This window comes from Streptomyces sp. NPDC029159 (assembly GCF_055564055.1).
In genome coordinates this window covers 7,830-57,414 of the sequence record NZ_JBVHWT010000023.1, presented here as the reverse complement: position 1 = coordinate 57,414, position 49,585 = coordinate 7,830, and the positions used below count along the sequence as shown (strand labels likewise).

The following is a 49,585-nucleotide window of genomic DNA, read 5'->3' as shown; positions in this document are numbered from 1 at the left end:
CCCCCCCCCCCCCCCCCCCCCCCCCCCCCCCCCCCCCCCCCCCCCCCCCCCCCCCCCCCCCCCCCCCCCCCCCCCCCCCCCCCCCCCGCCCCACCGTCCCCTCCGTGACCCGGTACCCGACCCCGAAGGACAGGACATGTTCGACTCCGTACGCGACGACCTGCGCGCCGACCTCGACGAGATCCGCAGCGCCGGACTGCACAAGCCCGAGCGCGTCATCTCCACCCCGCAGTCCGCGAGCGTGCAGGTCACCGCAGGAGGCCGCCCCGGCGAGGTGCTCAACTTCTGCGCCAACAACTACCTCGGCCTCGCCGACCACCCCGAGGTGATCGCCGCCGGTCACGCCGCCCTCGACCGCTGGGGCTACGGCATGGCCTCCGTCCGCTTCATCTGCGGCACGCAGGAGGTCCACAAGGAGCTGGAGGCGCGCCTTTCGGCCTTCCTCGGCCAGGAGGACACGATCCTCTACTCGTCCTGCTTCGACGCCAACGGCGGTGTCTTCGAGACCCTCCTCGGCCCGGAGGACGCGGTCATCTCCGACGCCCTCAACCACGCCTCCATCATCGACGGCATCCGCCTGTCGAAGGCCCGCCGCTTCCGCTACGCCAACCGCGACCTCGCCGACCTGGAGACGCAGCTCAAGGACGCCGCGGGCGCCCGCCGCCGGCTCGTCGTCACCGACGGCGTCTTCTCCATGGACGGCCATGTCGCCCCGCTGCGGGAGATCTGTGACCTCGCCGAGCGCTACGACGCGATGGTGATGGTCGACGACTCGCACGCCGTCGGCTTCGTCGGCGCGGGCGGCCGCGGCACCCCGGAGCTGCACGGCGTGCTGGACCGCGTCGACATCCTCACCGGCACCCTCGGCAAGGCCCTCGGCGGCGCCTCCGGTGGCTATGTCGCCGCCCGCGCCGAGATCGTCGCCCTGCTGCGCCAGCGCTCCCGGCCCTACCTCTTCTCCAACAGCCTGGCGCCGGTCATCGCCGCCGCCTCCCTGAAGGTCCTCGACCTGCTGGAGTCCGCCGGTGACCTGCGCGAGAAGCTCGCCGCGAACACCGCGCTGTTCCGCTCGCGGATGATCGAGGAGGGCTTCGACCTGCTGCCGGGCGACCACCCGATCGCCCCGGTCATGATCGGCGACGCGGGCGAGGCGGCGCGGATGGCCGAACTCCTCCTGGAGCGCGGCGTCTACGTCATCGGCTTCTCGTACCCGGTGGTGCCGCACGGCGCCGCCCGGATCCGGGTCCAGCTCTCCGCCGCGCACTCGACCGAGGACGTGCATCGCGCCGTGGACGCGTTCGTCGAGGCCCGCGAGGCCCTGGGGGGCGCCTCGGAGGGGTGAACCGCCTGGCAGAATCGATGGCGTGATCGATGCACGACGGCTGCGCACCCTCCAGGCGGTGGCCGACCACCGCACGGTGACCGCGGCAGCCGCGGCGCTGCACCTGACGCCCTCCGCCGTCTCCCAGCAGATCGCGGCGCTGGAGCAGGAGACCGGCCACAAGGTCCTCGCCCGCGACCACCGCGGGGCGCGCCTCACCCCGGTCGGCGCGATTCTGCTGCGGCACGCCGGGGCGGTCCTCGCGGAGCTGGAGCGCGCCGAGGCGGAGGTCGCGGCGTACACCAGCGGTGCGGCGGGCGAGGTCACCGTCGCGGCGTTCGCCACCGGCATCGGTGTGGTGGTGGCCCCGGCCATCACCACACTGCGCGCCGCCGCACCCGGCATCGTCGTCCGGGTGCGGGACGCGGAGGGCGACGAGAGTCTGCCGATGGTGCTCGACGGGCGCGCCGATGTCGCCGTGGCCGTCGAGTACCGCGGCGCACCGAGCGCGGCGGACCGGCGGCTGGTGCGCATCCCGCTGTACGCCGAGCCGTTCGACGCGGTGCTGCCGCGCGACCACCGCCTCGCGCACGCCCCGGCGGTGCCGGTGGCGGCGCTCGCCGAAGACCCCTGGATCGGGCCGTACCCGGGCAACCCCTGCCATGACGTGATGGTCCTGGCCTGCGAATACGCCGGGTTCCGGCCCGAGTTGGCGCACTCGTCCGACGACTTCCGGGCCGTCGTCACGCTCGCCGGTGCGGGAGCCGGGGTGGCGCTGGTGCCGCGGTCGGCGCTGCGCGACACCGATCTCACCCAGGTCGCGGTGCGGCCCGTCGACGGGGTCGCGGCGACCCGCCGGGTCTTCGCCGCCGTCCGCCGCGGCGCCGAGGACCACCCGCTGTTCCGGCCGGTCCTCGACGCACTGAGCGCGGCGGCCACGGCGATTCCGCCGGGCGACCCGGTGGCCGCCTGACGGTCCCGGCGCCCGCGTCCGTCAGCCCTGCGTGGGCACCGGATTCAGCAGCTCCGCGCCCGCCGCCCACCGGCGGACCTGCTCCACGATCAGCCGTTCGGCGCGCGGCCGGAACGATGCAGCGCCGCCCCCGATGTGCGGGGTCAGCAGGACGCCGGGCGCATGGCGCAGCGGGTGGTCGCCGGGCAGCGGTTCGGGATCGGTGACGTCGAGGGCGGCGCGCAGCCGTCCGGCGGTGGTCTCCGCGAGCAGCGCCGCGGTGTCCAGGGTGCGGCCGCGCCCGACGTTGACGACGAGCGCGCCGTCGGGCAGCGCGGCCAGCTCCCGGGCGCCGAACAGCCCGGTGGTGGCGGGGGTTTCGGGCAGCGTGAGCACCGCGATGTCGATCTCCGGCAGCAGCTGCGGCAGCTCCTCGACGGCGTGCACCCCGTGCTCGGGTCGGGCCCGCCGGGCGACCCGGACGACCTCCGCCTCGCAGGCGAGCAGCCGCCGCTCCAGCGCCTCGCCGATCGACCCGTACCCGACGATCGCGACCCGGCTGTCCGCCAGCGAGCGGGTGAAGTGCGGCGCCCAGCGGCCCGCTCCCTGGTCGGCGACCCAGCGGGGGAGTTCGCGCTGCGCGGCGAGGATCAGCCCGAGGGCGTGCTCGGCGGTGGAGGCGTCGTGCAGCCCGCGGCCGTTGTGCAGCGCCACCCCCGCCGGCAGCAGCGGCTGGAGCTTCTCGACGCCCGCGCTCAGCGACTGCACGGCGCGCAGCCGCGGCAGCCGCTCCAGCAGCCGGTGCGCGTCGGCGACCGCGTACGGCATGACCCACAGGCCCACCGCGTCCAGCGCCTCGGCCGGCAGCTGCTCGATCGGGGTGTGGCCGTCCCACACATGGACGCGGGTGCCGTCGGGCCAGGGGCCGTGACGTTCGTCGAGCTGCGGCCAGGGGATCAGGACGTCGGTCATCGTGCGTCTCCTCGACGGCGGGAAGCAGGGAAACAGGGAAGCGAGCGAACAGGTTCCGGCCAACCATTGACCGGAACTGCTACCTACTCGTAAGTTCTTCCCGCCTAGTGAAACATTTTCCATCTCACGGAAAACGGGGGGTCAATGATGACAACGCCGTCACCGTCCCTGAAGCCCACGCCCTCGCTGTGGGCCTCCAGCCGCGCCCGGCACCTGATGCCCGTCGCCTTCCTCACGTACTCGCTCGCCTATCTGGACAAGTCGAACTACTCGCTCGCCTCGGCGGGCGGCATGGCCGACGAACTCCACCTCTCGGCGGGCCTCGACTCGCTGATCGCGGCCTCTTTCTTCCTCGGCTACTTCATCTTCCAGATCCCCGGCACCATCTACGCCGAGCAGCGCAGCGCCCGCCGCCTCATCGCCTGGTCGACGGTGCTGTGGGGCCTGCTCGCCGTCGTCCAGGGACTGCTGAGCGACCCGGCGCAGCTGATCGCGGTCCGCTTCGCGCTCGGCGTCGTCGAGGGCGCCGTCCTGCCGTCGATGGTGATGCTGCTGGGCCGCTGGTTCACCCACGCCGAACGCGGCCGCGCCAACACACTGCTGATCCTCGGCAACCCCGTCACCGTGATGTGGCTGTCCGCCCTCTCCGGCTGGCTGATCTCCGTCTCCGACTGGCGCGTGATGTTCATCGTCGAGGGCATCCCCTCGGTGATCTGGGGCCTGCTCTGCCTCCGCCTGATCAAGGACCGCCCCGACGACGCCGGTTGGCTCCCCGCCGCCGAACTCGCCGAACTGCGCGCCGACCCCTCCACCGCACCGGCCGCCACCCGCGACCTGGCCCGCTCCTACCGCGCGGTGCTGCGCTCGCGCCCCGTGCTGCTCATGTCCGCGCAGTACTTCTGCTGGTCGTTCGGCATGTACGGGTTCGTCTTCTGGCTGCCCTCGATCGTCAAGAGCGGCACCGGTGAGGGCATCGGCGCCACCGGACTGCTCACCGCCGTCCCGTACGCCTTCGCCGTCGTCGCGATGCTTGTCAACTCCCGCCTCTCGGACCGCAGCGGCCGCCGCCGCGCCGCCGTCTGGCCCTGGCTCGCCGCGGGCGGCGTCGCCCTCTTCGGCTCCTACCTGGCGGGCGACCGCTTCGTCCTCGCCTTCGCGCTGCTGGTGGTCGCCGGCGCCTGCCTCTACGCGCCCTACGGCCCGTTCTTCGCGCTGATCTCCTCGCTCGCCCCGGCCGGGATCTCCGGCGCGGCCGTCGCGATGGTCAACTCCTTCGGCGCCCTCGGCTCGTTCGCCGGGACCTACCTGGTCGGTTGGGTGCGCGGCACCGCGCTCGGCGACGCGGGCGCCTTCGCCATGATGGCCGCCGGCGCACTGCTCTCCGCCGGACTGACCCTCACGGTGCGCGAGTCCCGGCCCACCGCCGAGCCCTTGGGTACGGTGACCGGGCAGCCGGAGCCCGCCGAGGCCCGCTGAGATCGAGGAAGGGCCGGGCCACCGGCGCGGCACACGGGAGACGCACCATGACCACGACATCCGGCGACGACCAGCTCAGCCGGGGGCTGCGGCTGCTGTCCGTCCTCGCCGACCACCCCGGCGGCCTCGGGGTCAGCGCGGCGGCCCGGCTGGCGGGGCTTCCCGTCAGCAGCGCCCACCGCATCCTGGGCCGCCTGGTGGCCGAGCGGTTCGCCTCCTACGACGAACGCGCCCGCCGCTACGCCCCGGGCGTCCGCGTCCTGGAGCTCTCGCGCGGCTTCCACCGCTCACCGGCGGGCTACTCCGAGGCCGCCGCCCCCATGCGGACCCTCGCCGCCGCCACCGGACTGCCCGCCATCGCCGGCATCCTCCACGACGGCGACGTCCTGCTGGTCCTCGCAGTCCAGGGCACCCAGCACCTCCAGCTCCGCAGCGCCGAGGGCACCCGCAACGCCTGGCACGCCACCTCGCTCGGCAAGGCGCTGGTCTGCGGTCAGCCCGCGGCCACCGTCGACGCCCTCCTGGAGAAGGAGCTGCCCGCGGTGACCGACCGTACGGTGACCGAACCCGGGGCGGTACGCGAGGAGCTGGCGCGGGTGCGGGCCCGGGGCTGGGCGGAGGTCGACGAGGAGGGCGAGGTCGGCGTCCGTTCGATCGCCATGGCGGTCCCGGCCCGGTCGGGCGCACCGCGACTGGCGATCTCGCTGGGCGCGGTCACCGCGCTGACCTCGGCGGACGAGCTCCACAGCCATCTGCCGCGGCTGCGGGAGTGCGTCGAGGAGATCGCCGCGCACATGGGGTGGTGACGGGGCGGGCCGCCCGGTCGGCACCGCGCTCGGACCGGGCGGGTGCCGAACCGGGCGCCCCTTCCGGCCGGAACCCCGCTGCGGTCGGCCGCCCCGGCGAGGCACCATGCTCCTACGGGCACGCCCCGCGCCCCGGACGCGCCGCACCCGACCCGAGGAAACGGAGCCCCATGCGTATCGCCCTCTGCCAGCTGACGTCGACGGACGACCCCCGGCAGAACCTCGCCCTGCTCACCGAGCACGTCCGCCGCGCCGCCGACGACGGCGCCCGGCTGGCCGTCCTGCCCGAGGCGGCCATGTGCCGCTTCGGCGTACCGCTCGGCCCGGTCGCCGAACCGCTCGACGGCCCCTGGGCGGACGGCGTCCGCGCCGCCGCACAGGCCGCCGGAATCACCGTCGTCGCCGGCATGTTCACCCCCGCCCCCGGCGGCCGGGTCGCCAACACCCTGCTGGCCACCGGCCCCGGCATCGACACCTCCTACGACAAGATCCACCTCTACGACGCCTTCGGCTTCCGCGAGTCCGACACCGTCGCCGCCGGGGACCGGGTCGTCACCATCGACGTCGACGACGTCCGCGTCGGCCTCGCCACCTGCTACGACCTGCGGTTCCCCGAACTGTTCCGGGCCCATGCGGACGCCGGGGCCACCGTCAGCGTGCTCCCCGCCTCCTGGGGCGCCGGGCCCGGCAAGCGCGACCAGTGGGAACTCCTCGTCCGCGCCCGGGCGCTGGACGCCACCGTCTGGCTCGCCGCCGTCGGCCAGTCCGCCCCGGACCCGGCGGCCGACCCCGAGCAGCCCACCAAGGCGCCCACCGGCATCGGCCACAGCATGCTCGTCGCCCCCGACGGCACCGTCCGCGCCCGCCTCGGCGCGGCACCGGACACCGTCACCGCCGCCGTCGACGAGGCCGAGACCGCGCGCATCCGCCGCGCCGTCGCGGTCCTCGACAACCGCCGACTGCGCGACGGGGACGTGGGCTGACGGCTGCCGGGGCGGCGGAACGGGCGGTCCGCGCACTGCCCTTCAGGACGGAAACTGTCCTGAAGGGCAGGCACCCTCGACGTGTCCGGGCGCCGGGGACCGCCACCGTGCGGGGCTCCGCGCCACCGTGCCGCTCCGAAGGACCGCGCCATGCCCCAGACGACCTCCGCCACCACCGCCCCGGCGACCCCGACCGGTACCCTGCTGGGCTCCGGCATCTGGGCCCCCGACGGCGCGGCCCTCGCCGACTTCTACGCCGCGGCCCTGGGCTGGGAGAGCCGCCACACCTTCCACGACGAAGACGGCAACCCGGCCGCGCACCTGATCAGCGACGGCGTCCGGACCCTGGTGTTCTGCACCGCCCGCACCTTCCGCGCGCCCCGGTGGCCGCAGGACGAACTCCCCTTCCACCTCGACCTCGCCTTCGAGGACCCCGCCGCGGCCGAGGAACGGCTCCTCGCCCTCGGCGCCACCCGGCCCGGCCACCAGCCCGGCAAGGGCCGTTGGACCGTCCTCCTCGACCCCTCCGGCCAGCCGTTCTGCGTTTGCCGGGCCGCCTGAACGGCCCGGGTGGGCGGGAAGGCTCCGGGCCGTTGTCAGTGGCGGGTGGCATGCTTCCCGGCATGGACGCATCGAAGCCGAAAGCAGACCTCCTGCGCTCTCTGCAGGCCGCCCGCGACGCCCTGCTCTGGAAACTCGACGGGCTCGGCGAGTACGACCTCCGCCGCCCCCTGACGCCCACCGGCACCAATCTGCTGGGCCTGGTCAAACACCTCGCCAGTGTGGAACTGGGCTATTTCGGCGAGACGTTCGGCCGCCCGTCCGGCGAGCCGATGCCCTGGCTCGCGGACGGCGCCGATCCGAACGACGACATGTGGGCCACCGCCGACGAGACGCGCGAGCAGATCGTGGAGCTGTACCGACGGGCGTGGCGCCACTCCGACGCGACCATCGCGGCGCTCCCGCTGGACGCCACCGGCCAGGTGCCGTGGTGGCCGCAGGAGCGCCGCGAGGTGACGCTGCATCAGATATTGATCCATGTGATCGCCGAGGCCCACCGGCACGCCGGCCATGCGGACATCGTCCGCGAACTGATCGACGGCGCCGCCGGGATGCGCGTCGGCAACACCAACCTGCCGTCGGAAGAGGCCGCATGGTGGGAGGAGTACCGCACCCACCTGGAGAGCGTGGCCCGGGAGGCCGCCGGGCGGGAGTGAGCCGGTGCCGGAGCCGGGCACACCGGCCCGGGCACCGCGTCGGGCCCGGGCGTCACCACCCGGACCCGACACCCGGCCCGCCCGGCTCAGGCGCCCGCGGCCTCCGGCCGTTCCACCGACCCCGCCGTCAGCACCCGGTCCGGGCGGATCGGCAGGTCCCGGTGGCGTACGCCCGTGGCGTGCCAGACCGCGTTGGCGACGGCCGCCGCCGCGCCCACGATGCCGATCTCCCCGATGCCCTTGATACCGACCGGGTCGTCCTCGTCCACGTCGTCGACCCAACCGGCGTCCAGCTGCGGGATGTCGGCGTGCGCCGCGATGTGGTAGCCGGCCAGGTCCGCGCCGACGTGCCCGCCGGTCGCCCCGTCCCGTACCGCCTCCTCGTGCAGCGCCATCGACAGGCCCCAGATCATCCCGCCGAGGAACTGACTGCGCGCCGTCAGCGGATTGACGATCTTCCCGGCGGCGAACATCCCCAGCATCCGCCGCACCCGCACCTCGCCGGTGGTGACATCGACCGCCACCTCGGCGAACTGCGCCCCGAAGGAGTGCCGCTCCTTCTGCGACAGCGCGCCGATCGACGCGCCGGTGTCCGCCCGGGCGGTCAGGCCCTGCGGCGGGACGGTGCCGCCCAGCGCCAGCTTCTCGCGCAGCGCCTGCGCCGCCTCGATGACCGCCCACGCCCAGGAACGGGTCCCCATCGAACCGCCGGCCACCATCGCCGGGCCGAAGTCGCTGTCCGCGATCCGGATGTGGATCCGCTCCGGCGCCACCTCCAGCGCGTCCGCCGCGACCAGGGCCAGCGCGGTGCGCGCCCCCGTCCCGACGTCCGCCGCGGTGACCCGGACCGTGAACGTCCCGTCCGCCTCCGCCGTCACCGCCGCGGTCGACGGCGCGACACCCGACGGGAACCGCGCCGCGGCCGTCCCGGTGCCCAGCAGCCACCGCCCCTCGCGGCGCACCCCCGGGCGGGGGTCGCGCTCCGCCCAGCCGAACCGCCGGGCGCCCTCCTCGAAGCAGGCCAGCAGATTCCGGCTGCTGAACGGCAGCCCGGAGACCACCCCCACCGCGGGCTCGTTGCGCGCACGCAAGGCGATCGGGTCGATGCCGCACTTCTCGGCCAGCTCGTCGACCGCGCACTCCAGGGCGAACGACCCCGGTGCCTCGCCCGGCGCCCGCATGAAGCTGGGCGTCGGCACGTCCAGCGGCACCACGTGGTTCTGCGAGCGGTAGGCGTCCGGCCCGTACATCACCCGGCCGAAGTCCGCGCTGCGCTCGATGAACTCCCGGAACGACGAGGTGGTGCAGTACGCCTGGTGGTCCAGGGCCCGCAGCCGCCCGTCGGCGTCCGCGCCCAGCCGGACCCGCTGCACCGTCGGGCTGCGGTACCCCACCAGCGAGAAGAGCTGGCGGCGCGTCAGCACCACCCGTACCGGCCGCTGCAGCACCGTCGCGGCCATCGCGGCGAGCACCACGTGCGGCCGCGTCGCCTTCGCGCCGAACGCGCCGCCGACATGCTCCGACCGCACCCGCACCGACTCCGGATCCAGCGAGAACAGCTTCGCCAGCTCCTCCGCGACGAAGGCGCTGCCCTGGTTGGAGTCGACGACCTCCAGCCGCCCGCCGTCCCAGCGCGCCATCGCCGCATGGGGCTCCATCGGATGGTGGTGCTCCTCCGGCGTGGTGTACCGCGCGTCCACGACGACGTCGGACGCGTCGAGCGCCTTCTCGGTCTCCGCCGTGCCGCCGGTCTCCGCGTCGGTGCCGTACCCGGCCGGATGCGTCTCGGAGAACGCCACGTCGTGCGGCTCGGTCGCATACCGCACCACCAGCGCGTCCGCGGCCTCGCGCGCCTGCTCCGGCGTCTCGGCGAGGACCAGCGCCACCGGCCATCCGACGTGCGGCACCCGATCCTGCTGGAAGACCTGGAGCAGCGGGTCGGCCTTCCCGAGCATGCCGCTGTAATCACCGTTCAACCGCGGCGCGTTGCCGTGGTGCAGCACGTCGAGGACGCCGGGCATCGCCAGCACCGCGTCCGTCTCCACCGCCGTGATCCGCCCGCGCGCGACGGCCGAGACCACCAGCTGTCCGTGGGCCAGTTCGGCGAACGGCACCTCCCCGGCGTACCGCGCCGCGCCGGTGACCTTCGCCCGGCCCTCCAGCCGGGTGTGCGCGGTGCCCACCGCACCGCCTGCCGCGCGGTTGCCCGCCGTGGTGCCCGTCGCGACCGTCATCGGCCCGCCTCCTCGGTCAGCTCGCCGAGGACGGCCACGACGAGGTTGCGCATCAACGTCAGCTTGTATCCGTTGCCGGGCAGCGCCCGCGCCGCGGCCAGTTCCGCGTCCGCCGCGGCGGCGAACGCCTCCGCACCGGCCGCCTCGCCGCGCAGCGCCTCCTCGGCCTGCCGCGCCCGCCACGGCCGGGAGGCGACCGCGCCGAACGCCAGCCGCACGTCGTGCACCACCCCGTCCCGGACGTCGAGCGCCGCCGCCAGCGAACCGATCGCAAAGGCGTACGAGGCGCGTTCGCGCACCTTGCGGTAGCGCGAGTGCGCCGCCACCGGCGCGGCCGGCAGCGTCAGACCGGTGATCAGCGCGCCGTCCGGCAGCGCCGTCTCCCGGTGCGGCGCATCGCCCACCGGCGGGTACAGCGCGTCCAGCGCCAGCGTGCCCGGACCGTCCGCCGTCTCGTACTCCACCACCGCGTCGAAGGCGGCCAGCGCCACGCCCATGTCGGACGGGTGCACCGCCACACAGTGCTCCGAGGCGCCCAGGATCGCACCGTTGCGGTGCTCGCCCGCGACGGCCGGGCAACCGCTGCCGGGGGAGCGGCGGTTGCACGCCTGGGTGGTGTCGGTGAAGTAGCCGCAGCGGGTGCGCTGGAGGAGGTTGCCGCCGACCGTCGCCATGTTGCGCAGCTGCCCGGACGCCCCGGCCAGCACCGCCTGCGCCAGCGCCGGATACCGCCGCCGCACCTCGGGGTGGGCGGCCAGCTCGCTGTTGGTGACGGTCGCGCCGATCCGCAGCCCGCCGTCCCCGTCCTCCTCGATCCGGTCGAGCGGCAACTCCCGTACGTCGACGAGGAGCTGCGGCCGCTCCACCCCGGCCTTCATCAGGTCGACGAGGTTGGTGCCGCCGCCCAGCGCCCGCGCCCGGGGGCCGGAGCCCAGCAGCGCCACCGCGCCGGCCACATCGGCCGCCCGCTCGTAGGTGAACTCCTTCATGCCGTCACCTCCGTACCGTGGACACCCGCGCCCGCGTCGCCCGCGGCCCGCGCCACCGCCTCGACGATCGAGGCGTACGCGCCGCAGCGGCAGAGGTTGCCGCTCATCCGCTCGCGGATCTCGTCCGCGTCCAGCGCCGCCGGGGCGGCCTCCGGGCTGACGTCGGAGGTGACCGCGCTGGGCCAGCCCGCCGCGTGCTCCTCGATCACCCCGAGCGCCGAACAGATCTGTCCCGGTGTGCAGTAGCCGCACTGATAGCCGTCGAGGTCGAGGAACGCCTGCTGGACGGGGTGGAGTTGGTCGCCGTCGGCCACCCCCTCGATGGTGGTGACCTCCCGGCCCTGGGTGGCCACCGCGAACTGCAGACACGCCAGCGACCGCCGCCCGTCCACCAGCACCGTGCAGGCACCGCACTGACCGTGGTCGCAGCCCTTCTTGGTGCCCGTCAGATCGAGCCGCTCGCGCAGCGCGTCGAGCAGCGTGGTGCGGTGGTCGACGGGGAGGGTGTACGTCTCCCCGTTGACGCGCAGGGAGATGTCGCTGGACGTGGGGGACGGCGTCGACGACTCCGAGGGCGTCGATGGGGGCATGAGTCAGCCTTCTTTCACGTGAGGTGAGGCGCGGCCGCGACCGGCCCCGGAGGCCCGGAGCACGGCGTGGTCGACCGGAAGTCAAGCTCTCCCGCCCGCCGCTACGGTGGCCCACGGAGAATGCGCACCGCAGGTACGGGCATCGGCGTGGGCGAAAAGGACGGGTACGGGGCGTCGGGTGGCGTAAAAGCCCTGTGCACCGGCGGATCTGCCCGTCCCCACCGCCCGCGTCAGCCGCTACGGTGGACCGGATCGGACAGTTGTCCACATCGGGGAAACCTAGCGGACGGCTGTGCGCACAGCAAGGGCCTTCCTGGAGGAGGACGGGTGCCCAACGAGCCGGAACCCGCACTGCGTTCGGACGCCCGGCGCAACCGCGCCCGCATCCTCGACGCCGCACTCACCGAACTCACCCGCGACGCCTGCACCCCGCTCAGCGCCATCGCCCGGCGCGCCGGCGTCGGCCAGGCCACCTTCTACCGCAACTTCCCCAGCCGGGAGTGCCTGGTCCTGGAGGTCTACCGCCACGAGGTCGGCCAGGTCGCCGCCCTCGCCGAGCACCTGCTGCGCACCCGCGCCCCCGATGCGGCGCTCCGCGAATGGATGGACCGCCTCGCCCGGCACGCCATGGCGAAGGCGGGGCTGGCCGAGGCGATCCGCAAGGCCAGCGCCCCCGGCAGCCTGGCCGCCGTCGGCCGCGCCCCGGTCACCGCCGCCGTCGCGCTCCTCCTCGACGCCAACACCCGCGCCGGCACCATCCGCCCCGGCATCACCCCCGACGACTTCCTCCTCGCCATCGCCGGACTCTGGCAACTCGACCCGCACGGCGACTGGCAGACCCGCGCGGCCCGGCTGCTCGACCTCGTCATGGACGGCCTGCGGACCGGCGCACCCGGGCCCTGACCCGCATCAGGGCGGGCCGTGGTGGCTGCCCGGGGTGTGGCCGAACGCGCGGCGGAAGACATCGATGAACGCGCTGGCGGAGGACCAGCCGCAGCGGTGCGCCACCGCCGTCACCGCCGCGCCCTCGGCCAGCAGCCGCAGCGCGTGGTAGAGCCGCAGCTGCGTGCGCCACTGCGGGAATGTCATGCCCAGCTCCCGCCGGAAGAGGCGGCTCAGCGTGCGGGCGCCGCTGCCGGTCGCGGCACCCAGCTCCGCCAGCGTCCGGGGATCCGCCGGATCGCGGTGCAGCAGGCCGCAGACCGCGACCAGCCGGGGATCGGTGGGCGTCGGGAGCCGGAACGGCTGCTGCGACGAGGCCCGCAACCGGTCGAGCAGCACGGCGCGCAGCCGCCGCCGCTCGGGACCGTCCGCACCGCTCTCCCGGGTGTACGCGAGGATCAGCTCCCGCAGCAGCGGATCGACCGCGAGGACCGTCGGGGTGTCCAGGCCCAGCGGGTTGACCGCGGCGGGCAGCCCGAGCAGATGCAGGGCGAGACGGCCGTGGGCGCGGTGGGCGTGGACGCAGCCGGCGGGTACCCACAGCGCGCGGTTGCCGGGCGCGAACCACGTCCCGGCGTCGGTGGTGACGGCCACCAGACCGGAGCCGGCGTAGACGATCTGGTGGTCGTCGTGGCGGTGTGCGGCGATCCGCTCACCCGGGGCCAGCGTCCGCGCCCGGGTGGGCGCCTGCGGGGTGTGGCGGATCTGCGGCATACCTTGGCAATTTATCGGAAGCGCGCCGAGGCTGTGCCTGCGGACGATGGCCGGGTGACGACACGACGGACCACCCGGTCACCCCTCGGCCCGCCGGCACCCGCGGGCCCGGCCCGGACCGCGCCCCGCACCCCGCGTGCCCTCGGCCCGCTGCCGCTGCTCTCGCTCGGCCACGCCTGCGTCGACGTGTACCAGGGGGCGGTCGCCGCCCTGGTGCCGTTCTTCGTCGCCGAACGGCACTACACCTACGCCGCCGCCTCCGGGATCGTGCTGGCCGCCTCGCTGCTCTCCTCCGTCGTCCAGCCGCTGTTCGGCGCGGTCACCGACCGGCGGCCGCTGCCCTGGCTGCTGCCGGTCAGCGCCCTGCTGGCGGGCGCCGGGGTGGCCGCCGCCGGGCTCACCGGCGGGTACGCCCTCACCCTCGCCGCCGTCGCGGTCGGCGGCATCGGCGTCGCCGCGTACCATCCCGAGGCCGCCCGCGTGGCGCGTATCGCCAGCCGGGGGAGCCACACCGGCATGGGCTGGTTCTCGCTCGGCGGCAACCTCGGCTTCGCCGCCGCCCCGCTGCTGGTGGCCGCCGTCGTCGCCACCGGCGGACTGCGCGCCTCCCCGCTGCTGGCGGTGCCCGCACTCCTCGGCGCCGTGCTCTGCGCCGCCGCCCTGCGCGCCCTCGCCGCACCGGCACCCGCCTCCGGGCCCGCCCGCGCGGCCCGTCCCGCCGCCCGCGACGACTGGGCCTCCTTCGCCCGGCTGACCGGCGCCGTCGCCTGCCGCTCGATCGTCTTCGTCGGGCTCGGCGCCTTCCTCGCCCTCCACGTCCGCCAGCGCACCGGGGGAGGCCCCGCCGCCGGGGCCGCCGCGCTCTTCGTCCTCTACCTCGGCGGCGCCGTCGGCACCGTCGTGGGTGGCCGCCTCGCCACCCGCTTCGGCCGCCTCCCGGTTGTCCGCTGGTCTTCCGTACTGACCGTCCCGGCCGTCGCCGGCGTCGTCCTCGTCCCGGGACCCGCGCTGTACGTGTGCGTGGCGCTGACCTCGGCCGGGCTGTACGTGCCGTTCTCCCTGCACGTCACGCTCGGCCAGGACTATCTGCCGGGCCGGGTGGGCACCGCGGGCGGCGTGACGCTCGGGCTCGCCGTCAGCGTCGGCGGCCTCGCCACCCCGCTGATCGGCACCCTCGCCGACGCCACCTCCCTGCGGACCGCCCTGCTCCCCCTGATCGCCCTCCCCGCCCTCGGCGCACTCCTCCTGCGCCCCCTGAAGGAGCCCGCGGTACCCGACCCCGCCGCTTGAGCCGACCTCGGTCGTGCCGCCGTCCCCTGGCGATGACGGGTCGTACCGCCGGGTGGTGGCCGCGCTCAGACCGGCTTGCGCCATACGGAGATGTGCTTCGTGGAGTCCTGGGTGAACGGAGTCCCGTCCCAGTCCGCGACGCGGTCCTCCCGTTCGAGCCCGGCGAGCCGTGCCATCAGGTCGAGCTCCGCCGGCCAGACGAACCGGTGCCGGGAACTCCCGCGGCGGTAACGGCCGTCGTCGCCGTCACGGGTGAAATGGTGCGAGACGAGAACCTGCTCGGCCAGGTCGAAGGTGTCGAAGCCGAGATGCCGCTCGGAGACGTCGAACGCCACCGCCACCTGGCCGGGCGGCAGGAACCGCAGCGGCGGCACCTCCAGCTCGATGACGAATCGGCCGCCGGGCGCGAGATGGCGTGCGGCGTTGCGGAAGCACTCGACCTGCTCGTCCTGCGTGAGCAGGTTCGAGATGGTGTTGTAGACGAGATACACCAGCGTGAACGCGCCGGGGACGACGGTGGTGGCCATGTCCCCGATCACCACCGGGAGCGTGGCCTCGTCGGCCTTGCGCCGGAGTACTGCGGCCATGTGCGGGGACAGTTCGATGCCGACGACGGGCACGCCGCGTTCCCGGAGCGGGACGCCCACCCGGCCGGTGCCGATGGCGAACTCCAGCGCCCGGCCGTCCCCGGCGAGTCCGGTGAGGAAGTCGAGGGTCGGGCCGAGCACGGCGGCCGAGGACATCTCGCACTCCTCGGCGTCGTAGCGGTCGGCGGAAGCGCGGGTCCACAGCTCACTGCTCGTCATGGGCGGCCACCCTGCCGGGCACCGAGGGGCACTGTCGACGCATTTATCGCGCACCGGCGTGGCCTGCGCCGTTCCCCGGCCCCGTCAGCCGAGGCCCGGGGACTCGCCGGAGGCGGTCGCCGGGCGGGTGGTGCGCAGGGCCGGTTCGCCCTGCGGCCGGGTGGTGATCACCAAGGTGCCGTCCTCGATCTGGTAGTCGAGCGGCAGGCCCAGGCCCCGCATCGCCGCCACCATCCCGGTGTTGGACGCCCGGGTGATCGCGTAGACGCTCTCGCAGCCCGCCTCGTCGGCCATCGCCACCAGACGCCGCAGCAGGTCGGCGCCGATGCCGCGGCGCTGCCAGGCGTCCTCGACCAGGAGCGCCACCTCGGTCTCGTCGCCGTCCCAGAGCAGATGCCCGAGCGCCACCAGACGGCCGGACGCGGTCTCCACGGCGAGGGTGCGGCCGTGGTGCGGGCCGAGCAGATGCCGCAGATAGGCGTCGGCGTCGCCGACCGGGCCGTGGTAGCGGTGGGCCAGCGTCGCCGCCGAGCAGCGGCCGTGCATCGCCACCGCCGCCGCCAGATCGTCCGGACCGGCGCGGCGGACCGTCAGATCGTTGCCCTCGGGCAGCGTCAGCACCTCACGGCGGTGCGGTACCCGCTGACCCAGCCTGCGGTCCAGCTCGACGAGCGCATGCACCCGCGCGAACTCGGTGGGCGTGAACGGCAACTGCGGCCTCTCGACAATCAGGGAACCCCCGGAGGCGTCCCGGAACTTCATGAGGTGGTCCTCCAGTACGCCCTCGGCGGGCAGCGGTTCGGCGGGCCGTCCGCGCAGCGGACGCGCCGGCACCGAACGGATCGTGCACCGGCCCAGCAACTGCCGCAGTGCCAGCGGCAGTTCCGCGGAGTCCAGTGCCGTACGGGTGGCCAGGCCCAGCATCCGGGCCGGTGCGTCCACCAGATCGTGGGTGTCGGCCCGCTCCAGCCAGGTGCTCCGGCCGCCCGCACCGGCCACCGCACCGGTCAGCTCCTGCGGGGTCAGCGCCCCGGGGGCGCGCAGCAGGAACTCGTCGGCCGTTCCCGCCGACAGCGGATGGGTCTGCAGGCTGAGGATGTCGACACCGTGCGCGGCCAGCGCCGTGCACAGCGCGGCCAGGCTGCCCGGGGCGTCCTGGACGGTGGTGCGCATCCGCCACAGCGCCGGCTGCGCCGCGGGCACCGGGGCACCCGGGGCGCAGGCCGGCAGTGCGGCGCCGGTATCGGACGGCGGTGGCGCGGGATCCTGGCGGCGTGACCACCGGGCGCGCAGCCCGGCCACGGCAGGCCGGGCGGCGAGCCCGGCGGCGCAGAGCAGCGCCGCCGCCGGGCCGTGGGGCAGGGTACCGGCGGCGGTCGCCGTGGCCGCGACGGAGACCGCCGCGGTCAGGGCGACGGCGTCCCGGCGCCGGTGGCCCCGCCGGGTGGAGGTGTCGGAGGTGGTGTCGGTCATGGCGCCAGCCTCGCCGACCGGTGTTGCCTGGCCGCCAACGTCCTGTGTCCGACGGGTAAAAACCGGTAAGAGGCGCAAGAAGGGCAAGGTGGTCAAGGAGAGCATTCGTGACATCGGGCTCTACTGTCCTACCCGTCCCGGCTGCAGCACCTGGCTGAAGAGCACCTCGTCGCCGTTCCGCCCGTCGCCCGGACCGCTGTCCCGCCGCAGCCGGACCGTCAGCTCGCCGCTGCCGCCGTCGATGTCGATCTCACCGAAGTACTGCGGCGACTCCGCGGGGGAGGTGTTGGCGCGGTCCGGTGCCTGGACGAACGCCTGCCGCGGGCCGAACGTGCCGTCCAGCTCCACCGCCGGAAAACCGCCCGCGTGCAGCGGCCCCGACACGAACTCCCAGAACGGCTCGAAGTCCTTGAACGCCGCCCGCTCGGGCGCGTAGTGCTGCGCCGAGGTGTAGTGCACATCCGTCGTCAGCCACACCGTCCCGGTGATCCGCCGGTGCTTGATGTGCCGCAGCAGCTTGGCGATCTGCAGCTCCCGGCCCAGCGGCGCGCCGGGATCGCCCTGCGCCACCGCCTCGAAGTTCTCCTTGCCGTCCGCCACGACCAGCCCCAGCGGCATGTCCGACGCGATCACCTTCCACACCGCGCGCGAGCGCGACAGCTCCCGCTTCAGCCAGCGCAGCTGCTCCGCGCCGAGAATGCCCTGCGGGTCGTCGGTCTGCCGCCCGGGTGAGTTGGCGTTGCGGTAGCGCCGCATGTCCAGCACGAACACGTCCAGCAGCGGACCGTGGTGCACCACGCGGTACACCCGGCCCTCGCGTCCGGGGCGCAGCGTACGGATCGGGAAGTACTCGCTGAACGCCCGCAGCGACCGCGCCGCCAGCACATCGGCGTCCTTGACGGTGTACCGGTCGTCGTCCAGCAGCTGCCCCGGGTACCAGTTGTTGTGCACCTCGTGGTCGTCCCACTGGGTGATCGTGGGGACCTGGGCGTTGAACGCCCGGAGGTTGTGGTCCTGGAGGTTGTAGCGGAACGCACCGCGGAACTCGTCGGTCGTCTCGGCGACCTTCGCCTTCTCCTCGGTCGTCACATTCCGCCAGATCCGGCCGTCGGGCAGGGTGACCTGCGCCTCGATCGGGTTGTCGGCGTAGATGTTGTCGCCGCTGCACAGGAAGAAGTCCGGATCGCGGCGGCGCATGTCCTCGTAGATGCGGTAGCCGCCCCGGTCGGGGTTGATGCCCCAGCCCTGCCCGGCCAGATCGCCCGACCACAGGAACCGCACGCCGTCGCGGCGGTGCGCCGGGGCGGTCCGGAAGGTGCCGGTCAGCGGCTCACCGGAGCGCCGCGGGTCGTCCGGGTCGGCGAGCCGTACCCGGTAGTGGATCTGCCGGCCGGGCGGCAGACCGTGCACCGCGGTGACGCCGGTGAAGTCGGTGCCGGCGCCGATCACCGGGCCGGTCCAGGTCCGGGCGCTCCGGAACGCCTCGGTCGCCGCCGTCTCGACGATCATCCGGGCCGGGCGGTCGGAGCGCACCCACACCAGCCCCGACGTCGCCGTCACATCGCCGACCTGGGTGCCCCAACGGGCCACGGGGCGTCCGCTGCGGGCCTGGGCGGGCGCGGCGCAGGACAGGGTGGGCAGCGTCAGGGCGGCGGAGCCCACCGCGGCGCCGCGCAGCAGTGTCCGCCGTCCGAATCCGCCGCCGGATCCCGGTGCCATCAGATACCTCCGTGAAGTCGTACAAATGAGCTGACGTCCCGTTCGTACAGCGCCACGGTGCCGGGTCGGCCAACTCCCGGTGAACTCCGGCCGACCGCCACACCGCGCACCGGCCCATGGTGGCAAGCCCGCGCAGTCGGGGCCACCCACCGGAGGGGACCTTGACGGCTCCGCTACACGGAACGGGACGACCGGTATCCGGACTCGCGCCGCCTCTCTCGGCCCGGTCCGCCCACCGGAGCGCGCGGCCCCGCCGGTGAACTGCCGAGTCCCGCGCCCCTCCCGGCGATTCCCCCACTCCTGGCCCATTGGTCTTGACCAAGGGTGGGGGCGGGCCTATCGTCGGCGATACTGCAACAACCTTTAATAAAGAAGCGCTCATAACCGGTCCGCCCATGGACAGCGGGAGCGGAGCGCGGCCCTGCGGGGCACGGCCGAGGCGGAGGACAGGGTGGGGACCACGCAGCTAGAAACGGTGCCGGAGCCGAAGTACTGGCACCTCAAGACCGTACTCAGCGAGGCGTTGGACTCGGAGTTCTCCGTCGGCGAGATCCTGCCCAACGAGCGTGATCTGGCGGCCCGGTTCGGCGTCGCCCGGGCCACGCTCCGGCAGGCGCTGGAGCAGCTGGAGCTGGAGGGTCGCCTCCAGCGCCGCCGCGGGGTGGGCACCACCGTCGCGCCGCCGCGCGTCGGCGTCGCCGTCGACCCGGCCCGCCACACCTGGCCGGGCGCCGCCGGGGACCACTGGGAGCCCGTCGACGCCGGCACCACCGACGCCCTCCCGGCGCCCGTCGCCCGCCTGCTGGAGGCCGAGGCGGGCGCGCCCGTGCACGTCGTCCGCCGCAACCGCGTCACCGCCGGCCGCCCGGTCGCCGCCGAGCTGCTGTACATCCCGGCGGCGGTGGTCCCGGGCTGCGCGGAGATCGCCGCGGTCAGCGCCCCGGCCCGGGCCCGTGCGGTGCTGGACGCCCTGGCCGCCCGTGAGCTGGAGGGCCAGGACCGCACCGTCGAACTGGGCTCGGCCAGCGCCGAGGACGCCAAGGCGCTCGACCGGCTGCCCGGCGCACCCGTCCTAGTCGTCACCACCCGCTACGTCTCCGGCGGCCGCCCCGCCGCCGTCGCGGTCTCCACCTACCGCGCCGACACCTGCCGCCTCACCTTCGGCGAGAGCGAATCGGTCTCCCTGCTCGCCGGCTGACCGCCGCCGCAGACCTCGGGCCCGTACCGCCACCCGGCGGTACGGGCCCGAGGCGTTTCCGGGGCCGGGCCCACCGCCACGGGGCCGATGGGCGGCCGCGCTCCCCGCCCCGTAGCAGAGAGAATTCTTTCGGGGGTGCGGAATGGGTAAATCGGAATGTGACTCTCTTGCTATTTCCTTGAAATGGAAATGAGGGTGCCGAGAATATCGTATGCCCGGTCGGGGCTGGAAATGATTGATTCCCTGGTCGGGGTGGATGTGAGGCAAAGGATCACGCCATTTCCCTTGCGGGGGTGTGTGCGGTGAATGGGGAAAGGGGGGTCCGGGTAGCAACTCGACCGAAGGGGAAATTCAAAAAACGGGAGGGAAAGATCATGGCTGGTCCTTACGGCGTCGCCCCGAATGAGGTCAAGGGAAACATCCCCACGTGGGCGGGTGGTCGCGAGACCAAGGTGAGCGTCGAGTGTGAGGCCGACGGCAGGTTCGAGATGACGGCGGGCGGCTCCCCGACCGAGACCAGCGACGTCAAGAAGGGGCACAACGAGTTCAAGCGTGCCTTCGGCGGCGTCGAGCTGGCGGTCAAGAACCTGACCTCCGAGAACATGACGGTGACGACCGAGTAGTCGGTCGCACCTGCCTTGGGTGTTCGATACCGGCCGGGGGGAAGGGGAACGCCGGTCACCGTGGGGAAGGGAGCGGAATTCGCACTCCTCCGCGGTGTGTCCGGGATTTCGACAATCCGCTTGCGCAGGGCGCCGAGCATACCGGAAAGGCGTTCTGCGAGTAATTGCTGAACGGCCGGTGCCGGATTCACCTGGTCCCGTCGTTCGGCGCCATATTCCTGGCGCCGAACGACGGGGAAGGCCGGGTGGTCGAATACGGCGGCCGTGCAGCACAGGTCTGGAGAGCCGAGGCGGAACAGTGCCCCTGCCTGGAGCCGGGCAGGGGCGCATCCGCGCGTACTCGGGGGACGCGTACCACTCCTTGGCGCGGTCCGCATCGGGGAACTCGACGACGACCATGCGGAGGGACGAGGGTCAGGCGCCCTCCAGGGCTTCGGGCACGGCGCCCCGGGCCAGGTAGTGGCCACCGTAGGGGTGGAGGTACGACCCCGCCAACGCCCGGTAGGTGCCGGCGACTTCCTCGTCCACCACGGCGACCTCGGAGATCACATAAGAGGTCGCGCGGATAGGTGCTCCGCGACGACGGACTCCCCGTGCCTGGGGAGTTCTGGCGAACGGTTCTACGCGTCAGTGCATGAGGCATCAGGCGGTGCCTGCCGGCCCGCTCCCTTGGTAGCGTTCAGGGCATGTCTGCTGCTTCGTGCGCGGCCGCTTGCGCCGCGGTGACCAGGACGTCCCGCTAGCGGCGGGGCGTTCGACTCACAGACCTTCTTGGACGTCCAGCCGCTTCGTGATCAGACCGGAGCGGCACGTTCGTGCTGCTCAGAGCTTCCTCTGAGCGACGGAGCACCTGATGCTTCCAGGCATCCTTTCTTCACGCGGGCACGGCCCGTCCCTTGCACGTGCATGGCTGGTGCTGTGCGCGATGTCCATGCTGCAGTTCTTCATCGCGGTCGACGTGACCGTGGTCAACATCGCCCTGCCCTCGATCGGCGCCGACTTCAACGTTGACGGGCACACCCTGACCTGGGTCGTGGTCGGATACACGGTCACCGGTGGCGGGATGCTGATGCTCGGTGGCCGGCTGGGCGATCTGCTCGGGCGGCGGCGCGTGCTGCTGCTCGGTACCGGCCTGTTCGGCTGCGCGTCCCTGCTGGCAGGCATGGCCCCTATGTTCTCCCTGCTGGTGGTCGCGCGCCTGCTGCAGGGCGCCGGTGAGGCCATCGCGCTGCCTGCCGCGATGGCCACCATCGTCCTGATGTTCCCCGAAGGCCCGCGCCGGTCGCGGGCTTTGAGCGTGTGGGCGGCGGTGGCCAGCTGTGGTCTCGTGCTCGGATTCGTCCTGTCCGGGATCATCACCGCTCACCTGGGGTGGCGGTGGATCTTCCTGGTCTCGATTCCGTTCATCCTGGTCGTGCTGCTGGCAGCCGTCCTCCTGGTCGAGGGTGACCGGCCCCTGACCAAGGACGCCCCGCCGCTGGACCTTCCCGGCGCACTGCTGCTGACCGCCTGCCCGCTGTTGCTCATCTTCGGCGTGGTCGAGGCGGGTGAACCCGGAACGCCCGCGTGGGTGGTCCCGGGGGCACTGGCCGGGGCGGTGGCCGCCGGGGCCTGGTTCGCGCGGGTTGAGGCATGCTCGCGCAACCCGCTGCTGCCGCTGCGCTTCTTCGCCAACCGCGCGCGTGTGGCGGCCAACCTGACCACGATGTTGCTGAGCGGGGGGTTGTCGACCTCCTTCCTGCTGTTCACCTTCTACCTGCAGGACCGGTTGGGCGTCGGCCCGCTGGGCGCGGGCCTGACGATGCTGCCTCTGGCCCTCTCGCTGATCATGTTCTCCACGCTCGTGCCTCGTCTGCTGGGCCGCTGGGGAGCACGCGTGTGTGTGCTGGCCGGTATCGGGTTCACCGCTGCCGCGATGGCCGTGATCGCGCTCGTCTCCGCCGTGGGGGCAGGTGGGGCGGCGATGATCCCGGCCATGCTCCTGATCTCGGCCGGTATGGGGTTCGGCATCGTGGGGCTGCAGTACGTCGCGGTCAGCGGCGTCACCGAGGACGACGCCGGGATCGCCGCGGGCGTCCAGCGCGCGGCTGACCAACTGGGCGGTGCGACCGGGTTAGCGGTCTGCGTCGGAATCGGGTTCGCTCCAACCCTCCATTCCCTCGATCCGTTCCTGGTCGCCACAGTGCTGGCCGCAGCAGGGCTCGTGACTGGTGCGGTGGTGGCCTGGCGCATGCCCGCGCCGGCTCCCGCAACCAGCCTGCAGGAACAGGCCGGATAACTCTCGCCCCGCCGGGGTGTGCCGTCCTGACCGGCAACGCGGCACACCCCGGCGGGACTTGCTGGTCAACGCCCGAAACGGCCGAGCGAAGGTCACGTGCCCGTCCTGCCCTCCTCCCTCACCGCCCCTTTGTGGGACCAGTTCCAAGCCCTCCTGCCCAAGCGGGAGGCGGCCGCTCATCCGTTGGGCTGCCACCGCCCCCGCGTCCCCGACCGGGTCGTGTTCGACAAGGCCCTGGCCCGCCTCGTGTTGGGCTGCGCCGGGCGGCGGGAGCGGCGGGAGCGTCACTGGCAGAGGCTGCTGCGACGCGAGAACCATGTCCGGAGCTGTCCCATGGAACATCGTTCGCTCGATGCCCCATCTTCGGCGTCCAAGTCGTTCACTGGAGTCGATGCCTTGCGCGCGATGCGGACGCCGATGCGCTTGCCGTGTAAAAAAGAAGCCGCAGTTGCGGGCGTGGACCACCCGAATCAGCGCGTGCCCACATCCAGCGTCCAGTAGTGCTGGATTTCGGTGCTGCCCGATGGGCGGGCCTGGTGGTAGTAACCCACGCCGGCTTCCATGGCCGTGCAGTTGAGGATGAGGTTGCGGTGCTGCCAGCCCCATGCCGAGTCCCTCTGCATCCAGTACTCCACTGCCTGAGCAGGACTGGGGGCAGGCTCGGGCTGCCCCCACTGGAAGTAGACGTTTTCCCCACGGAAAGTGTGGTAGCCCGCAAGGTCCATGGGTTCGCCGGTTTCCCCTACCAATTTCCCGTCAGGACCTCGATGCATGTTCAAGTCCTGCTGGACCTGGGCGCTGGGAAGGGTGGACAGGTAACTGCTGTGGTCGTACGCGATGTCCCTGAGCTGCTGGGAGAACTGGAAGGGGTTGGGGCAGCCGCTCAACTTCGCTTCTCCCTGCGGATCCGGCTCAAGAAGGGGAAACAACTCCGGGTGCGTCCGTGCGCGGTTGACCAGATCGGAGAGCTCTTGCTCCAAGGGATTCGGCGTGGGGCCGCCGCCCGAGGTGACCTGTCCGATCCTGCCGCTGAAATACTCGGTGAACCACAGATTGCCATCCGGGCCGGACGCCATACCGAACGGGTGACCATTCGCGGTGGGCAGCGGGAATTCGGTGACGGATCCTGTCGGGGTGATCCGCCCGATCCGGTTGCCCGTGGACTCGGTGAACCACATGTTTCCGTCGGCTCCGGACGCGATGGCGTGCGGGGAGCTGTCCGGGTTGGGCAGGGGGTATTCGGTGACGGCTCCCGCCGAAGTGATCCGCCCGACCTGGTTGCCCCTGGACTCGGTGAACCACACATTCCCGTCCGGGGCGGCCACGATGCCGGTCGGTCCGCTGTCGGGGGTCGGCAGGGGGAATTCGGTGACGGATCCCGTGGGAGTGATCTGCCCGATCTTGCCACCCCAGTAATCGGTGAACCACAGGTTTCCGCCCGGTCCCGCCACGATCCCCAGCGGGCGACTGCCTTCGGTGGGCAGGGGGAATTCGGTGATGGTCCCGCCCGGGGTGATCCGCCCGATCTTTCCGTCCCAGTACTCGGTGAACCACACATTGCCGTCGGGCCCGGCCGTGATACCGAACGGGAAGGCGTCCGAATGGGGAACGACGAATTCGGCGATGTCCCCGGCCGGGGTGATCCGCCCGACCGTGCCGCCGAAGTGCTCGGTGAACCACACATTGCCGTCGGGCCCGGCCGCGATGCCGAACGGGAGGCTGACCGGGGTCGGCAGCGGGAATTCGGTGACGGATCCCGTCGACGTGATCCGCCCGATCCGGCTGCCGGTGGACTCGGTGAACCACACATTGCCGTCCGGCCCGGCAGCGATCCCGAGCGGATGGCTGTTCAGCACGGGCAAGGGGTATTCGGCGAGGGACCCGTCGGGCGTGAGTCGCCCGACCAACCCCCTGTCGTATTCGGTGAACCACAGGTTCCCGTCCGGTCCTACGACGATCCCGGTCGGCCCGCTGTCCCCGGGCGGCAGGGGGAATTCGGTGACGGACCCGTCCGGAGTGATCCGCCCGACCTTGCCGCCGAGGTACTCGGTGAACCACAGGTTCCCGTCCGGCCCCGCCACGATCCCGGAGGGCTGGCTGCCCGCGGTGAGCACGGGGTGCTCGGTGATCTCCCCGCCCAGGGTGATCCGCCCGACCTGGTTACCGGCGCCCTCCACGAACCACAGGTTGCCGTCCGGCCCGGCCGCGATGTCCCACGGGGAGCTGTTCGGGGTGGGGGTGGGGCTTTCCGTGATGTCACCGCTCGGGGTGATCCGTCCGATCTGGTTACCGGTGGACTCGACGAACCACAGGTTGCCGTCCGGCCCGGCCGTGATCCCCGTCGGTCCGCTGCCCGCGCCGGTCAGCGGGTGTTCGGTGATGGACCCGTCCGGGGTGATCCGCCCGATCATCCCGCCGCCGTACTCGGTGAACCACAGATTGCCGTCCGGTCCGGCGGTGATGCCCCACGGGAAGCTGTTCGGGCTGGGGATGCGGTATTCGGTGATGGATCCGGCTGGAGTGATCCGCCCCAGCATGCCGCTGTCGTATTCGGTGAACCACAGGTTCCCGTCCGGGCCTGCTGTGATCCCCGTCGGCCCGCCGTCCGGGGTGGGCAGGGGATATTCGGTGATGGCCCCGCCCCGGGTGATCTGTCCGACCAGCCCCCTGTCGTACTCGGTGAACCACAGAGTGCCGTCGGGCCCGGCCGCCACGTCCCAGGGGTAGGGGGCGCTACCTGGGGTGGACAGGGGGTATTCGGTGACGATCCCGGGGAGGGCTGCGGCCGACGCGCCTGCCTGGAGGGAATGCGGCAGACGGCCTGGACGATGGCCGTGCGGGGTGAACGGTGTGGGCATGGGAAAACCTCATCCGCGTTCCACGCGGCACCAGCCCCAGTACCGGGGCGCCGCCGCGGCATGGTGGCCGAGCCGGGCCCGGTGCTGAACGGCGACGCCGGCGTGAGATGTTCGCGATCGCATCCCATGCACGCACCGTGTGCGACGAGCACGACTGGGGCTCAACACCCGTACTGCTTCCGCTTTCAGGCTGTTGCCCCGCGTGGGTGATCGCAACTTGCGCGTCCCGCCCTTCAGGCGCCGAGTTCAGACCTGGCCGCAGGGTGAGAAGAGGACGGCCTTCGTGGAGACGGCGCCCGACCGCTTCGGCGGCCGTGCGATCCCTCAGGTGGTTGCGGCCCCAGCGACGACGGACGCCTCCGTCGAAAAGAGCCTCCGGGACGGCATGGAGCGGCTTCTCCTGATGGTCGACGCCTGCGCCGTCCGCCCCCCCCGTACGCGTCGATGACAACGTCCGGACCGAGCCGGTCGGGAGCCTGATGGCATGAGCAACCCGACGACAGACCCAGCTTTCCTGCACGACCCCTACCCGGCCTACGTGGTGCAGGACGCGTGGGTGGCGTTGGCCGGCGCGGTCATCGTGATCCGCAGACTCCTACGCCGGGGCTGGACGACTTACCGGTGGGATGCCCGCCTGGGCCGACGGCCCTGACCTACCCGCGCGACCTCTCAGCAGGCATCCGAGCATGCTGCCGGACAGGCCGAGCGGTGGGCCGGGGGAGTGCCCACCTACCGGCGCCCCGTCACCGTCCCCTCCACCGCGAAGAGTTCGCCCTCGACATGGTCGAGCGCGAGGCGCAGTGCGCCGGTGGCGACCGCTGTGTCGCCCAGTTCGGACAGGGCCACCTGCGGCGGGCGCAGGCAGTAGCGCGCCAACTCGTCGCGGAGCGGGCCGAGGACGCCCGCGAGGCCCGTCGCCCAGCCGCCGATCACCACCAGCTCCGGATCGAGCGCCAGCACCAGCGCCGCCACATGGTGCACCAGGCGCTGGAGGAAGCGGTCCATCGCCTCCTGGGCGAGGGCGTCGCCCTCGTGGGCCAGCGCGAACACCTCGGCGACCTGCGCCTCGTCGAGCGGATGCAGCGGCTTCCCGGTCGTCGACAGCAACTTCTCCGGCGTCGCCTCCCGGCCCAGCAGATGGAGCGCACCGATCTCCCCGGCCGCGCCGCCGAAACCGCGGTGCAGCCGCCCGCCGATCAGCGCACCGGCGCCCGGGCTCAGCCCCGCGAGGACGAAGACGACGTCGTCGCTGCCGGTCGCCGCGCCGGTCCAGTGCTCGGCCACCGCCGCCGCGTTGGCGTCGTTCTCCACCAGCACCGGGCACCGGAACGAGCGGCGCAGCCGTTCACCGAGCGGCAGCCCCGTCCAGCCGGGCAGCGCGGTGCCCAGCCGGACCGTGCCGTCGGCCTCGACGATCCCCGGGCTGCCCACCCCGACGGCCCGCAGGGAGCGGCGCGGCACCCCGGCGCGGCGCAGCAGTTCGGCGACGGCGGTGCGCACCCGCTCCAACCGCTCGTCCGCACCGGCCCGTGCGTCGACGGTGCGCCGGTTGGAGTCCACGACGTTGCCGCCGAGGTCGGACAGGAGGACGGAGACGCGGTGCGGGCCGATCTCGATGCCCAGCAGATGCCCCGCCTCGGCCCGGAACCGGAAGCGGCGCGCGGGCCGCCCCTGCCGGCGCGCCTCGCCCTCCTCAGCGGCCGCCTCGGCCACCAGCCCGGTCTCGATGAGCCCTTCGACCACGCCCTCGACCGTCGGCCGGGACAACCCCGTCACCTGGACGAGATCGGTGAGCGTGGGGGAGTCGGCGGCGCGCAGCGCATGCAGCACCACCGCCGAGTTGATCCGTCGCAACAGGGAGGGGTCCCCGCCGGTGAGCCGCCCCAACGTCCGTCTCCTCACCTCGGTGTGTGGCGGATCGTAGCCGGTCAGCGCGGTCCCGGCGAGCCCCGGACACCCGCCGCGGGGGGCTGATTCAGCCCCTGGGCGCGGCCTCCTCGTCGAACGCCGCCGCGCGCAGCCGCCCGTACTCCTCGGCCATCGCCGCCACCGTCCACCGGGCGTTGAGACCACTCGGGTTGGGCAGCGCCCAGATGCGGGTGGCGCCCAGGGTGCGCTCCTGCGGGCCGATGGCCGCGTGCCGGTCGCCGAAGGCGGTGCGGTACGCGGTGACGCCCGCGACGGCCAGCCAGCGCGGACGCAGCCGCGCCACCTTCTCCGCCAGCAGCCGGCCGCCCTCGCGGAACTCCTCCGCGGTCAGCTCGTCGGCCCGGGCGGTCGCCCGCGCCACGACATTGGTGATGCCCAGCCCGAACGAGGGCAGCTCACCCTGCTCGGCCGGGGCCAGCAGCCGCGGGGTGAAACCCGCGGCGTGCAGCACCGGCCAGAAGCGGTTGCCGGGCCGGGCGAAGTGGTGCCCGGTCACCGCCGTCATCAGGGACGGGTTGATCCCGCAGAACAGGACCCGCAGGCCGGGCGCCGTCACATCGGGGACGTGACGGCCGCGCCCGGCCTCCAGCTCCTCAGGGGTGAAACCCACGGTCAGAGGATGGCGCCGGGCGTGTACGCCGCGGCTTCCGGGTGCTCCCCGGCGATCTTCCCGATCCGCTCCACCACGGACGCGACCTGGTCGGCGGCGGCACCGGTGAACGACAGCTTGTCGGCCATCAGCGCATCGAGCTGCGCCCGGTCCAGCGGGATACGGGAGTCGGCGGCCAGCTTGTCGAGGAGTTCGTTGCGCTCCACGCCCTGCTCGCGCATGGCCAGCGCCGACGCCACCGCGTTCTCCTTGATCGCCTCGTGCGCCTCCTCGCGGCCCACCCCGGCCCGCACCGCGCCCATCAGCACCTTGGTGGTGGCGAGGAACGGCAGGTACCGGTCGAGCTCACGGGCGACGACGGCGGGGAAGGCGCCGAACTCGTCGAGCACCGTCAAGAACGTCTCCAGCAGACCGTCCAGCGCGAAGAACGCGTCGGGCAGCGCCACCCGGCGGACCACGGAGCAGGACACGTCGCCCTCGTTCCACTGGTCGCCCGAGAGCTCACCGGTCATCGAGGCGTAGCCGCGCAGGATCACCATCAGGCCGTTGACGCGCTCGCAGGAGCGGGTGTTCATCTTGTGCGGCATCGCCGACGAGCCGACCTGACCGGGCTTGAAGCCCTCGGTCACCAGCTCGTGGCCGGCCATCAGCCGGATCGTCTTGGCGAGCGAGGACGGCGCGGCCGCCAGCTGCACCAGCGAGGTGACGACGTCGTAGTCGAGGGAGCGGGGGTAGACCTGGCCGACGGAGGTGAAGGCGCGGCCGAAGCCCAGGTGGGCGGCGATCCGCTGCTCCAGCTCGGCGAGCTTGGCGCCGTCCCCGCCCAGCAGGTCGAGCATGTCCTGCGCGGTGCCGACCGGGCCCTTGATACCGCGCAGCGGGTAGCGCGACAGCAGCTCCTCCAGCCGCCCGTACGCCACCAGCAGCTCGTCCGCCGCGGTCGCGAAGCGCTTGCCGAGGGTGGTGGCCTGCGCCGCGACGTTGTGCGAACGCCCGGCCATGACCAGCTCGGCGTGCTGGGAGGCGAGCGAGCCGAGGCGGGCCAGCACGGCCACCGTGCGGTCGCGCATCAGCTCCAGCGACAGCCGCACCTGCAGCTGCTCGACGTTCTCGGTCAGGTCGCGGGAGGTCATCCCCTTGTGGACCTGCTCATGGCCGGCGAGGGCGTTGAACTCCTCGATCCGGGCCTTGACGTCGTGCCGTGTGACCTTCTCGCGCTCCGCGATGGAGGCGAGGTCGACGGTGTCGAGGACCCGCTCGTAGTCCGCGAGGGCCGACTCGGGCACCTCCACACCCAGATCCTGCTGCGCACGCAGGACGGCGAGCCACAGCTTCCGCTCCAGCTTGACCTTGTACTCGGGGGACCACAGCACGGCCAGCTCGGTGGAGGCGTAGCGGCCGGCCAGGACATTGGGGATGCGGGGCTTCGCAGTCACAGCAGTCACATGGCCAGAGTTTACCTTTCGTCTTCAGCGGTTCGTTACCGTCCACCACGTCCATAAAGTCCAGGTCAGAGGCGACTGGAGCACCGTCTCGCACCCAGAGTGTGAGACACGCGTGAGGCGAAACGGCCCCGGGCCGGTGATTCCAGCACCGCCGGGGCCTTACGAAAAAACCCTTCCGGCCAAGGGAGCCGAACCCGCGCAAGACCGTAGCTTGACCGCCGAGCCGGGCGGCTCCGAGCGGCTGTCGTCGAAGCACACGCCGGCCGTAAGGAGGGCGTCGCTCTGCATCCCGGCCGACCGTGCCGGCCCCCTGTGCCCGCCCGCCTCGGCGGGTGGGCACAGGGCCTCGGGCAAGGGCTCCGACAAGGGCACCAAGGGCGATACCTCCGCCGACGGTGGGTGCCGGAACGACGAGGGGGCGTCGTTCGGGTCCGATCCCGGAGGGGGCGTGCCAGAGGGCTACGAGGTTCCGTCCTCGGCGCCGAAGTCGGTGCGTCGGGCGAGACGTGGGAAGCGCGCCCCGGACCTCCTGGAATCCCAGAGCGACCGGTACCGCGTCTACGACCGGCTTGCCGCCGGGCCGCCGGATGGAGCGGCACGGTGCCGCCGGCAGCTGCTGGAGCTGTCCCGGGGCATCGCCGTCCACCCGTACCGGCGGACGGTGGCGGCGACGCCCGCGGGCCGGGTGGCGCTCAAGGAGCGGGCGCGTGCGGCGGCCGTGGAGGGGCGGCGGTGACGCTGACCGAGCGGCAGCGCCGCGTCGCCCGGGCCCTGCGCGAGTGGACCGTCGAGCACGGCGAGGAGCCCTCCATACGGGGGCTCGCGGATGCTGTCGGTCTGAGTGTCTCCACCCTCAGCTACCACCACCGCACGCCCGACCACCACAATCCCCCGCTCCGAACCGGACACGGCCACGCTGCCCACGTTCACCGGGTGCCGCGACCTGCTCGGCCTGGTGCGGCAGCTGTCCTCCCGGGGTGGCTGCGCCCAGCTGATCCGGCTCGAAGGCCAGCGCACCGAGATCGACGCCTTCACTGGCGAGATCCTGCGCAAACTGACGTCCAAGAAGCTGCCGCCGGGCACCTGTTGGCCCGCTGCGGCAACCGCCGCTCCACCCGCTGCCACTGCGGACACACCCACACCAAGGACGCCCACTTCTCGGCAGCCCGCTCTCCCCCGAGCCGTACGACTACACGGGCGCCGTACTGTGGAACGCCTACGCCCACGCCTACGCCCACGCCCTGTGGGCCCGCTTCATGCTCCACCTGCGCCGCACCATCGCTGGTGCCGTCGGTGTCCCACAACGGCTGCTCCCCAAGTTCGCCCGCGTCTCGTACGCCAAGGTCGCCGAGTGCCAGCAGCGCGGACTGATCCACTTCCACGCCGTGATCCGACGCGACGGCCCCGCAAGCTCCTACGGCCCGCCACCCGCATGGGCAACCCCCGAACTTTTGGCCGCCGCTATCCGGCTCGCGGCCACGCGCGCCCGCATCGACGGCCCAGGGGTCACTGGCCGCGCCCGCTCCTTCGCCTTCGGCAAGCAGACCGACGCCAGGATCATTACGATCCTCCGCCTTCCAGGGCGGGGCCACGATCACCGAGGGGAAGGTTGCCGGATACGTCGCCAAGTACGCCACCAAGGGCACCGAAGCAGCCACCGGCACCCTCGACCACCGGCTGAAGAGGATCACCGACCTCTGGATCGAGTCCGTGCGCGAGCACGCCGCCCGGATGATCCGCACTGCCTGGGCCCTCGGCGCACGCGACGACCTCAAGCACTTGAACCTGCGCAAGTGGGCACCTGCTCCTGGTGCGGGGAGTCGAACTCGTCGTCATCAAGGAACTCCTCGGCCACTCACACATCGGTGTCACCGCCACCGTCTGCGCCCACGTCCGACTCCGCCTCCAGCGCGACGCCATCGACACCCTCAGCACTGCACTCGGCTCCCTGGAGGCCATCGATGATGGCGACGAACCGTCTCGCTCCGCCCTCGTCCGCTGACGTTGCCGTCAGCTACTGCCGTCAAACACCACGAGGTCCTCCCGAAAGCTCGGGAGAGCCTCGTGGTAATGGTTACGAGAATTCCGCCAACCATTCCCAGTCGCCGGGCAGGGACCTGTTCCCGTTGGGGTTGCGCAATTCGATGCCGGGGTGGATCCCTCCGGCGCTTACCCACCTCTTCTTGTCGGCCGACAAGAAGAGGTGGGTGTCGGTGGCGATGATGCTCGCTGGGCCCGTTGGGGTCTTGGCTGACTGTGAGGTCCGTGAAGTTTTTGTCGTCTTCAGTGGTGATGGTGGTGACGGCATCACGTGTGGTGGTTTTGCCGGTTTTGGGGTCGGTGGCTGTTACCTTGTCGCCAGTCTTGACGTCCTCGATGTCTTTCTCTTTGCCCTCTGCAAGGGCAACCCGGGTTCCGGGGACGAAGCTATGGCAGGGTTCGCCTTCCTTGTCAGGGAACCTTCCGCGCTGCCGCTGGGGAGGCTGCCGCCGTCCGCTTCGCCCATGATGAGACCGGCTCCAATCTCTGCACACACCGGCAGGGCGGCCAGACAACTCGGTGCTGCCAGGGCAGCGACCGGTGCCAGGATCACCACGCCGGAGAGAAAGGCCGGAGTGGTCACCTCTACGATCTGCCAGGTGCCGAGCGGCCGCGGTCCACGCGCATGTTCCGCGGGCAGCTCCCGGCAAGGAGGACGGGAGCGGAGCGTCCCATGTGGCCCGGCCGAGAAGGTGCTGTAGCCCGTCCCGCTCGTGTCCCCGGTGTCCTCGGCGATCATCCAGCAGTTCTTGCGCGGCAGATCCGCGAGCAGCCCGAGCATCAACAGCCATGCTCGCTGGCGAGGTTCGACGCAGGGAAAGCGGGTTGCGATCCGGCCCATCATGTCTTCGAACATCACCTGTCAGCGGGCAGGCCCTACGTTGTGGTCTGTGGCCACCACTTCATCGTCAGTCCGAGGCGCGGGGCGTCGCGGTCGGAGCGTACCCAGAAGCCCGACTCCAAGATCATGACCTGTCCGAGCTTCAAGAGGACCTGGGCGTGATCCCGGAACCGCCTCTCAAGTCGGTCGCGTGTTACCTCGTCATGCAAGTCGATGCCGAGATCCGCCATCCACTCGTCCGGACACAGGCGTACGGCTGGGATCTCGTCAGCCAGACGCTTCGCCAACGTCGTTTCCCTGAGCCTCGGAGCCCACACAACAAGATCAACCTTGGCTCAACTCTCCCGGCCACCAGTTTCCTCCACAGTGCGTCAGAATCGTCACGTTCCCGCAGATCCTGACGCAGCGGGGCCACTGGCCGGCAGCGTCCATTCCCTCACCCTGCGCCGGCCCGGCCGAGCGCGCCAACCGGCAGGTTCCAGCACAGCATGCCGGGGGGCACAGGGCGGTGGCCCGAGCTGTGCCCCACCTCGAGAGCAAGGTCGCCTCGATCCACTTCGAGGCCGCCAGCGGCCGCCTCGACCTGCGGCCTTCCTCGCCGGCCTTCGCCCCCTCCGCCCCCTCGGCCCGCAGTTCGTCGCCCGCCTCCAGATCAAAGGCGCCTCGGTCCGTGCGATCCGTGTCCTGCAACCTGGCCTCCTTCCGGCCCCGGCCCGGCTGCCGTTGCCGCTTCAGGTCGACTCCGAAGATCACCGCGACACCACATGGTCGACCGTCGACCTCGAAGACATCGCCGCCGGCGAACGCGAGAAAGACCCGGTGACGACCCCACCTGGGTTTACGGTCGAATCGTTGGAACAAAGCAAAAGGGAGGGATGGTTCTACGGGAAACATGTATCGATCCCGTCGGGTGCCGAGGGGCGCCCTGTCGCGGTGCACCGCGGCCGCTGCCGGTTCGACACCGGATTTCGCGCCTAGGCTCTCGATCGCCGCGGGGCCCTGGAGGCTTCGGCCTCCGGTGTGGCCCCGTGTGTGCGTTGCCGCCCGGAAGTTGAACTGCAAGTTGACGGCTGAGAGGAACCGTTGATGACCACCCCCGCCTCACGCCCCGCAGTGCTGGAGTGCCGCTCGGACCAGGTCGGCCGCTGTGCCGGGTGCCAACAGCCTCGGCAGCGTTACGGGCCCGGGGAAAATGCCCTTTCTCCGGGGGTGGGGTGGGTGCGGTATGACGGGGTGTGAGGTGCATTCGTTGAGGTCCTGGGGCTCGTTCTCGGGGGGCTCTGCGGCGGGTTGTTGAGCGAGGCGCCGCAGGCAGTGCCTGGACAGATCTACGAGCTTGCTGACAGCCGGGGCCTGCTGGCGAAGGCGCAGGGGGAGGACGGCGGCCTGTTCTACCGGCTGTGGCCGGTGCACCGGTTGCGTGAGCCGGTGGCGGAGGTGGGCCGGGCAGTCGATGCCGAGCTGGTGGCGATGTTGCCGCCTGCCGCAACGCACGTGACCGCTTGATCGTCCTGCTGGTGGGTCGGGTGGGGCTACGCCGCGGCCGAGTGGCTGGCCTGCGGCGCAGCGATGTTCATCTGCTGCCGGAGTCCCGCGCGTTGGGCTGCGACCAGCCCGGTGCCCACGTGCATGGGCGGCGCCGGGAGAACACGATGACGCGTGGTCGAAGTCGCGGCACGTCTGGGTGGCGCCGCTGGACTTCCTCGTGGTCAGCGCGTTCGACCTCTCCTACGACGAGCGCCACGGCCTGCTCGGGAGCGGCGGGAGCGACTTCCTTCTGGTGAGCCTCTTCCGGGCCTCGCTGGGCGAGCCGGTATCGCTGGAAACGGCGCGACTTGAAGAAACCATCGCGCGGTCGCCCGCCCGCGCCTGGCTTGTGCCCAGTGTTCGTGCGTGAGTGCGAGGTCCCAAGAAGTTAGCTGATGGGCGGGCCCTGATCCCAGCAGGTGCCTTGGGGCAACGTCGCCGTCCCAGGTGGAACCACATGGCACATGCTGGCGAAGGGCGTCCAGAGGCGTCCGGCAGGTCCAGGACGGGGCTTTGTGCCTGGTCAGGGCTTGGAATCCGATAGGACGCAGCCCCGTCCGTGAGATTTGCGTGAGAGCTGCTGGATGGCGGAGCCCTGCCGGTGTGATCCGGCAGGGCTCCGCCATGTGACGGGGGGGTAGCGGCTGATGGTGGGCTGTGTATGCCCGGTTTTCGAGTCCTGGTGCGGTGCAGGCGCCGTCGAGGGGGGAGCGCGGGGCGCTTGTGGAGTACACCGGGGGCGATGGTCCAGGTGGTGTGGTGTGGTGGGGTGGGGAGGGTAGGGCCTTGTTGCCGGCCCGCCAGCCGTACGTGGGCCGCCGGCCCGTCTCCCGCCGGCTCCCGATCCGCCCACGACTCCTGCGTATCCGTCATGACCTGCCAACCATCGAATACGGCGCCTACTCCGTGAACGTGATCGTCTTGCAGATGCCGCCGATGATGTCCACGTAGTCGTCCCGTTTGGCGATGTTCGGTGGCGATGGAGAAGTCGGCCATCGCGGTGCGGCCGGGATGGGACGAAGACGTGCTGAGCAAGCCGGGAGGCTCCCCGGGGGTACCGAATTTGCGGTAGCCGGACCCGGAAAGCCTCGCGGTGTTATCGGCCTGAGGTGTGTTTCACCTTCCGTCGAACCATTGACCGCTTACTGCGATGAAGGTGAAGGGGCGGTCGCTGTTCTTTCCGTAGTAGTCGCCGGTTTGGACCACGGCTCGGCTCGTGGTGACTCCGTGGACGTGCGCGTTGTCCACCAGGTTCCAGTCCTCACCGACGATGGTGACGACGATGGAGGGCTTGGAGGTGAACTTCTCGTCGAAGAGCAGCGTGTACACGCCGGTGCCGGACTTCACGGCCCTGAAGCCGACACTCCCTTCCGCTTCCGTGCCATCAGCGTTGACGTATCCGTGAACGATGCGACCCATGCGAATCTTCCGTACCATGCGAGCGAAACCTTCCGGGCGAGCCCGAACCACTTCTGCCGTCTCACCCGTTCCGAGTGGATGCCAGTCACAGACGCACGGCCCCGGTGCGGCAGAGGTCATGCATAGGGCGGCGCGGGTGAACTCGCCGAGTGCGCAGGTGACTTGCCGTCCAGCATCAGTCAAGGGCGTACCCGGTCGAAGAGTCGTGTATCTACATAACAATTTTTGACACGCGATAGCGTGGAAAATGTTTCAAGGCCCCGGGGGTGACATGTTGAAAAGGTCTCGAAAATAGACCCCGGTGAGGCCCCTATGGCCGACGAGGCGATGTTGTATTCAGTGCCCGACTCCACGCCGCAGACATTGAATATTTTATTCAGAGGGTCGCTGATAGAGTTCGACGTCAACTCATGCAGGCTTCTTAATTCCTTGCCGTGAAGCGGCGCATGAGGATCATTTCCCCTGCTGAAGCTCCTCGCGTGATCGCGAAATTGTGGTGGCGTAGCGCCACCGTTGCAGTGGCCCTCCTCATGGCCGCCCGCGCTCCGGCCGCCTTCATAGCCCCGGCTGCCGCATTGGCTCACGCCGTCGCGCCGGCCCGGCTACCGGAGCCGCCCGCCGCCGGCGTGACCCGCGCGGAGTTGGCCGGCTTTGCCCGTCCAGTCACCACACTCCATGGACGGCTACGGCCGGACCAAGTTCCCGCGCTGGATCAAGCAGCACGGAGAATGTGGACACCCGTGAAGTAGTCCTTGAGTGCAACGGTCGAGATGTGAAGCAGGACGAGAAGTGCCGGGCTGTTTCCGGTACTTGGTACAGCGAGTACGACGGCAAGACCTTCACGTCCGCCAAGGAACTCGACATCGACCACATCGTTCCCTTGGCCAACGCCTGGCGCTCGGGCGCAGACGAATGGACGACGCCCCAGCGCAAGGCGTTCGCCAACGACCTCGTCCACTCCCAGCTGATCGCGGTGTCCGCTCGCTCCAACCGGCACAAGGGAGACCAGCCGCCGGACCAGTGGGCCCCGCCGCGTCAGGCGTACCGGTGCATCTACGCCCGAGCCTGGACCGACGTCAAGCATTTACCACCTGAACGTCACCGAACCGGAGAAGGCCAAGTTGGATGAAATGCTGGACACTTGCGACCAGTGAGCACCGGCGAAGAGCAGGCGATGACGGCTGAGGTGACAGCCGGGCCCGGAGGCGCGATGACGGTCGAGGTCGGAGTCATCACCGGAGACCTTACCGTCACCACCACCGACCGGGGTGACGGAACGGCCTGCATCAGCGTCCAGTACAAGGACGCGGACGAGTGGTACGAACGTGAAGGCAGTCCCGCGGCCCTTCCGGCCGCCGGGGTCGAGGCTCTCCACCGTGCCGCGCTGGGGGCCATCTGCGCAGGTGGCGGCGTCCACGTGCCCGGGGACTTTCGGGGGCAGGCTCGCGACGTGCCGACTCGGTCTTCGGGACGGGACGGTGCGGCGCGGAGGTCCGAGCGTTCGCGATCCGTTCCCGAGGAGGCTTCGGCCCGTCCGGGAACGGCACAAGCCTTCGGGCGCGCGCTTCTGTGCCCCGTTCGAGGGATTGTCGTGGCACCGGGGAGTGGGAAGGATCGCTTCCGCTGATCTGGCCTGGGCAGTCACCGCCGGGCACCAGGCGGCGAACCTGCGGCTGCCGGGCTTGGCCGTATATCCACATATCCACCGGCGTGGTGCGCCTGTCCGCCCCACGCGGCCATCGAGCCTCGGCAGCCCCCCTTTCTCCCGGCCCCGGCAGGGGCCGGACATCCGATGACGACGAACGGAGAAGCCATGCCCTTGACGGCTCAGAATGTCGCTCAGGAACTTGAGGCGGCGAACAAGGCCGGTGACGAGGAAGCTGACGCGCTCGTATCGGACTTGCTCGACAACCGCGAGATCGACGGGGTCAACGCCCTGTTCCGCACCATCGGCACCCTCAAGCCCGGTGACGACCACTCCGAGCTGCCGCCGAGGCTGGCCGCGTTCCTGAAGAAGGCCGAGGCCGCGCCGCCCGGCTGGACCTCAGCTGACGTGAAGGCGGCAGAGAAGTTCTTCGACCGCCACCGCGGCGAGGTGGCCATGCTCCAGGGCACCGTCGGCCTGATCGGCACCTATCTCTCCCCGACCGGCGCTTTCACCCTCCGCTCCACCGGCCGTCTGGGCGGCGTGGAAGGCCCGGGACGACGCCTGTCGCAGTCCTCGCGGCTCTTCATCGACATGGACAAGAAGGGCGCCATGACCGATGGCACCCTGGCCGCGAACGTCACCAAGGTGCGGCTGGTGCACGCCTCCGTAAGGCAGTTGCACAAGAAGAGCGGCGAGTGGGACTACGAGAAGTGGGGCGAGCCGGTCTCCCAGAAGTACACCACCGGCGCCGCCTGCGTCTTCTCCACCCAGATCCTCCAGGCCATGCGCCACCTCGGCCTCGACGTCTCCAAGGACGACGCGCACGGCTTCATCTGCGCCTGGCACTACGTCAGCCACTACCTCGGCACCTCGCCGCAGTGGCTGCTGCCCAAGGACGCGGACGAGGTCGAGCGGCTGTGGAACCAGGAACGTGACAAGGAGTGGCAGAAGAGCGACGACGGCGTCTTCATGACCAAGCAGGCCATCGAGTTCTACCGGAGGTTCCTGCAGCCCTCGTCGGTGGCGACCCATGACGCGTTCGTCGCCATGATCCGGGTGGCTCTCACCGACAAGTACGCCGACATGGCCGGTCTCGACCACACCGTCCTGGCCGAGGGCGGCAAGGTGTTGGCCGCCGGCCACAAGGTCGTCAGCGGTCTGGGCGGCGGCCTCTTCGGAGGAGCGGCGGAGAAGACCACCGGCGTCAACCCCTACAAGGACATCCTCGGCATCGCCTCCAGCGCGTTCCGGGACATGGAACGGTACGCCCTCACCCGCGGCCAAGACGACCAGCCCCAGATGCACCAGGAACTCCACGACAACCGCTGACAGCCGCCGCGGAGAAGAGCGTGTTCAGACGAGTTCCTTGCGGACCAGGACTCTGAAGTCGGTGACGCTCATCTCCTGTTGCAGTTTCATGCTCGGCGCTGCCGCCCTCGTCGACGGCAGCGCCAGGTCCTTCACCGCCGCGACGGGGAAGTCCTGCCGCGCCAGGCCGAGGGTGATGTGGGGCCGGTAGCCGTCCTCCGCGATGCCCAGAGGCTCGGTGACGCCGGTGTAGAGCGCAGCGAGTTCATCGGTGTACTCGACGCCGAGGCGCACCTGCTCACGCTTCTGCACCAGATCGTCCTTGAAGCGGTAGGCCGGGTCCTTCTGCAGCTCCCAGCTCCCGTGGCCCACCTCGCCGTTCAGGCCCACGATGGGCACCGGCCAGCTACGTCCATTGATCAACGCGGCTGCGTCAGCCAGCCGCGAAGCATCAGCGCCATGGACAATTCCGAGCGTGATGTGAAGGTGCTCGCGCTGCTGTGGCTCCACAAGGTCTTGGTGGTCTCCCTGCAACCCGACCAGAGCATCGACAAGCTCGTCGGGGACCTGCAGGCTGAAGAAGACGTTCACTGTCTGGTCTGAAGCCATGATGTCTACTCCTGATTCATAAGAAGACTGAGGCACTGCCTGAGCCGCCCGGTGCGAGACGGCTACGGGCGCGAGCTTCGAACGATGGCGTCCTGCTGCCGCGGCAGCTCAGGCTGGGAGGCGCCGAGCCCCCCCCACATCGGGGTGATTCCATGGCCGCACGTTAGAGGGACCAAGGCTCCGAACACCACAGCCGGGCCTCTCACCCACCCGGAAGGGCCACGTCGGCGCGCTATCCGCGAACCGAATTGCGGCTAGTACTCCAGCTGTAGATCGTGACCTTCATGTCTGGTGGATCCGGCGACCCGCACTGGCTCGGTCAGCGGCACCGGTTGGACGGAGAAGCTGCGGTAGTAGGCGAGTTCGCCGGTGGAGCGGTTACGGCGGATGAGCAGCTGGTGGTGTCCCGGGCGGGGATTGGCCAGGTCGATGACCGCCCAGTCGTAGAAGCGGTGCCCCTTGGCTCCCGACCCGGCGGACAACTGCTGCCAGGCTCACTTCGGCAGCCGCTTGACCAGTTCGTCTGCCCGGAACTTTCCTGCTTGGCTGGGGACTTCGGCTGAGCAAGCCACTGCGAGGACGTAGCCGATGCCGCGTGCCTCCATAGCCGCCCGCAGCTTCGGGTTGCCGCCGTAAACCTCGTCACCGGTGATCCAGCCCACGTGGTGTCCGGCGTCCAGGAACCGTTCGATCATCCGGGCGGCCAGGTCCGGCTTGGTCGCAAAGGCGGTGTCCTCGCCGAGCCCTGCTGCCCGGCAGCGGTCCGGGGCGCATGTCCAGGAACGCGGGATGTACAGCTCCCGGTCCACCGCCGCGTATCCCCGGGCGCCGGCGTAGACGAGATAGACCGCGAGCTGGGAGTTCTCGATCCTGCCCGCAGTCCCGGTGTACTGGCGCTGGACGGCGACGGTGTGGGTGCCCTTCTTCACGTCGCCGGTCTCGTCCACGACCAACACCGCGGCCTCATCGTGGAGATGCTCGACGACGTATTCGCGCACGTCGTCGCGGACGGCGTTGGCGTCCCAGGCGGCCCGGCACAGCAGATGCTGCATGCTGTGTGGACTGACCTCCCCGGCCACTCCGCGCTCGTCCAGCAGTTCTTGCGCGGCAGATCCGACAACAGCCCCAGCATCAACCGCCCCGCCCGCAGGCGGGGTTCGACCCGGGCGATCCGGCCCGCGATCCGGCCCATGGCCACCTCGAACGCCTCCCGCCACCAGGCGGGATCTATGCGGTGACCTGCGGCCAGCGTCTCATCGTTTGTCCACACAACGGCTCTCAGCGGGGAAGGGCATGCAGGCGAGCCAGGGTGTGTCCGCCCCACGAGCCTCACTCCTGCGGTTCGTACGCCGCCGCCACGATCCTCTGCAGGGCTGCGGCGTGGTGCTGGAACGCCCGCCGGCCGTGCGTGGTGAGCCGGACGTGGGTGTGCCGTCCCGTACGGTTCCGGGTCTTGCGCACCTCGACGTACCCGGCCTCGGTCAATGCGGCGACCTGCTTGGACAGGGCCGAGTCGCTGGTCCCCACCTTGTCCCGTACGAAGCCGAACTCCACCCAGTCGGCCGGAGCCAGCAGCGCGACGACCGAGAGCCGGGCCGGTACGTGCAGGAATTCGTCGAAGTCCGGGTCCATCAGCCGTGGTCGTTCCGGCGTGTGATGGCCTTGAGGATCGGGCGGGTCGCGTACCCGGCCACCAGGGTCGCCAGGGCCGCGACGGCCCCGGCGAGCACACTGGGATTCGGGAGCTTGAGCAGTCGGGCGCCGATCAGTGCCGCCACGAGGACCACGATGACAACACCCCCTACCCATAGGGAGAACGCCCACTCCGCGCCGGATGGCTTCCGGCGCACCGGGGCCCGCCGCTGATGCACGAACAGCATGCCCGTCATCAGGCCGCTCGCCGCCAGCAAGGTAAGGGTGCGCCAAGGGTTCGGCAGATCGATGGCCGCACTGTAGCCGAACACGGCCAGCGCGGTGATGAGCATGTAGGGGAGCGAGGAGCCGTGGCGCACATACGCGTCACGGGTCTGCTCCTGGTGGTGGTGTATCGCGTCGAGCGCAGTCCGCGCCTCGTACGAAGTCATGGATCCCCCTGGTCATCCGAGGTACTTGCCCATGAAGAAAGTACCATCTTCTTTCCTTGAGGGAAAGAAGGTAGGCGCCTTGGGGGGCGCCCGCTGAGGGCGTTCAGGTGGCCCACCTGTCGGGACCCAGTCACGCGAAGGAGGCCGGGAGTTGCTCCGGGCCTGCACCAAATGGCGTTCTCCCGGGATGGCGGCGAATCGACAATCAGGCACGGTTCGTTATTGCCAATAAGCCGCGAATCGGACATGAAGGTCACGATCTACAGCTGGAGTGCTAGAGGGGAGGGTGTCTTCAAGCGTTCTCGAGTGGTGGATCACAGTCGGGTGATGCGTCGTCATGCACTGTCGGACGCGGAGTGGGAGTTCGTCCGGCCGCTGTTGCCCGAGTCCATGCGGGGGGCGGAAGCGGCTGGATGACCGCACCGTGCTCAACGGGATCGTTGGGAAGTTCCGGACTGGGGTGGCCTGGTGGGATGTGTCTGAGCGGTATGGTCCGTGGGCGACGATGCGCGCCCGCTTCCGCCGGTGGGCTCTGGACGGCACGTTCGAGCGGATGCTCCGGGCCGCGCAGGTGAGGTCGGACGCGGCGGGGGTGTCGACTGGCTGGTGCGGTCGACTCCACCGTTGTCCGCGCCCACCAGCACGCAGCCGGGGCCCGAAAGGGGGGCTCCGCAGCCCCGCACTCGGACGGTCCCGAGGTGGTTTGACCAGCAAGATTCACCTGGCCTGCGACGCTGTCGCTCGCTCGCCTTCACCAGCGGCAACACCAACGACTGCACCCAGTTCACCCCGTGATGGAGGCGATACGGGTGCCCCGGCTCGGCCCCGGTCAGCCACGAATCCGACCTGCCCACGTGCTGGGAGACAAGGGCTACGGTTCCCGGGCCATCCGGACCTGGCTCAGACGGCGAGGCATCGCCCACACCCTCCCCGAACGGGCTGACCAGATCTGCAACCGGCTCCGGTGCGGCAGTCGAGGAGGGCGCTGTGTACCGCCGAAGCCGGGTGGGCGTTTGGGGGCGGGCGGTGTCACGCCGGAGGTCAGTGGCGGGGATCAGCCGAGGTTCGTGTGGGGAGCAGTGAGACGGCGATTCGGAGTTGGGCGTGTGACACGCCTCATCTGTAGAGGACGGGGAAAGAGCGAGGGCGGTGGCACGCCAGACAGAACGAACCGCTGCCTGATGAGTGCAGAGAAAGCGGTGACTCGTCGCGCCCCTGAAGCCTTGTGATGCCTTCCGAGTGCAGGTCAATCCTCGGGAACTCAGCGGAACTCGGCGGAACTCGGCGCGTGCGCGATCGGATCGAGGGCTTCACGCGACCTTCACGAAGATTAAGGGGGCTGCGGAAATAACCCAGTCTCGACGAGAACAGCAGTCCGGTGGTGATCGAGTACAAGCTCGGGCGCGACGCGGGGGTGATCAATCAGGGCCTGTACTACCTGGCGTGGCTCACGCGGCACCGGGGCGTGTTCGAGGGGCTGGTCCGCGACCGGATCGGCGCCTCGGCCGCAGACAGATCCGGTGGACTGCGCCCCGGCTGATCTGCATCGCAGGGGACTACACCCGCTACGACGCCCAAGCGGTGCGGGAACACCGCCGCAGCATCGATCTGGTCCGCTACCGGTACTTCGGCGATGAGCACATCGGCCTGGAGATCGTGGCATCGGCCACCGGGAGGCCACCGGTCGGCAGGCGGCAGCGTCGCAGCGGTGCTGCGCCGCAGGCCGCTACGAGGGCCATCGACGCGATGGCGGAGCTGGCGGACGCGGCCGACGAGCTACTGCTCGGCATCGGGGACGGCGTCACCCGGGTACAGCGCAAGACGTACCGGGCGTATCGCAGCCTGCGGACCGTCGCGTACCTCTGCCCGCCCCAGCAGGGCAAGGTGCTGGTCTACCTCAATCAGGTGGACCCGACGACGGTGGACCTCATCCCCGGATACGCCCGGAACGTCACCGGTCTCGGACACCACGGCGCGGGCGACCTGGAGGTGCAGCTGCGCACCGAGCGGGACCTGCACCGCGCCCGCGACCTGTTCCAGCTCAGCTACGACAAGGCGTGAGCGCCCTGGCCGTTATGCCGGCCAGGGTGGCTCTGTCCACGAGAACGGGCAGCACTTCTTCACCGATTCGGGGGGCAGTTGGCCCTGGGCCCGGATGCGAATTGTTCACGCGTTCCGAAAGTGTCCGCTCCGGTGCGTGGTGCGGTCCGCCCTGGCATCGCGGTGGCTGGGGCAGGTGGCCGGTCACGCGGGGTCGTGGCCGGCCCGCATGCCGGCTGCAGCGCAAACGAGCAGGGCGGCGGTGAGGGCGGCCAGTGGTGCGGTCCAGGTGCCGGTGGCGGTGTGCAAGGCGGCGGCGAGGGCGGGGCCGGTGGCGGCGAGGAGGAAGCCGCAGGTCTGGGCCATGGTGGACAGGGCGGCCACATGGTCGTGGTCGGTTCCCCGGTGGGCGTAGAGCACCCCGGGGAGCGCCTGGCCGGCGCCGAGTCCGATGCCGAGGACGGCGACCCACAGCATCGAGGTGGCGCTGGGGGCGAGCAGGAGCCCGGTGAGGCCGACGGTGCAGACCAGGATGGTGCCCAGGATGTGGGGGCGCTGGTCGGTGCGCTTGGCGGCGAGGATCGGTGCGAGGAATCCGCCGACGGCGACGCCGCAGATGAGCAAGGCCTGACCGGTTCCGGCGGCGCTGCGGCCGAGGCCGGCTTGGACCAGGATCGAGGGCAGCCAGGCGAGCGTGGTGTAGAAGGCGAGGGTCTGGGTGCCGAAGAAGGCGGTCAAGCTCCAGGCGACCGGGGTGCGGGCCACGTGCGGGCGCCCGGACCGCTCGGTGCCGGCGGTCCGGGCGGGCTGCAGCGGCTTGTGGCGCAGCTGCGGGGTCATGCCGACGGCGGCGAGGACGGCGGGGATGACGGCCAGGCCGATGGCCGGCTGCCAGGTTCCGGCGGCCCGGGCGACGGGGACGACCAGGGCCGCGATGAGTGCCGAGCCGGCGCCCATGGACAGGGCGTAGACGCCCATCATCGTGCCGGCCCTCTCCCGCGGGAACCGCTTGCGGACCAGGACCGGGATGAGCACGTTGACGACGGCGGTGGCTGCGCTGACCACGACGGTGCCCGTAACCAGGCCGGGTGTGCCCAGCATTCGCAGGACCGCGCCGGACACAAGGACCAGGCTGGCCCACCACAGCCCGCGCTCCTCGCCGAGTCGCCGCCGCGCGATGGCCGCGAGCGGCGCGAAGGCGCCCATGCACAGCGGCGGCAGCAGCCCCAGCAAGGAGACCGTGGCGGGAGTGAAACCCACGACCGGTGCCAGCGGCCCGATCTGCCCGAAGGAGACCCGGGTGTTCAGGCTCATCAGTACGAAGCCGACGACGAGCAGCACACCTGCGGCCGGGGCAGGTGGCGGCTCGGCGCGGTCCCGAGGGGCGGCAGTGGTCGCCGTCGGCGGTAGGGGCATGGCAGGGCTCTCCAGGCACTCGGTGATTAGGCTTGCCACCCTGCACGCTCAAGTCCACTTGAGCGCAAATGTCTGGACCTGGAGGACCCGATGGAGCAGCTGTACTCGATCAGCGAGGTCGCCCGCGCCTTCGGGGTCTCGATACCGACGCTGCGCTACTACGAGGAATGCGGACTGATCCAGCCCACCGCGCGACGCGGTCGGGTGCGCCAGTACGACCGCGCCGCCTTGGAACAGCTCGCCTACGCCCAGCTGTGGCACCACGACGGCATGATGTCGCTGGCCGACACCGCCGCCATCATGACCAGCGCACACGCGCCCAAGCGCCACGCCCTCATCACCGCCCAACACGACGCCGTGCAGGAGAGGATCGACCGGCTCGCCCGCGCCGCCGCCATGCTGCAGCACATGCTGCAGTGCCCGGCCGACCACCCGCTGAACTGTCCCGTGACCGGCGCCTACATCCGCTCCCGCGTCGACGCCGCCCTCGCCGGCGAGGAACTCCCCGAGCCGACATGAGGGCTTTCCGGGACCTGCGCCCGGTGATCTGCTCCGCCGTTCAGCCGTTCCTCACCGACGACAATGCGAAAGTGCGCGACAAACAGCGCCGCCGGGGGCGAGCTGCGCGGACCTGGCTGACGCGACCAGGTCATGGGTCGACGAACTGGCGGGCCAGATCCGCCAGGTCCAGGCGGCCGGGCAGGCCGATGCCCAGGTGGATCCGCAGGCCGCCGCGCAGCGTCTCATCGCCCTCGCCGAAGGGCTCAGTCAGTAGTGACTCAGCCGGTCCATCGAACTCGACCGCGCCCGCATCCTCCTGCGGGCCGGACTCGATCTCGAGCTGCGCGAACCCTGAGAACAGCCACGAGGGACGAACGACCCGGACTCCGGAGCCGTCCCCCTGCCGCGGGCAGACGGCTTGTGTGGGACGTTGAGCTCGAGCCGCTCGCTGTCCGGCTCGCCCGGCGGGGAGGGAGCTGCTGGATGTCGGCTGCTGGGATAGCGGCTACGCGACCGCGCTTGCCGAGCTCGGGTTGTGCGCTTGGTCACCGTGAGCGTGGGGTGTGCAGGATGCCGTTGATCAAGGCGTGGAAGGCCCATGTGCGGCGTGCTGCGGGCGGACCGGAGACCAGCTCCTCGGCGAGGGCAGCGACGTGCGGCTGCCGGTCCGCGGAGACATGGCCCAGGGCGTCGGTGAGCGCGTTCCAGTCGTCCTCGGCGCCGGCGGACCCCTTGCGTGCCGAGTGCTCCGCGGCGGAGGCGGTAGCGGCTTGCAGCAGGATGTCGACGCCCCAGGCGGCCTGGTCGCCGGGCACGCCGCCCTCGGTCAGCAGCGCGAGCAGCGCCTCCACCAGGTTGAGGTAGTTGCGGCCGGAGGGGCGTGCGACCAGCGCCGAGGAGGCCAGGCTCGGGTGGGCGAAGAGCACCTCGTTGTACGAGGTGAGGACGGCCTCGATCCGATCCCGCCAGTCACCGCCGGCCGTGTCCGGGCTCAGGTCGACCTCGCCCAGGAGCTCTTCAAGGATCGCGGCGTGCAGCTCGGCGGTGTTGGCCACATACACGTACAGGGACGCGGGTCCGGTGTCGAGCTCCTGGGCCAGGCGGCGCATGGTGACCCGGTGCAGACCTTCGGCCTCCATCAGGCGCACCGCCGTGGCGATGATCCCTTCCCGGGTGAGGGGTGGCTTGGCTGGGCGCTCGCGGCGGCTGCGGGGCTGAGGGCTGTGGGGCATCGGCCCATCGTAGCGCGAACACAGTCGTGGCGAACTTGTTCGTAGCGAACGTGTTCGTTACGGTGGATGAGTACCCACCCCGAAAGGAGTGATTCGCCATGTCCGCATCCACCGCACCCCCAGCCGCCGACACCCCGGTCGTGCCGAAGAACATCCGCTGGATTCTGGCCGGCGTCCTGCTGGCGATGCTGCTCTCGCAGCTCGACGGTCTGATCGTCGGCACCGCCATGCCCACAGTCGTCGCCGACATCGGCGGCCTGGACCACATCTCCTGGGTGGTGACCGCCTATACCCTCACCACTGCCTGCTCCACTCCGGTCTGGGGAAAGCTGGGCGACCTGTTCAACCGCAAGCGCCTGTTCCTGGGCTCGATAGCGGTCTTCATGATCGGCTCAGTCCTCTCCGGCCAGGCGTCCTCGATGGGCGAGCTGATCGGCTTCCGCGCGCTGCAGGGCATCGGCGCCGGCGGCCTGATGGCCGGGGCATTCGCTCTGATCGGTGCGCTGCTGCCGCCGCGTGAGCGCGGCAAGTACCAGGGCATGGTCGCGATCACGCAGGCCGTGGGCAGTATCGGCGGCCCGCTCGTCGGCGGCTTCATCACCGGCCACCTGGGCTGGCGGTGGGCGTTCTACGTCAACATCCCCATCGGCCTGATCTGCATCGTCTGGTGCGCACTGCTGCTGAAGGTGCCCGCAGCACCCAAGGGCAAGGTCGTCATCGACTGGCTCGGCATCACCCTCATGACCTCGCTGATCAGCGTCGTCGTGATGGCCGCGACCTGGGCCGGCAGCACGTACGCCTGGGGCTCCTGGCAAATCCTGACCCTTGCCGCGGCCGCGCTCGTCCTGCTGGCGGCCTTCATCGCCTCCCAGCGGCGGACTGATGAGCCGCTGCTGCCGCCGCGGATCTTTACTGGGCAGCGCAACTTCCCGATCGCCGCGGTGCTGCTGACGGTCGCCGGTGTGGCCATGTTCGGCGGCACGCTCTACTTGCCGATGTTCCAGCAGACGGTCCAGGGTGCCTCGGCATCGAACTCCGGCCTGTTGCTGCTGCCGATGATGGCGGGCACTGTCGCCGCCTCCATGGTGGCGGGCAAGGTGATGGCGAGGACCGGCAGGTACAAGATCTTCCCGGTGGTCGGCGCCGCTTCGCTCGCGATCGGTATGGGTCTGCTGGCCACCATGGACACCGGCACCGCCCGCGCCACCACCAGTGCCTACATGGTGCTCGTCGGTATCGGCACAGGATTCACCATCCAGATGGCCAACACCATCGCCCAGAACAGCGTCGAGCTGCGGGACATGGGCGCCGCGTCGGCGGCCACCAGCCTCTTTCGCACCCTGGGTGGCTCCCTGGGGGTGGCGGTCTTCGGATCCCTGTTCACCCGCGCGATCGCCGGTCACGGCGGGGGCGCTCCCGTCGAGGGCGCCCGGCCGGACGTCCCGGCGGCAACGGGGATGTCGCAGGCAGCCAAGGACGCCTACCTGCAGGCAGTGGCCCACGGGATGCAGCAGATCTTCCTCGTCGGCGCCCTGTGCGCGGCAGCCGCATTCGTCGCGGCCGTCTTCATCAAGGAAGTCCCCCTGCGCGGCAAGCCCAGCGGCGGACAGCAGTCCGTGAAGAAGGCGGCCGGCGCCGCCTCGTAACGCTCAGACCTCAGTACCCCCGACCCCACGCGCCACCCCGGTCCGTCACTCCGCAACACCGCCAGACGTGCAAGGAGCACCACCATGAACACCACGATCACCAACGCCCGGATCTTCGACGGTGAACGCATCCTGGACGCCCGAACCGTCACCCTCGACGGCGCACACATCCACGCTGTCGGCCAGGAGCCATCGGCCGGATCCACCGTGCTCGATGCCCACGGTGCGACCCTGCTCCCCGGACTGATCGACAGTCACGTGCACACCTCCCTGGAAGCCCTCCGCGCAGCTCTGCCTTTCGGGGTGACTACCGAGCTGGAAATGCAGGGCTACTGGACTCCAGAGCAGCGCAAGGAGATCGCCGAGAACGACGAGATCGCCGACGTGCGCTCCGCCCTCCTGGCGCTCATGGCCCCAGGCGGACACCCCAGCGAGTTCATCGCGGATCTCAGCGACGACCACAAGCCCGGCGGCGAGGGCTGGGCGATGCCCTCAGTGTCCACCCCCGAGGAGGCTGTGGCGTATGTGAACGCGCGCGTGGCCGAGGGCGCCGACTACATCAAAGTCATGATCGAAGAGGGCACGGTGATGGGACACCCGAACCTGCCCATGATCGGCACCGAGACGCTCCAGGCCGGCGTGGCCGAGGCCCACCGCCTGGGCAAGAAGGTCATCGCCCACGCTCTGACCCTGGCCGCCACCGAACAGGCCATCGCCGTCGGTGTGGACGGCCTGGCACACCTGTTCATCGACCAGCCCCACACCCAGCAGATCGTCGCCGCCATCGCGGACGCCGGCCTCTTCGTCACCCCGTGCCTGGCGGTCAGCTCCTCCCTTATGGGCAACAACGCCGCCGCACTCGCCGACGACTCACGCGTCAGCTCCCGACTGAGCCCGCAGTGGCTGGACACGCTGCGCGGGAGCTTCGCCAAATACCCGGAAGGCGACCTGAAGCATGTACAGGCCACGGCCGCTGCGCTGCGGGATGCCGGCGTCGACATCCTGGTCGGCACCGACTCCTCCATGCCCGTCCCCTCCCACGGCGGCGTGGCGCACGGCGCGAGCGTCCACCACGAAATGCACCTGCTCGTCCAGGCCGGGTTCACCCCAGCAGAGGCCCTGCGCGCGGCGACCTCGGTCCCGGCGCGGGTGTTCGACCTGGCCGACCGGGGCCGCATCACACCCGGTGCCCGCGCCGACCTGCTGTTGGTCGACGGCGACCCGACAGTGCACATCGACGACAGCCTGTCGATCCGCGGTGTGTGGCGCCGAGGCCGCCGCCTTCCTCAGCCCGGTGACACCGGGCGGCAGTGACCGGATCTGGGCGGTCTGCCCTGCGCTGGCGGGCAGGTGGACGGCCAGGGGGTCATCCTGGCCCGAGTTGCGGTTCTTCTTGGCGTCCACGAACGGAGTTTCGGAAAGCTGACGCAGGCGCGATCTACGGCGCGGATCCGGTGCCGGGCCGGGCGAAACGCAAGAGACGTCAGTCCAGTTCAGGCGGCGCCGCAGGTGTCATGTCGCGGGAAAGGTCACACCCAACCAGCGGCGAGGCCGACCTCGCTCGCCGATGCCGTGACCTGCCGCGACCGCTTTGGATGACAAGGAATTCCACGGACTGCGTTCGAAGTCCACGGACACACGGAAAGCGAGCCAGAACCGCAACTGGCGAACAAAGCCGGCCAGGGCGCTGCCGAAGGGCGGTACGCCGGAGCAGAATGACGACGTGGGGGGGGGGGGGGGGGGGGGGGGGGGAACCGCTTGCGGGGCCTTTTTTTCCCCGGGCCCTGTCTCCTCCTTCCTCCGAGGCCTTCGGCTGTTGTGTTGGGTGGGTGGCAGGTTTTCCTTTCTC

The 49,585-nt window shown here is 71.1% G+C and carries 40 protein-coding genes and 9 pseudogenes; 28 read left to right on the top strand and 21 right to left on the bottom strand.

The window, feature by feature from the left end:
* Positions 1–136: 136 nt before the first annotated feature.
* Both ACZ4U4_RS29920 and ACZ4U4_RS29915 read left to right on the top strand, forming a co-directional pair.
* On the top strand, positions 137–1,342 hold the full coding sequence (locus ACZ4U4_RS29920) for a glycine C-acetyltransferase (protein WP_467880757.1): 1,206 nt from the start codon (positions 137–139) through the stop codon (positions 1,340–1,342).
* 22 nt (positions 1,343–1,364) lie between these two features.
* Positions 1,365–2,294, top strand: a complete 930-nt coding sequence (locus ACZ4U4_RS29915; RefSeq protein ID WP_467880754.1) for a LysR substrate-binding domain-containing protein — start codon at positions 1,365–1,367, stop codon at positions 2,292–2,294.
* A 21-nt stretch (positions 2,295–2,315) separates the two neighbouring features.
* On the opposite strand, the gene ACZ4U4_RS29910 is transcribed toward ACZ4U4_RS29915, so the two are convergent.
* Positions 2,316–3,245, bottom strand: a complete 930-nt coding sequence (locus ACZ4U4_RS29910; RefSeq protein WP_467880752.1) for a 2-hydroxyacid dehydrogenase — start codon at positions 3,243–3,245, stop codon at positions 2,316–2,318.
* Between the two features lie 144 nt (positions 3,246–3,389).
* On the opposite strand from ACZ4U4_RS29910, the gene ACZ4U4_RS29905 reads away from it, so the two are divergent.
* From ACZ4U4_RS29905 to ACZ4U4_RS29885, 5 genes are all read left to right on the top strand, one after another.
* On the top strand, positions 3,390–4,721 hold the full coding sequence (locus ACZ4U4_RS29905; RefSeq protein WP_467880749.1) for an MFS transporter: 1,332 nt from the start codon (positions 3,390–3,392) through the stop codon (positions 4,719–4,721).
* Positions 4,722–4,768: 47 nt separating this feature from the next.
* A complete protein-coding gene (locus tag ACZ4U4_RS29900) occupies positions 4,769–5,527 on the top strand; it encodes an IclR family transcriptional regulator (RefSeq protein ID WP_467880746.1) in 759 nt (252 codons plus the stop codon).
* 170 nt (positions 5,528–5,697) lie between these two features.
* On the top strand, positions 5,698–6,510 hold the full coding sequence (locus tag ACZ4U4_RS29895) for a carbon-nitrogen hydrolase family protein (RefSeq protein WP_467880743.1): 813 nt from the start codon (positions 5,698–5,700) through the stop codon (positions 6,508–6,510).
* A gap of 150 nt (positions 6,511–6,660) precedes the next feature.
* Positions 6,661–7,071 carry a VOC family protein gene (locus tag ACZ4U4_RS29890; protein WP_467880740.1) on the top strand — a complete coding sequence of 137 codons (411 nt, stop codon included), beginning with the start codon at positions 6,661–6,663 and terminating at the stop codon, positions 7,069–7,071.
* Positions 7,072–7,133: 62 nt separating this feature from the next.
* Positions 7,134–7,727 (top strand): DinB family protein, encoded by a 594-nt coding sequence (locus ACZ4U4_RS29885; RefSeq protein WP_467880737.1) that lies wholly within the window; start codon positions 7,134–7,136, stop codon positions 7,725–7,727.
* An 86-nt stretch (positions 7,728–7,813) separates the two neighbouring features.
* Here ACZ4U4_RS29885 and ACZ4U4_RS29880 read toward each other — a convergent pair whose 3' ends face one another.
* Genes ACZ4U4_RS29880 through ACZ4U4_RS29870 form a run of 3 tightly spaced genes read right to left on the bottom strand, consistent with a single transcriptional unit; the run spans position 7,814 to position 11,540 of the window.
* Complete coding sequence (locus ACZ4U4_RS29880; protein WP_467880734.1) at positions 7,814–9,961, bottom strand: xanthine dehydrogenase family protein molybdopterin-binding subunit; 2,148 nt, start codon at positions 9,959–9,961, stop codon at positions 7,814–7,816.
* Positions 9,958–10,950 (bottom strand): FAD binding domain-containing protein, encoded by a 993-nt coding sequence (locus tag ACZ4U4_RS29875; RefSeq protein ID WP_467880731.1) that lies wholly within the window; start codon positions 10,948–10,950, stop codon positions 9,958–9,960. Before ACZ4U4_RS29875 ends, ACZ4U4_RS29880 begins: the two co-directional genes overlap by 4 nt.
* Positions 10,947–11,540 (bottom strand): 2Fe-2S iron-sulfur cluster-binding protein, encoded by a 594-nt coding sequence (locus ACZ4U4_RS29870; protein ID WP_467880728.1) that lies wholly within the window; start codon positions 11,538–11,540, stop codon positions 10,947–10,949. The genes ACZ4U4_RS29875 and ACZ4U4_RS29870 overlap by 4 nt, the downstream gene beginning before the upstream one ends.
* A gap of 327 nt (positions 11,541–11,867) precedes the next feature.
* Between ACZ4U4_RS29870 and ACZ4U4_RS29865 the strand changes: the two genes are divergently transcribed.
* Entirely contained in the window at positions 11,868–12,443 is a 576-nt protein-coding gene (locus tag ACZ4U4_RS29865; RefSeq protein WP_467880725.1) for a TetR/AcrR family transcriptional regulator, read from the top strand.
* A gap of 6 nt (positions 12,444–12,449) precedes the next feature.
* Here the strand turns inward: ACZ4U4_RS29865 and ACZ4U4_RS29860 are convergent, their stop codons facing one another.
* Positions 12,450–13,196, bottom strand: coding sequence for an AraC family transcriptional regulator (locus ACZ4U4_RS29860; protein ID WP_467880722.1), 747 nt, complete (start codon positions 13,194–13,196; stop codon positions 12,450–12,452).
* Positions 13,197–13,346: 150 nt separating this feature from the next.
* Between ACZ4U4_RS29860 and ACZ4U4_RS29855 the strand changes: the two genes are divergently transcribed.
* Complete coding sequence (locus tag ACZ4U4_RS29855) at positions 13,347–14,486, top strand: MFS transporter (RefSeq protein WP_467880770.1); 1,140 nt, start codon at positions 13,347–13,349, stop codon at positions 14,484–14,486.
* Between the two features lie 65 nt (positions 14,487–14,551).
* Here ACZ4U4_RS29855 and ACZ4U4_RS29850 read toward each other — a convergent pair whose 3' ends face one another.
* The 3 genes from ACZ4U4_RS29850 to ACZ4U4_RS29840 form a co-directional block, all read right to left on the bottom strand.
* Positions 14,552–15,292 carry a class I SAM-dependent DNA methyltransferase gene (locus tag ACZ4U4_RS29850; RefSeq protein ID WP_467880719.1) on the bottom strand — a complete coding sequence of 247 codons (741 nt, stop codon included), beginning with the start codon at positions 15,290–15,292 and terminating at the stop codon, positions 14,552–14,554.
* 84 nt (positions 15,293–15,376) lie between these two features.
* Positions 15,377–16,765: a GNAT family N-acetyltransferase gene (locus ACZ4U4_RS29845; RefSeq protein ID WP_467880716.1), complete on the bottom strand. Its 1,389-nt coding sequence runs from the start codon at positions 16,763–16,765 to the stop codon at positions 15,377–15,379.
* Between the two features lie 120 nt (positions 16,766–16,885).
* Positions 16,886–18,484 (bottom strand): alkaline phosphatase D family protein, encoded by a 1,599-nt coding sequence (locus tag ACZ4U4_RS29840; RefSeq protein WP_467880713.1) that lies wholly within the window; start codon positions 18,482–18,484, stop codon positions 16,886–16,888.
* A 451-nt stretch (positions 18,485–18,935) separates the two neighbouring features.
* Here ACZ4U4_RS29840 and ACZ4U4_RS29835 point away from each other — a divergent pair, with 451 nt between their 5' ends.
* Both ACZ4U4_RS29835 and ACZ4U4_RS29830 read left to right on the top strand, forming a co-directional pair.
* On the top strand, positions 18,936–19,682 hold the full coding sequence (locus ACZ4U4_RS29835) for a GntR family transcriptional regulator (protein WP_467880710.1): 747 nt from the start codon (positions 18,936–18,938) through the stop codon (positions 19,680–19,682).
* A 374-nt stretch (positions 19,683–20,056) separates the two neighbouring features.
* Positions 20,057–20,305 carry a hypothetical protein gene (locus ACZ4U4_RS29830; protein WP_467880772.1) on the top strand — a complete coding sequence of 83 codons (249 nt, stop codon included), beginning with the start codon at positions 20,057–20,059 and terminating at the stop codon, positions 20,303–20,305.
* Between the two features lie 336 nt (positions 20,306–20,641).
* Here ACZ4U4_RS29830 and ACZ4U4_RS29825 read toward each other — a convergent pair.
* Positions 20,642–20,854, bottom strand: a pseudogene (locus ACZ4U4_RS29825) (DUF1330 domain-containing protein); the annotation flags it as partial.
* Between the two features lie 376 nt (positions 20,855–21,230).
* Here ACZ4U4_RS29825 and ACZ4U4_RS29820 point away from each other — a divergent pair.
* Together ACZ4U4_RS29820 and ACZ4U4_RS29815 are read left to right on the top strand one after the other, a co-directional pair.
* The gene (locus ACZ4U4_RS29820; protein WP_467880767.1) at positions 21,231–22,583 is read left to right on the top strand and encodes an MFS transporter; all 1,353 of its coding nucleotides are present in this window, start codon (positions 21,231–21,233) and stop codon (positions 22,581–22,583) included.
* Positions 22,584–22,679: 96 nt separating this feature from the next.
* Positions 22,680–22,844 (top strand): annotated as a pseudogene (locus ACZ4U4_RS29815) (IS5/IS1182 family transposase); the annotation flags it as partial.
* A 209-nt stretch (positions 22,845–23,053) separates the two neighbouring features.
* Here ACZ4U4_RS29815 and ACZ4U4_RS29810 read toward each other — a convergent pair.
* The 4 genes from ACZ4U4_RS29810 to purB all read right to left on the bottom strand — a co-directional run bounded on the left by ACZ4U4_RS29810 (position 23,054) and on the right by purB (position 29,416).
* The gene (locus ACZ4U4_RS29810; RefSeq protein WP_467880707.1) at positions 23,054–25,441 is read right to left on the bottom strand and encodes a virginiamycin B lyase family protein; all 2,388 of its coding nucleotides are present in this window, start codon (positions 25,439–25,441) and stop codon (positions 23,054–23,056) included.
* A gap of 729 nt (positions 25,442–26,170) precedes the next feature.
* Complete coding sequence (locus ACZ4U4_RS29805; protein ID WP_467880704.1) at positions 26,171–27,328, bottom strand: ROK family transcriptional regulator; 1,158 nt, start codon at positions 27,326–27,328, stop codon at positions 26,171–26,173.
* An 88-nt stretch (positions 27,329–27,416) separates the two neighbouring features.
* Positions 27,417–27,980, bottom strand: a complete 564-nt coding sequence (mug, locus tag ACZ4U4_RS29800) for a G/U mismatch-specific DNA glycosylase (RefSeq protein WP_467880702.1) — start codon at positions 27,978–27,980, stop codon at positions 27,417–27,419.
* Between the two features lie 2 nt (positions 27,981–27,982).
* Positions 27,983–29,416 (bottom strand): adenylosuccinate lyase, encoded by a 1,434-nt coding sequence (gene purB / locus ACZ4U4_RS29795; RefSeq protein WP_467880765.1) that lies wholly within the window; start codon positions 29,414–29,416, stop codon positions 27,983–27,985.
* A gap of 457 nt (positions 29,417–29,873) precedes the next feature.
* Here purB and ACZ4U4_RS29790 point away from each other — a divergent pair, with 457 nt between their 5' ends.
* From ACZ4U4_RS29790 to ACZ4U4_RS29775, 4 genes and pseudogenes are all read left to right on the top strand, one after another.
* Positions 29,874–30,161: a hypothetical protein gene (locus ACZ4U4_RS29790; protein ID WP_467880699.1), complete on the top strand. Its 288-nt coding sequence runs from the start codon at positions 29,874–29,876 to the stop codon at positions 30,159–30,161.
* Between the two features lie 358 nt (positions 30,162–30,519).
* Positions 30,520–30,930, top strand: a pseudogene (locus tag ACZ4U4_RS29785) (replication initiator); the annotation flags it as partial.
* Between the two features lie 4 nt (positions 30,931–30,934).
* Positions 30,935–31,177: pseudogene (locus ACZ4U4_RS29780) on the top strand (replication initiator); the annotation flags it as partial.
* A 49-nt stretch (positions 31,178–31,226) separates the two neighbouring features.
* Positions 31,227–31,427: pseudogene (locus ACZ4U4_RS29775) on the top strand (hypothetical protein); the annotation flags it as partial.
* Positions 31,428–32,130: 703 nt separating this feature from the next.
* Here ACZ4U4_RS29775 and ACZ4U4_RS29770 read toward each other — a convergent pair.
* Positions 32,131–32,306: pseudogene (locus ACZ4U4_RS29770) on the bottom strand (IS701 family transposase); the annotation flags it as partial.
* A 1,314-nt stretch (positions 32,307–33,620) separates the two neighbouring features.
* Between ACZ4U4_RS29770 and ACZ4U4_RS29765 the strand changes: the two are divergent.
* Positions 33,621–33,812: a hypothetical protein gene (locus ACZ4U4_RS29765; RefSeq protein WP_467880697.1), complete on the top strand. Its 192-nt coding sequence runs from the start codon at positions 33,621–33,623 to the stop codon at positions 33,810–33,812.
* 178 nt (positions 33,813–33,990) lie between these two features.
* Positions 33,991–34,203, top strand: coding sequence for a hypothetical protein (locus ACZ4U4_RS29760; protein WP_467880694.1), 213 nt, complete (start codon positions 33,991–33,993; stop codon positions 34,201–34,203).
* Between the two features lie 746 nt (positions 34,204–34,949).
* Here ACZ4U4_RS29760 and ACZ4U4_RS29755 read toward each other — a convergent pair.
* Positions 34,950–35,252, bottom strand: a complete 303-nt coding sequence (locus ACZ4U4_RS29755; protein WP_467880691.1) for a hypothetical protein — start codon at positions 35,250–35,252, stop codon at positions 34,950–34,952.
* A 772-nt stretch (positions 35,253–36,024) separates the two neighbouring features.
* Between ACZ4U4_RS29755 and ACZ4U4_RS29750 the strand changes: the two genes are divergently transcribed.
* A complete protein-coding gene (locus ACZ4U4_RS29750) occupies positions 36,025–36,381 on the top strand; it encodes an HNH endonuclease family protein (protein ID WP_467880688.1) in 357 nt (118 codons plus the stop codon).
* Between the two features lie 684 nt (positions 36,382–37,065).
* Positions 37,066–38,229, top strand: coding sequence for an oxygenase MpaB family protein (locus ACZ4U4_RS29745; RefSeq protein WP_467880686.1), 1,164 nt, complete (start codon positions 37,066–37,068; stop codon positions 38,227–38,229).
* Positions 38,230–38,253: 24 nt separating this feature from the next.
* Here ACZ4U4_RS29745 and ACZ4U4_RS29740 read toward each other — a convergent pair whose 3' ends face one another.
* On the bottom strand, positions 38,254–38,631 hold the full coding sequence (locus tag ACZ4U4_RS29740; protein ID WP_467880683.1) for a hypothetical protein: 378 nt from the start codon (positions 38,629–38,631) through the stop codon (positions 38,254–38,256).
* A 36-nt stretch (positions 38,632–38,667) separates the two neighbouring features.
* On the opposite strand from ACZ4U4_RS29740, the gene ACZ4U4_RS29735 reads away from it, so the two are divergent.
* Positions 38,668–38,811 carry a hypothetical protein gene (locus tag ACZ4U4_RS29735; RefSeq protein WP_467880680.1) on the top strand — a complete coding sequence of 48 codons (144 nt, stop codon included), beginning with the start codon at positions 38,668–38,670 and terminating at the stop codon, positions 38,809–38,811.
* A 299-nt stretch (positions 38,812–39,110) separates the two neighbouring features.
* Here ACZ4U4_RS29735 and ACZ4U4_RS29730 read toward each other — a convergent pair.
* The 3 genes and pseudogenes from ACZ4U4_RS29730 to ACZ4U4_RS29720 form a co-directional block, all read right to left on the bottom strand.
* A pseudogene (locus ACZ4U4_RS29730) lies at positions 39,111–40,009 on the bottom strand (IS701 family transposase); the annotation flags it as partial.
* Positions 40,010–40,146: 137 nt separating this feature from the next.
* A complete protein-coding gene (locus ACZ4U4_RS29725; RefSeq protein WP_467880678.1) occupies positions 40,147–40,449 on the bottom strand; it encodes a transcriptional regulator in 303 nt (100 codons plus the stop codon).
* Positions 40,449–40,901, bottom strand: a complete 453-nt coding sequence (locus tag ACZ4U4_RS29720; RefSeq protein WP_467880675.1) for a hypothetical protein — start codon at positions 40,899–40,901, stop codon at positions 40,449–40,451. The genes ACZ4U4_RS29725 and ACZ4U4_RS29720 overlap by 1 nt, the downstream gene beginning before the upstream one ends.
* 327 nt (positions 40,902–41,228) lie before the next feature.
* Between ACZ4U4_RS29720 and ACZ4U4_RS29715 the strand changes: the two are divergent.
* Positions 41,229–41,872 (top strand): annotated as a pseudogene (locus tag ACZ4U4_RS29715) (IS5 family transposase); the annotation flags it as partial.
* 407 nt (positions 41,873–42,279) lie between these two features.
* Positions 42,280–42,962, top strand: a pseudogene (locus ACZ4U4_RS29710) (hypothetical protein).
* A 183-nt stretch (positions 42,963–43,145) separates the two neighbouring features.
* Here the strand turns inward: ACZ4U4_RS29710 and ACZ4U4_RS29705 are convergent.
* Positions 43,146–44,357, bottom strand: a complete 1,212-nt coding sequence (locus tag ACZ4U4_RS29705) for an MFS transporter (protein ID WP_467880672.1) — start codon at positions 44,355–44,357, stop codon at positions 43,146–43,148.
* Positions 44,358–44,447: 90 nt separating this feature from the next.
* Here ACZ4U4_RS29705 and ACZ4U4_RS29700 point away from each other — a divergent pair, with 90 nt between their 5' ends.
* The gene (locus tag ACZ4U4_RS29700) at positions 44,448–44,876 is read left to right on the top strand and encodes a MerR family transcriptional regulator (RefSeq protein WP_467880669.1); all 429 of its coding nucleotides are present in this window, start codon (positions 44,448–44,450) and stop codon (positions 44,874–44,876) included.
* Positions 44,877–44,904: 28 nt separating this feature from the next.
* On the top strand, positions 44,905–45,132 hold the full coding sequence (locus ACZ4U4_RS29695) for a TetR family transcriptional regulator C-terminal domain-containing protein (RefSeq protein WP_467880763.1): 228 nt from the start codon (positions 44,905–44,907) through the stop codon (positions 45,130–45,132).
* Between the two features lie 271 nt (positions 45,133–45,403).
* Here the strand turns inward: ACZ4U4_RS29695 and ACZ4U4_RS29690 are convergent, their stop codons facing one another.
* The gene (locus tag ACZ4U4_RS29690; protein ID WP_467880666.1) at positions 45,404–46,090 is read right to left on the bottom strand and encodes a TetR/AcrR family transcriptional regulator; all 687 of its coding nucleotides are present in this window, start codon (positions 46,088–46,090) and stop codon (positions 45,404–45,406) included.
* A 98-nt stretch (positions 46,091–46,188) separates the two neighbouring features.
* On the opposite strand from ACZ4U4_RS29690, the gene ACZ4U4_RS29685 reads away from it, so the two are divergent.
* Positions 46,189–47,736, top strand: coding sequence for an MDR family MFS transporter (locus tag ACZ4U4_RS29685; RefSeq protein WP_467880664.1), 1,548 nt, complete (start codon positions 46,189–46,191; stop codon positions 47,734–47,736).
* Between the two features lie 84 nt (positions 47,737–47,820).
* On the top strand, positions 47,821–49,050 hold the full coding sequence (locus tag ACZ4U4_RS29680) for an amidohydrolase family protein (protein WP_467880661.1): 1,230 nt from the start codon (positions 47,821–47,823) through the stop codon (positions 49,048–49,050).
* Positions 49,051–49,585 lie beyond the last annotated feature (535 nt).

Coding starts and splice junctions, on each gene's coding strand:
- ACZ4U4_RS29735 (WP_467880680.1), top strand. CDS start 38,668: ATGGACAATTCCGAGCGTGATGTGAAGGTGCTCGCGCTGCTGTGGCTC.
- ACZ4U4_RS29755 (WP_467880691.1), bottom strand. CDS start 35,252: ATGGGTCGCATCGTTCACGGATACGTCAACGCTGATGGCACGGAAGCG.
- ACZ4U4_RS29910 (WP_467880752.1), bottom strand. CDS start 3,245: ATGACCGACGTCCTGATCCCCTGGCCGCAGCTCGACGAACGTCACGGC.
- ACZ4U4_RS29890 (WP_467880740.1), top strand. CDS start 6,661: ATGCCCCAGACGACCTCCGCCACCACCGCCCCGGCGACCCCGACCGGT.
- ACZ4U4_RS29875 (WP_467880731.1), bottom strand. CDS start 10,950: ATGAAGGAGTTCACCTACGAGCGGGCGGCCGATGTGGCCGGCGCGGTG.
- ACZ4U4_RS29705 (WP_467880672.1), bottom strand. CDS start 44,357: ATGCCCCTACCGCCGACGGCGACCACTGCCGCCCCTCGGGACCGCGCC.
- ACZ4U4_RS29895 (WP_467880743.1), top strand. CDS start 5,698: ATGCGTATCGCCCTCTGCCAGCTGACGTCGACGGACGACCCCCGGCAG.
- ACZ4U4_RS29880 (WP_467880734.1), bottom strand. CDS start 9,961: ATGACGGTCGCGACGGGCACCACGGCGGGCAACCGCGCGGCAGGCGGT.
- ACZ4U4_RS29745 (WP_467880686.1), top strand. CDS start 37,066: ATGCCCTTGACGGCTCAGAATGTCGCTCAGGAACTTGAGGCGGCGAAC.
- ACZ4U4_RS29860 (WP_467880722.1), bottom strand. CDS start 13,196: ATGCCGCAGATCCGCCACACCCCGCAGGCGCCCACCCGGGCGCGGACG.
- ACZ4U4_RS29850 (WP_467880719.1), bottom strand. CDS start 15,292: ATGACGAGCAGTGAGCTGTGGACCCGCGCTTCCGCCGACCGCTACGAC.
- ACZ4U4_RS29885 (WP_467880737.1), top strand. CDS start 7,134: ATGGACGCATCGAAGCCGAAAGCAGACCTCCTGCGCTCTCTGCAGGCC.
- ACZ4U4_RS29725 (WP_467880678.1), bottom strand. CDS start 40,449: ATGGACCCGGACTTCGACGAATTCCTGCACGTACCGGCCCGGCTCTCG.
- ACZ4U4_RS29700 (WP_467880669.1), top strand. CDS start 44,448: ATGGAGCAGCTGTACTCGATCAGCGAGGTCGCCCGCGCCTTCGGGGTC.
- ACZ4U4_RS29820 (WP_467880767.1), top strand. CDS start 21,231: ATGTCCATGCTGCAGTTCTTCATCGCGGTCGACGTGACCGTGGTCAAC.
- ACZ4U4_RS29830 (WP_467880772.1), top strand. CDS start 20,057: ATGGCTGGTCCTTACGGCGTCGCCCCGAATGAGGTCAAGGGAAACATC.
- ACZ4U4_RS29810 (WP_467880707.1), bottom strand. CDS start 25,441: ATGCCCACACCGTTCACCCCGCACGGCCATCGTCCAGGCCGTCTGCCG.
- ACZ4U4_RS29680 (WP_467880661.1), top strand. CDS start 47,821: ATGAACACCACGATCACCAACGCCCGGATCTTCGACGGTGAACGCATC.
- ACZ4U4_RS29905 (WP_467880749.1), top strand. CDS start 3,390: ATGATGACAACGCCGTCACCGTCCCTGAAGCCCACGCCCTCGCTGTGG.
- ACZ4U4_RS29900 (WP_467880746.1), top strand. CDS start 4,769: ATGACCACGACATCCGGCGACGACCAGCTCAGCCGGGGGCTGCGGCTG.
- ACZ4U4_RS29920 (WP_467880757.1), top strand. CDS start 137: ATGTTCGACTCCGTACGCGACGACCTGCGCGCCGACCTCGACGAGATC.
- ACZ4U4_RS29840 (WP_467880713.1), bottom strand. CDS start 18,484: ATGGCACCGGGATCCGGCGGCGGATTCGGACGGCGGACACTGCTGCGC.
- ACZ4U4_RS29690 (WP_467880666.1), bottom strand. CDS start 46,090: ATGCCCCACAGCCCTCAGCCCCGCAGCCGCCGCGAGCGCCCAGCCAAG.
- ACZ4U4_RS29720 (WP_467880675.1), bottom strand. CDS start 40,901: ATGACTTCGTACGAGGCGCGGACTGCGCTCGACGCGATACACCACCAC.
- ACZ4U4_RS29845 (WP_467880716.1), bottom strand. CDS start 16,765: ATGACCGACACCACCTCCGACACCTCCACCCGGCGGGGCCACCGGCGC.
- ACZ4U4_RS29870 (WP_467880728.1), bottom strand. CDS start 11,540: ATGCCCCCATCGACGCCCTCGGAGTCGTCGACGCCGTCCCCCACGTCC.
- ACZ4U4_RS29685 (WP_467880664.1), top strand. CDS start 46,189: ATGTCCGCATCCACCGCACCCCCAGCCGCCGACACCCCGGTCGTGCCG.